This is a genomic window from Dyella sp. ASV21, from assembly GCF_016428975.1.
Classification (GTDB): Bacteria; Pseudomonadota; Gammaproteobacteria; order Xanthomonadales; family Rhodanobacteraceae; genus Dyella.
Window position 1 is genome coordinate 1 of record NZ_JAELTT010000009.1, and the last position, 55,844, is coordinate 55,844.

53 protein-coding genes and 1 pseudogene (1 of these 54 running past the window's edge) are annotated in these 55,844 nt (G+C 65.0%); 35 read left to right on the forward strand and 19 right to left on the reverse strand.

The genetic code is table 11. The annotated features are described in order from the left end of the window. The 6 genes and pseudogenes from JHD67_RS04845 to recO form a co-directional block, all read left to right on the forward strand. Positions 1 to 914: pseudogene (locus tag JHD67_RS04845) on the forward strand (elongation factor 4); the annotation flags it as partial. 50 nt (positions 915 to 964) lie between these two features. Continuing rightward, on the forward strand, positions 965 to 1,867 hold the full coding sequence (gene lepB, locus JHD67_RS04850; RefSeq protein ID WP_199097885.1) for a signal peptidase I: 903 nt from the start codon (positions 965 to 967) through the stop codon (positions 1,865 to 1,867). 140 nt (positions 1,868 to 2,007) lie between these two features. Further along, positions 2,008 to 2,388, forward strand: coding sequence for a DUF4845 domain-containing protein (locus JHD67_RS04855; RefSeq protein WP_199097887.1), 381 nt, complete (start codon positions 2,008 to 2,010; stop codon positions 2,386 to 2,388). Positions 2,389 to 2,406: 18 nt separating this feature from the next. After that, positions 2,407 to 3,060, forward strand: a complete 654-nt coding sequence (rnc, locus tag JHD67_RS04860; protein WP_199098067.1) for a ribonuclease III — start codon at positions 2,407 to 2,409, stop codon at positions 3,058 to 3,060. A 150-nt stretch (positions 3,061 to 3,210) separates the two neighbouring features. Next, complete coding sequence (gene era / locus JHD67_RS04865; protein ID WP_199097890.1) at positions 3,211 to 4,152, forward strand: GTPase Era; 942 nt, start codon at positions 3,211 to 3,213, stop codon at positions 4,150 to 4,152. A 17-nt stretch (positions 4,153 to 4,169) separates the two neighbouring features. Next, positions 4,170 to 4,880: a DNA repair protein RecO gene (gene recO / locus JHD67_RS04870; RefSeq protein WP_199097892.1), complete on the forward strand. Its 711-nt coding sequence runs from the start codon at positions 4,170 to 4,172 to the stop codon at positions 4,878 to 4,880. A 13-nt stretch (positions 4,881 to 4,893) separates the two neighbouring features. Here the strand turns inward: recO and JHD67_RS04875 are convergent, their stop codons facing one another. After that, a complete protein-coding gene (locus JHD67_RS04875; protein ID WP_199097894.1) occupies positions 4,894 to 5,649 on the reverse strand; it encodes a response regulator in 756 nt (251 codons plus the stop codon). A gap of 44 nt (positions 5,650 to 5,693) precedes the next feature. Here JHD67_RS04875 and JHD67_RS04880 point away from each other — a divergent pair, with 44 nt between their 5' ends. The 11 genes from JHD67_RS04880 (at position 5,694) to JHD67_RS04930 (ending at position 15,488) form a co-directional block, all read left to right on the forward strand. Then, positions 5,694 to 7,715 (forward strand): hypothetical protein, encoded by a 2,022-nt coding sequence (locus tag JHD67_RS04880; protein ID WP_199097896.1) that lies wholly within the window; start codon positions 5,694 to 5,696, stop codon positions 7,713 to 7,715. A 41-nt stretch (positions 7,716 to 7,756) separates the two neighbouring features. Then, positions 7,757 to 8,359: a YdbL family protein gene (locus tag JHD67_RS04885; protein ID WP_199097898.1), complete on the forward strand. Its 603-nt coding sequence runs from the start codon at positions 7,757 to 7,759 to the stop codon at positions 8,357 to 8,359. An 85-nt stretch (positions 8,360 to 8,444) separates the two neighbouring features. Next, the gene (gene rlmD, locus JHD67_RS04890; protein ID WP_199097900.1) at positions 8,445 to 9,758 is read left to right on the forward strand and encodes a 23S rRNA (uracil(1939)-C(5))-methyltransferase RlmD; all 1,314 of its coding nucleotides are present in this window, start codon (positions 8,445 to 8,447) and stop codon (positions 9,756 to 9,758) included. 35 nt (positions 9,759 to 9,793) lie between these two features. Then, positions 9,794 to 10,315, forward strand: a complete 522-nt coding sequence (locus JHD67_RS04895; protein ID WP_199097902.1) for a CYTH domain-containing protein — start codon at positions 9,794 to 9,796, stop codon at positions 10,313 to 10,315. Beyond that, positions 10,315 to 11,337 carry a beta-N-acetylhexosaminidase gene (gene nagZ / locus JHD67_RS04900; RefSeq protein WP_199097903.1) on the forward strand — a complete coding sequence of 341 codons (1,023 nt, stop codon included), beginning with the start codon at positions 10,315 to 10,317 and terminating at the stop codon, positions 11,335 to 11,337. The genes JHD67_RS04895 and nagZ overlap by 1 nt, the downstream gene beginning before the upstream one ends. Then, on the forward strand, positions 11,334 to 11,882 hold the full coding sequence (locus tag JHD67_RS04905; protein WP_199097905.1) for a hypoxanthine-guanine phosphoribosyltransferase: 549 nt from the start codon (positions 11,334 to 11,336) through the stop codon (positions 11,880 to 11,882). The genes nagZ and JHD67_RS04905 overlap by 4 nt, the downstream gene beginning before the upstream one ends. A gap of 50 nt (positions 11,883 to 11,932) precedes the next feature. Continuing rightward, complete coding sequence (locus tag JHD67_RS04910; protein ID WP_199097907.1) at positions 11,933 to 12,484, forward strand: NADPH-dependent FMN reductase; 552 nt, start codon at positions 11,933 to 11,935, stop codon at positions 12,482 to 12,484. 30 nt (positions 12,485 to 12,514) lie between these two features. After that, positions 12,515 to 13,258: an S-methyl-5'-thioinosine phosphorylase gene (locus tag JHD67_RS04915; RefSeq protein ID WP_199097909.1), complete on the forward strand. Its 744-nt coding sequence runs from the start codon at positions 12,515 to 12,517 to the stop codon at positions 13,256 to 13,258. Between the two features lie 162 nt (positions 13,259 to 13,420). Continuing rightward, a complete protein-coding gene (locus JHD67_RS04920; protein ID WP_019465945.1) occupies positions 13,421 to 13,627 on the forward strand; it encodes a cold-shock protein in 207 nt (68 codons plus the stop codon). Between the two features lie 114 nt (positions 13,628 to 13,741). Next, the gene (locus tag JHD67_RS04925) at positions 13,742 to 14,758 is read left to right on the forward strand and encodes a N(4)-(beta-N-acetylglucosaminyl)-L-asparaginase (RefSeq protein ID WP_199097911.1); all 1,017 of its coding nucleotides are present in this window, start codon (positions 13,742 to 13,744) and stop codon (positions 14,756 to 14,758) included. A gap of 7 nt (positions 14,759 to 14,765) precedes the next feature. Further along, positions 14,766 to 15,488 carry a copper homeostasis protein CutC gene (locus JHD67_RS04930; RefSeq protein ID WP_199098069.1) on the forward strand — a complete coding sequence of 241 codons (723 nt, stop codon included), beginning with the start codon at positions 14,766 to 14,768 and terminating at the stop codon, positions 15,486 to 15,488. Positions 15,489 to 15,573: 85 nt separating this feature from the next. On the opposite strand, the gene JHD67_RS04935 is transcribed toward JHD67_RS04930, so the two are convergent. The 6 genes from JHD67_RS04935 to JHD67_RS04960 form a co-directional block, all read right to left on the reverse strand. Next, positions 15,574 to 17,343, reverse strand: coding sequence for an ABC transporter transmembrane domain-containing protein (locus JHD67_RS04935; RefSeq protein WP_199097913.1), 1,770 nt, complete (start codon positions 17,341 to 17,343; stop codon positions 15,574 to 15,576). Positions 17,344 to 17,412: 69 nt separating this feature from the next. Next, positions 17,413 to 18,009 carry a YigZ family protein gene (locus JHD67_RS04940; RefSeq protein WP_199097915.1) on the reverse strand — a complete coding sequence of 199 codons (597 nt, stop codon included), beginning with the start codon at positions 18,007 to 18,009 and terminating at the stop codon, positions 17,413 to 17,415. Then, positions 18,002 to 18,850 carry a hypothetical protein gene (locus tag JHD67_RS04945; RefSeq protein ID WP_199097917.1) on the reverse strand — a complete coding sequence of 283 codons (849 nt, stop codon included), beginning with the start codon at positions 18,848 to 18,850 and terminating at the stop codon, positions 18,002 to 18,004. The genes JHD67_RS04940 and JHD67_RS04945 overlap by 8 nt, the downstream gene beginning before the upstream one ends. Then, positions 18,847 to 19,401, reverse strand: coding sequence for an RNA polymerase sigma factor (locus JHD67_RS04950; protein ID WP_199097919.1), 555 nt, complete (start codon positions 19,399 to 19,401; stop codon positions 18,847 to 18,849). Before JHD67_RS04950 ends, JHD67_RS04945 begins: the two co-directional genes overlap by 4 nt. A gap of 162 nt (positions 19,402 to 19,563) precedes the next feature. Next, the gene (locus tag JHD67_RS04955) at positions 19,564 to 20,064 is read right to left on the reverse strand and encodes a hypothetical protein (RefSeq protein ID WP_199097921.1); all 501 of its coding nucleotides are present in this window, start codon (positions 20,062 to 20,064) and stop codon (positions 19,564 to 19,566) included. A 125-nt stretch (positions 20,065 to 20,189) separates the two neighbouring features. Continuing rightward, a complete protein-coding gene (locus tag JHD67_RS04960) occupies positions 20,190 to 21,623 on the reverse strand; it encodes a phospholipase (RefSeq protein WP_199097923.1) in 1,434 nt (477 codons plus the stop codon). Positions 21,624 to 21,766: 143 nt separating this feature from the next. On the opposite strand from JHD67_RS04960, the gene JHD67_RS04965 reads away from it, so the two are divergent. After that, positions 21,767 to 22,522: a YdcF family protein gene (locus tag JHD67_RS04965; RefSeq protein ID WP_199097925.1), complete on the forward strand. Its 756-nt coding sequence runs from the start codon at positions 21,767 to 21,769 to the stop codon at positions 22,520 to 22,522. Positions 22,523 to 22,651: 129 nt separating this feature from the next. Here the strand turns inward: JHD67_RS04965 and JHD67_RS04970 are convergent, their stop codons facing one another. Then, a complete protein-coding gene (locus tag JHD67_RS04970) occupies positions 22,652 to 23,713 on the reverse strand; it encodes an NAD(P)-dependent alcohol dehydrogenase (RefSeq protein ID WP_199097927.1) in 1,062 nt (353 codons plus the stop codon). Positions 23,714 to 23,884: 171 nt separating this feature from the next. Between JHD67_RS04970 and JHD67_RS04975 the strand changes: the two genes are divergently transcribed. The 4 genes from JHD67_RS04975 (at position 23,885) to JHD67_RS04990 (ending at position 27,836) form a co-directional block, all read left to right on the forward strand. Further along, a complete protein-coding gene (locus JHD67_RS04975) occupies positions 23,885 to 24,823 on the forward strand; it encodes an AraC family transcriptional regulator (protein ID WP_199097929.1) in 939 nt (312 codons plus the stop codon). Positions 24,824 to 24,929: 106 nt separating this feature from the next. Continuing rightward, on the forward strand, positions 24,930 to 25,523 hold the full coding sequence (locus JHD67_RS04980) for an HAD family hydrolase (protein ID WP_199097930.1): 594 nt from the start codon (positions 24,930 to 24,932) through the stop codon (positions 25,521 to 25,523). A gap of 134 nt (positions 25,524 to 25,657) precedes the next feature. Next, positions 25,658 to 26,104 carry a hypothetical protein gene (locus tag JHD67_RS04985; RefSeq protein WP_199097932.1) on the forward strand — a complete coding sequence of 149 codons (447 nt, stop codon included), beginning with the start codon at positions 25,658 to 25,660 and terminating at the stop codon, positions 26,102 to 26,104. A 178-nt stretch (positions 26,105 to 26,282) separates the two neighbouring features. Further along, entirely contained in the window at positions 26,283 to 27,836 is a 1,554-nt protein-coding gene (locus JHD67_RS04990; RefSeq protein WP_199097935.1) for a peptidase S10, read from the forward strand. Between the two features lie 74 nt (positions 27,837 to 27,910). On the opposite strand, the gene JHD67_RS04995 is transcribed toward JHD67_RS04990, so the two are convergent. The 5 genes from JHD67_RS04995 to JHD67_RS05015 all read right to left on the reverse strand — a co-directional run bounded on the left by JHD67_RS04995 (position 27,911) and on the right by JHD67_RS05015 (position 35,197). Then, positions 27,911 to 28,936: a TraB/GumN family protein gene (locus JHD67_RS04995; protein ID WP_199097936.1), complete on the reverse strand. Its 1,026-nt coding sequence runs from the start codon at positions 28,934 to 28,936 to the stop codon at positions 27,911 to 27,913. Positions 28,937 to 29,041: 105 nt separating this feature from the next. Further along, on the reverse strand, positions 29,042 to 30,472 hold the full coding sequence (locus JHD67_RS05000; protein ID WP_199097938.1) for an aldehyde dehydrogenase family protein: 1,431 nt from the start codon (positions 30,470 to 30,472) through the stop codon (positions 29,042 to 29,044). 15 nt (positions 30,473 to 30,487) lie between these two features. Continuing rightward, a complete protein-coding gene (locus JHD67_RS05005) occupies positions 30,488 to 32,128 on the reverse strand; it encodes an acetolactate synthase large subunit (RefSeq protein WP_199097940.1) in 1,641 nt (546 codons plus the stop codon). Between the two features lie 86 nt (positions 32,129 to 32,214). After that, positions 32,215 to 33,606, reverse strand: a complete 1,392-nt coding sequence (xseA, locus tag JHD67_RS05010; RefSeq protein ID WP_199097942.1) for an exodeoxyribonuclease VII large subunit — start codon at positions 33,604 to 33,606, stop codon at positions 32,215 to 32,217. 121 nt (positions 33,607 to 33,727) lie between these two features. Further along, a complete protein-coding gene (locus JHD67_RS05015) occupies positions 33,728 to 35,197 on the reverse strand; it encodes a phospholipase D-like domain-containing protein (RefSeq protein ID WP_233171643.1) in 1,470 nt (489 codons plus the stop codon). A 102-nt stretch (positions 35,198 to 35,299) separates the two neighbouring features. On the opposite strand from JHD67_RS05015, the gene JHD67_RS05020 reads away from it, so the two are divergent. Both JHD67_RS05020 and JHD67_RS05025 read left to right on the forward strand, forming a co-directional pair. Continuing rightward, positions 35,300 to 37,255, forward strand: a complete 1,956-nt coding sequence (locus tag JHD67_RS05020; protein WP_199097944.1) for an acetyl-CoA hydrolase/transferase C-terminal domain-containing protein — start codon at positions 35,300 to 35,302, stop codon at positions 37,253 to 37,255. Between the two features lie 57 nt (positions 37,256 to 37,312). Further along, positions 37,313 to 37,666 (forward strand): GFA family protein, encoded by a 354-nt coding sequence (locus JHD67_RS05025; RefSeq protein WP_199097946.1) that lies wholly within the window; start codon positions 37,313 to 37,315, stop codon positions 37,664 to 37,666. A 16-nt stretch (positions 37,667 to 37,682) separates the two neighbouring features. Here JHD67_RS05025 and JHD67_RS05030 read toward each other — a convergent pair whose 3' ends face one another. Beyond that, the gene (locus JHD67_RS05030) at positions 37,683 to 38,423 is read right to left on the reverse strand and encodes a helix-turn-helix domain-containing protein (RefSeq protein ID WP_199097948.1); all 741 of its coding nucleotides are present in this window, start codon (positions 38,421 to 38,423) and stop codon (positions 37,683 to 37,685) included. 200 nt (positions 38,424 to 38,623) lie between these two features. Between JHD67_RS05030 and ispG the strand changes: the two genes are divergently transcribed. From ispG to JHD67_RS05070, 8 genes are all read left to right on the forward strand, one after another. Beyond that, positions 38,624 to 39,880 carry a flavodoxin-dependent (E)-4-hydroxy-3-methylbut-2-enyl-diphosphate synthase gene (gene ispG, locus JHD67_RS05035; protein WP_199097950.1) on the forward strand — a complete coding sequence of 419 codons (1,257 nt, stop codon included), beginning with the start codon at positions 38,624 to 38,626 and terminating at the stop codon, positions 39,878 to 39,880. 10 nt (positions 39,881 to 39,890) lie between these two features. Next, positions 39,891 to 40,568 (forward strand): class I SAM-dependent methyltransferase, encoded by a 678-nt coding sequence (locus JHD67_RS05040; RefSeq protein ID WP_199097952.1) that lies wholly within the window; start codon positions 39,891 to 39,893, stop codon positions 40,566 to 40,568. Between the two features lie 9 nt (positions 40,569 to 40,577). Next, positions 40,578 to 40,871: a DUF1905 domain-containing protein gene (locus tag JHD67_RS05045; protein ID WP_199097954.1), complete on the forward strand. Its 294-nt coding sequence runs from the start codon at positions 40,578 to 40,580 to the stop codon at positions 40,869 to 40,871. Positions 40,872 to 40,975: 104 nt separating this feature from the next. After that, positions 40,976 to 41,794, forward strand: coding sequence for an HD-GYP domain-containing protein (locus JHD67_RS05050; protein ID WP_199097956.1), 819 nt, complete (start codon positions 40,976 to 40,978; stop codon positions 41,792 to 41,794). A gap of 83 nt (positions 41,795 to 41,877) precedes the next feature. After that, a complete protein-coding gene (locus JHD67_RS05055; protein WP_199097958.1) occupies positions 41,878 to 42,279 on the forward strand; it encodes a DUF350 domain-containing protein in 402 nt (133 codons plus the stop codon). A 7-nt stretch (positions 42,280 to 42,286) separates the two neighbouring features. After that, complete coding sequence (locus JHD67_RS05060) at positions 42,287 to 42,763, forward strand: hypothetical protein (RefSeq protein WP_199097960.1); 477 nt, start codon at positions 42,287 to 42,289, stop codon at positions 42,761 to 42,763. Continuing rightward, positions 42,763 to 43,869 (forward strand): glutathionylspermidine synthase family protein, encoded by a 1,107-nt coding sequence (locus JHD67_RS05065; protein ID WP_199097962.1) that lies wholly within the window; start codon positions 42,763 to 42,765, stop codon positions 43,867 to 43,869. The genes JHD67_RS05060 and JHD67_RS05065 overlap by 1 nt, the downstream gene beginning before the upstream one ends. Positions 43,870 to 43,928: 59 nt before the next feature. Continuing rightward, a complete protein-coding gene (locus tag JHD67_RS05070; protein ID WP_199097964.1) occupies positions 43,929 to 44,600 on the forward strand; it encodes a MarC family NAAT transporter in 672 nt (223 codons plus the stop codon). Positions 44,601 to 44,683: 83 nt separating this feature from the next. On the opposite strand, the gene aat is transcribed toward JHD67_RS05070, so the two are convergent. The 4 genes from aat to trxB all read right to left on the reverse strand — a co-directional run bounded on the left by aat (position 44,684) and on the right by trxB (position 48,556). Continuing rightward, complete coding sequence (gene aat / locus JHD67_RS05075) at positions 44,684 to 45,415, reverse strand: leucyl/phenylalanyl-tRNA--protein transferase (RefSeq protein ID WP_199097966.1); 732 nt, start codon at positions 45,413 to 45,415, stop codon at positions 44,684 to 44,686. Between the two features lie 343 nt (positions 45,416 to 45,758). Then, complete coding sequence (locus tag JHD67_RS05080; RefSeq protein WP_199097967.1) at positions 45,759 to 46,895, reverse strand: GNAT family N-acetyltransferase; 1,137 nt, start codon at positions 46,893 to 46,895, stop codon at positions 45,759 to 45,761. 41 nt (positions 46,896 to 46,936) lie between these two features. Continuing rightward, positions 46,937 to 47,590 (reverse strand): hypothetical protein, encoded by a 654-nt coding sequence (locus tag JHD67_RS05085; protein ID WP_199097969.1) that lies wholly within the window; start codon positions 47,588 to 47,590, stop codon positions 46,937 to 46,939. Then, positions 47,591 to 48,556 carry a thioredoxin-disulfide reductase gene (gene trxB, locus JHD67_RS05090; protein ID WP_199097971.1) on the reverse strand — a complete coding sequence of 322 codons (966 nt, stop codon included), beginning with the start codon at positions 48,554 to 48,556 and terminating at the stop codon, positions 47,591 to 47,593. It abuts the gene before it with no gap. 620 nt (positions 48,557 to 49,176) lie between these two features. On the opposite strand from trxB, the gene JHD67_RS05095 reads away from it, so the two are divergent. From JHD67_RS05095 to JHD67_RS05105, 3 genes are all read left to right on the forward strand, one after another. Then, the gene (locus tag JHD67_RS05095; RefSeq protein ID WP_199097973.1) at positions 49,177 to 51,504 is read left to right on the forward strand and encodes a DNA translocase FtsK; all 2,328 of its coding nucleotides are present in this window, start codon (positions 49,177 to 49,179) and stop codon (positions 51,502 to 51,504) included. 123 nt (positions 51,505 to 51,627) lie between these two features. Continuing rightward, positions 51,628 to 52,287 (forward strand): outer membrane lipoprotein chaperone LolA, encoded by a 660-nt coding sequence (gene lolA / locus JHD67_RS05100; RefSeq protein ID WP_199097975.1) that lies wholly within the window; start codon positions 51,628 to 51,630, stop codon positions 52,285 to 52,287. Positions 52,288 to 52,295: 8 nt separating this feature from the next. Beyond that, entirely contained in the window at positions 52,296 to 52,958 is a 663-nt protein-coding gene (locus JHD67_RS05105; RefSeq protein WP_199097977.1) for a YoaK family protein, read from the forward strand. Between the two features lie 7 nt (positions 52,959 to 52,965). Here JHD67_RS05105 and JHD67_RS05110 read toward each other — a convergent pair whose 3' ends face one another. Further along, positions 52,966 to 55,844: the 3' portion of a ligand-binding sensor domain-containing diguanylate cyclase gene (locus JHD67_RS05110; RefSeq protein WP_199097979.1), read on the reverse strand. It continues 133 nt past the right edge of the window; only the last 2,879 of its 3,012 coding nucleotides appear in the window; the start codon falls outside the window, past its right edge; the stop codon is at positions 52,966 to 52,968.

Below are 55,844 nucleotides of genomic sequence, written 5' to 3' on the forward strand. Positions count from 1 at the left end.
CGCGTGTGTTTGCCGGCTTGTTCCCGGTTTCGGCCGATGACTATCCGGCTCTGCGCGAGGCGCTGGACAAGCTCCGCCTCAATGACGCGGCGCTGTTCTTCGAGCCGGAAAGTTCGGAGGCCATGGGTTTCGGTTTCCGCTGCGGCTTCCTGGGCATGCTCCACATGGAGATCGTGCAGGAGCGTCTGGAGCGCGAATACGATCTCGACCTGATTACCACCGCGCCCACCGTGGTGTATGAGGTGCTGAGGTCGGATGGCTCGATCCTGATGCTGGACAACCCGGCCAAGTTGCCGCCGGCGCACCTGATGGAGGAGATCCGCGAGCCGATCATCGTGGCCAACATCCTCACGCCGGCCGATTACATCGGCAACATCATTACGCTGTGCGAGGAAAAGCGTGGCGTGCAGCGTTCCATCCAGTACCTGGCCACCCAGGTGCAGATCACCTACGAGATGCCGCTGGCCGAAGTGGTGCTGGATTTCTTCGATCGACTCAAGTCGGTGTCGCGAGGCTATGCCTCGATGGACTACCACTTCGAGCGCTTCGAGGCTGGCCCGTTCGTTCGCGTGGACGTGTTGATCAATGGCGATCGCGTGGATGCACTGAGCTTGATCGTGCATCGTATCCACGCTGAGCGTCGCGGCCGCGATCTGGTTGAGCGCATGAAGGACCTGATCCCTCGTCAGCAGTTCGACGTGGCGATCCAGGCCGCCATCGGTGCGCAGATCGTCGCCCGCTCCACGGTGAAAGCGCTGCGAAAGAACGTGCTGGCGAAGTGTTATGGCGGTGACGTCAGCCGCAAGAAAAAACTGCTGGAAAAGCAGAAAGAAGGTAAGAAGCGCATGAAGCAGGTCGGCCGCGTGGAGATTCCCCAGGAGGCCTTCCTTGCCGTGTTGAAGGTGGACAAATAATAAACCTGCGGATTCGGCGTCCCCCTCGCCGAGCAACCTTGGAGTAGGGCATGGATTTCGACTTTTCGGCGATTCTGCTTGGCCTCACCGTGCTGTTTGGCGTGGTGTGGGGCCTGGATCGCCTGTTCTTCTACAAGCAGCGCAAGGAAAAAGCCGATGCCGCGGGCGCGCCGGTGCGCGAGCCGATCGTGGTGGATTGGTCGCGCTCGTTGTTCCCGGTGGTACTGGTAGTGCTGGTGCTTCGTTCGTTCGTGGCCGAGCCGTTCCGCATTCCCTCCGGCTCGATGATGCCGACGCTGGATGTAGGCGACTTCATCCTGGTGAACAAGTTTTCCTATGGCTTGCGCCTGCCGGCGTTCAACAACAAGTTCGTGAGCCTGGGTGAGCCCAAGCGTGGCGACGTGGTGGTCTTCCGTTTCCCTGGTTACCTGTGCGAGGACGGCGGCGCGCTGGTACGCAGCGGCGACCAAAGCTGTACCGACCCGCATGCGCCGGTGCCCAGCCAGAACTGGATCAAGCGCGTGGTGGGTGTGCCGGGCGATCGCGTGGAAATGCGCGGCGACCAGTTGATCATCAACGGCGAGCCGGTAGCGGCTGACCTGGTTGGCCCCTACGAGGGCGATCCCAAGCGCACCGAATCGCGCCTGATGCTGGAAATGGGCGCAACGGTGTGGAACGAGCACCTGCCTAACGGCCAGGGCGGCGTGGTGAATCACCTCACCGCACGCATGCCCAACTACGCCATTCCGCCGCCGCTACCCAATGCCCGCGTACCGCTGGTAGTGCCGCAGGGCTGCTACCTGGCCATGGGCGACAATCGCTACAACAGCACCGACAGCCGCTGGTGGGGCTGCCTGCCGGAGCAGAACCTCGCCGGCAAGGCCTTCCTGATCTGGTTGAGCTGGACAGGTTCGGGCGTAGCCTTCCATCGCATGGGCACGGTTATTCATTGAAAACCGTGACGGGCGTTGACTCCGCGGTCGTGGCGGCCGCGGTGACTTGCAGCGACAATGGGCTTATTGTCGGTTTCGCCGGCCTCTGGCCGGCGAGTCAGTGCAGGGTCGATGCCGCAACGCGGCGTAGCGAGGGGACTATGAAATCGAAACAGACAGGCATCACCCTGATCGGGTTCCTGGTGGTGTTGATCGTGGTGGGTTTCTTTGGCTACATGGCCATGAAGCTGGTGCCGGCCTATACGGAATACCTGGGCGTGAGCAAGGCCATGAGCCAGGTGGCTTCCAGTGGCGTCGAGGGCAAGTCGCTCGACGATCTGCGTCGAGACCTGATGTTCAAGATGGGCTTTCAGTATGTGGACGACGCCACCATCAAGCCCAAGGACATCACCATCAAGCGCATCAACAACGCAGCCGTGTTGTCGGTGAACTACGAAAAGCGCGTCCCGTTTATCTACAACATCGACTTCCTGCTTCACTTCGACAAGAGCGTGAACCTGCAGGGCAATGTCGGCAGTTAAAGACAGGCCCCTCATTTGATCAAGCTCGCTCACTGTTTTCGTGATCCGGCACTCGCCGAGCTGGCTCTGACCCACCGCAGCGTGGGTAAGCCCAACAACGAGAGGCTGGAGTTTCTCGGCGATGCTTTGCTCGGCGTCATCGTGGCCGAGCTGCTGTACGAGGCGCATCCCAATGCCAGCGAGGGCGAGCTTTCGCGCCTGCGCGCGCAGCTCGTCAACGGTCAGGCCCTGGCGGGCATCGCTCGCCAGCTGGAGTTGGGCGACAAATTGCGCTTGGGCTCCGGCGAGCTCAAGAGCGGTGGTTTTCGCCGTGAATCGATTCTGGCCGATGCGTTCGAGGCGCTGATCGCGGCGGTGTATCTGGACGCCGGCTTTGCCGAGTGCCGCAACGTGGTGCGTGGCCTGTTCGAACCCTTGGTGGCGGCGATTCCGCGCTCCTCAAAGGACGCCAAGACGCGGCTGCAAGAGTTGCTGCAAGGGCGTGGCTGGCCGTTACCGCAATACGAGTTGATCGATAGTTCGGGCGAAGATCACGCCAAGACCTTCGATGTTTCCTGTGACATCACGGAGCCGACGGCTATTCATGCCGAGGGCCGTGGCAGCAGCCGCCGCGCCGCCGAGCAAGAGGCGGCCGAGACGGTGCTGCGCCAGCTGCAGGATTGGCAGGGCTGATGTCCGCCGGCCCCGTTGGGGGCCTCACAACACCGTCAGCCGCCATGGGTTATCACCCTGTGGCGGCAACGACTTACACTTTCTCCCGTTCCCTGTTCGTCTGGACCGCCGCTGGCGGCAGCTCGGGGAAGACCGAAACAGGCTCAGACCATGAACGACAACGACGATCTCGACCTTGGCGCCCCCGCCGAGCTTCCCCATGACGACTACCGCTGCGGCACGGTCGCGCTGGCGGGGCGGCCCAATGTCGGCAAGTCGACCCTGCTCAACGCGCTGATCGGCTTTCGTTTATCCATTGTCAGCCCGCGCCCGCAGACCACGCGTCACCGCATTCTGGGCATCGCCACCAGCGAAGCCGGCCAGATCATGTACGTGGATACGCCCGGCCTGCATCGTGGCGCCAAGCGCGCCATGAATCGCAGCCTCAATCGCGCGGCGCGCTCGGCGATCAGCGAAGTCGATGTGGTGGTGCAGGTCATCGAGGCCGGTCGCTGGACCGACGAGGACCAGGCGCTGTACGACGCGTTGCTCGAGCAGACGGTGCCGCGTCTGCTGGTGATCAACAAGGTTGACCTGGCCAAGGATAAGTCGACCATGCTGCCGTTCGTGGCGGAGCTGATGAGCAGCCACAGCTTCGATGACGTGTACTACCTCAGCGCTTTGAAGCAGAAGGGCCTGAAGGAACTGGAACAGGGCATTCTCAAGCGCCTGCCGGTGCAGCCGCCCGTGTACGGCGAGGATGAGATCACCGATCGCAGCGAGCGCTTCCTGGCCGCCGAAATGGTGCGCGAGCAGTTGATGCTACGCCTGGATCAGGAGTTGCCCTATGCCACCACGGTGGAGATTGAACAGTTCCAGGATCGTCCCGATGGCGTGGCTGAAATCCATGCGGTGATCTGGGTGGAGCGCGATGGTCAGAAGGCCATCGTCATTGGTGCGGGCGGTGCTCAGCTCAAGCTGATCGGCAGCGCGGCTCGGCGTCACATGGAGCGCGCGTTCGAGCGCAAGGTCTTCCTGCGCCTATGGGTAAAGGTGCGTGAGGGCTGGGTGGACGACGAGACGATGCTCAAGAAGTTCGGCTACACCGACTAATCAGCGGGGCCCTCGCCATGCGCCTGGAGCAGCAGCCCGCCTATGTTCTGCATGCGCGGCCCTATCGCGAAACCTCGCTGCTGCTTGAATGCCTGACTCGCGACCATGGGCGCATGGGTGTGGTGGCGCGCGGTGTGCGGCGGGAGCGATCCCGTTTGCAGCGCGCGCAATTGGAGCCTTTCCAGCCGCTTGCGCTGGATCTCTTGCTGCGCGGGGAGCTGGCCACCCTCCAGGCTGCCGAAACCATCGGCGTGCCCTGGCGCTTGCTGGGGGATGCCGGATTGGCTGGCCTCTATCTCAATGAACTGGTGGTGCGCCTGACCGGGCGCCAGGACCCGCAGCCGCAATTATTCGATGCCTATGCGCAGGCCTTGCCGAGGCTGGCCCTGGGTGAGCCTTTGGCGTGGAGTCTGCGGCGGTTCGAGCGCGATCTGCTCGAAGCCGTGGGCTATGGCCTGCAATTGGAATTTGAGGCCGAATCCGGCGAGCCCGTCGATCCCGGGCAGCTGTATCGCTATGTGGTGGAGCAGGGGCCGGCCAGCTGCCGTCCGGGGACGGCACACGCCCTGCGTGGCAGTGATTTGCTGGCACTGGCCGAAGATCGCATGCCTGATTCGGCCGGTTTGTCGTCACTGCGCGTGATGATGCGCGAGGTGATTCGCTTCCATCTCGGCGGCGGTGAGCTGCGTGCCTGGCATGTGCTGGGTGCGGCCATGTCGCGCCGGTAACGCCGTGGCGGTATCAGGGGGCTTCTTCGTGGCCCAGCACGTCGATGGTGGCCAGCAGGGACTTGCGAAAACGCGACAACGGCGCCAGTGAGCCCAGGTGGCCGAGCTTGAGGTGGCGTTGCAGTATGTAGGCCTGCGAGCCCAGCGCGGCTGCACCGCAGAAACCACAAGACGAGCGCAGTCGATGCAGGCGTTCGGCGAATGCTTCGGCATCGCCTCTCAGAACATCCAGTTCCTGGTACAGCCCGACCAGTTCGGCGCGCAGCAAGGCGCGCATGGCCTTGACTACCTCGGCATCCCCCATCGTGGCGATGGCCTGCGTGTCATCCAGCAACGGCATGCTGGCGGCGCCTGCCTGTACAAGGGTGAGGATGCGCCGCAGGTCGGCCACGCTGCACGGCTTTTGTAGCACTTCGCTGAACTCGGCGCCGAGCAGGCGCTGGCGCTCGCTCACGTCCATTTCCGCACTGGTGGCGACGGCGGTGCAGTCGGTGGAGCGGGCGGTGGGATCCTGCCGCAAGGCGGCTAGCACCTGCTCGGCACCCGCGCCCGGCATGCGGCAGTCCAGCAGCAACAAGTCAAAGGGCTCATCCTGGGCCAGGGCTATCGCGGCCAGTCCGTCATGGCAGGAATGGGCGTCCAGGCCCAGGCTGCGCAATGCCTCCACCAGGAACAGGCGGCTGCTCGGGTCGTCATCGGCGACCAGGGCACGGGGAACGTCGGGCGCGCCAACCGGGCGCGGCGTGTCGCTGGAATGCGGGTTGAGCATGACTAGTCCGTGTCGTTCAGCTGAATTTGGCAGAATGGCGTCTCATGCGCCTCACATCAAGCTATCTACTACTCAGTTTGTGCCTCCTGGTCGGGATGGGCATGGCCGCGTCTGCGCGGGCGGATATCGCCCTGGGCGCCAACACCGTCAGTGTTCCCGGACTTAAGATGCAGGATATGCAGGCGCGCGTGGCGGAGGATGGCCAGGGAGGGCTCAACCTCAACCTACGCGCCGCCAAGGCCGACGTGCCGGCCATGGGCTGGAAGCGCGTGGGATTGGATCTGCGTGGCAACCTCCAGCGCGATGTACGCATGCGTTGGTTGTTCGATGGCAATGTCCAGTTGGCCGGAGCGCCCGGCGGCGCGTTGAGCAATGCCAAGGTCAGCATGGTGGTGGATGAGGCAGCCAACACGCTGGAGATCAATGTCAGTCAAGGTCAGGCCCAGGCGAGCACGGCCCTGCCGCTGGATCAGCCGACCCACGCGCAGATCAGCTTGAAAGGCTTGCCTGCAGCGTGGCTGCAAGGTTTGCTGGGCACGGTGTGGTCGGGGCGTACCACGGCGGGCAAGTTAGATGCCGACATGGCGCTGGATCTGGCGGACAAGGGTATCCAGGCATCCGGGCAGTTCGCCTTGAGCGGTGCGGGCTTCGATACGCCCGGTGGCACGTTGGCCGGCCAATCGGTCAATGGCAACGGTCGCCTGAACATCGATACCACGCTCAGTCCGGCGCGCATCGATCTCGATGCCAGCCTGCGCGGCGGCGAGTTGTTGCTCGGTCCCATCTATGCGCGACTGCCGGATCATCCGGTTCAGCTGAGCCTCTCCGCGGCGACCCATAACGGCACGGTGGATTTCAATCGCCTGCGTGTCGCCGACGCGGATGCGTTGCAGTTCGATGGCGCCATGGCCTTCAACGGCAAGGGCGAGTTGCAGAAGCTCAAGCTCGATCGTTTGCAGACGCGATTCCCGGCCGCCTATCAGCGATACGGGCAGGCGTGGCTGGCCACGCTGGGTATACGCGATGCGCGCATCGACGGGCAGCTCACCGGCAGCTTGGACATGGATGCCAGCGGTTTGCGCAGTTTTGCCTTTGAAACCGAAGGGCTCGATCTGGCCGATGGCGAGGGCCGCCTGGCGGTGAAGGGGTTGCGTGGAGGCCTGGATTGGCGCTCGGAGGGCGATCGGCCGGCTACGACGCTGGGCTGGCAGGGCTTGCAGGTCTATCGCATCGTCAACGGCGCGGCGCAGGGACATTGGCAGAGTCGCGGCGGTGCCTTGAGCCTGCAGCGCCCCCTGGAATTGCCGGTGTTGAATGGCCGAGCCCGCATTGGCGAACTGGAATGGCGGCCGGCGGCGGCCAGGGGGCGGCGACTGTCCACCTCGCTGGCGTTCACCGGCATCGACATGGCGGCCTTCTCGCGGGCCATGGGCTGGCCCGAGTTCCAGGGCACTCTGGGCGGCGCCATTCCGGCGCTGCGCTGGGTGGATGATCGCTTCGACCTTGAGGGCGGCCTGTCGGTGAATGTCTTCGATGGTTTCGTGGACATAACGCGCATGAGCTTGCAGGGGCCATTCAGTGCCAGCCCGGTGCTCACGGGTGACGTGCAGTTGCGCCAGCTCGACCTGGCCGCCATGACCGGCGTGTTCGATTTCGGCAGCATCACCGGTCGAATGGATGGCTCCATCGACGACCTGCGCCTGGTGAACTGGAATCCGGTGGCCTTCAAGGCCAACCTGCTTGCCGGCAGCGGTGGCCGCATCAGCCAGCGCGCCGTGAATAACCTCACCTCGGTGGGCGGCGGCGGTATGGCAGCTGGCCTGCAAGGTGCCGTGCTAAAGCTGTTCAAAACCTTCGGCTACAAGCGGATCGGCCTCAATTGCAGCCTGCAGGCATCGGTTTGCCATATGGGCGGCCTGGAGGCCACGGCCGATGGCTACACTATTGTGGAAGGCAGCGGCCTGCCGCGCCTGCAGGTTATCGGTCATCAAGCCCAGGTCGACTGGCCGACCCTGGTGCGCCGCCTCAAGGCAGCCATCGAGGGTAATGGGCCGGAAGTCCATTAATCGCATTACCTGCCAAGCCCCCATCCCCGAAGGAGTCGAATATGCGCAAGCTCGTCTATGGATTGCTAACCACCGTGCTGGTGGCCTTGGTGGGGTGCGTCACCATCAACGTGTACTTTCCGGAGGCCGCCGCGCAGAAGGCGGCCGACCAGTTCATCGGCACCGTGCTGGACGCCGCTCCGGCTACGGCACCCGAGACCCAGCTGCCGGCCGCGCCGCCCAAGAAAGGCAGCCAGCCCTCTGCCATGCTGCTCGATGTGCTGATTCCGGCCGCCTATGCGGCCGACGTGCCCAATCTCCGCGTCCAGACGCCGACCACGGAGGCGATCCATGGCCGTATGCAGGCCCGTTTTCGCGACACCTTGACGGCGTTGTTCAATAGCGGCGCCATCGGCTTCACCCAGGACGGCCTGGTGGCCGTGCGCGACGCGGGCAAGGTGCCGCTGGATCAGCGCGCGGGCGTCAATGCCGCCGTGGCCGATGAGAACCGCGACCGCAACGCCTTGTATCGCGAAGTGGCCAATGCCAACAGCCACCCCGAGTGGGAGGGTCAGATTCGCGCCACCTTCGCCAAGGGCTGGATCGAGCGGGCGCGCGCGGGCTGGTATTATCAGGACCCCTCGGGCGCCTGGAAGCAGAAGTAAGCTTTTCGCCCCTCCTTTTCACCCGATTGTCGCGCCCGGGTCCGTTGATCCGGGCGCGCGCGTTTCCGGGAGCCGTTACGTATCCATGAACGAATTCGAAGCCACCATCACCGACCTCGGCCACGACGGCAAGGGTGTCACCCGCATCGACGGTAAGGCCGTCTTTGTCAGCGGCGCCTTGCTGGGCGAGAACGTGAAACTGCGCATCCGCAAGCGCCATCGCCATTACGACGAAGCGGAGGTGGTGGAACTGATCACCCGTTCGCCGCATCGCGTGGAACCGCGTTGCCGCCATTTCGGCCAATGCGGCGGCTGCTCCTTGCAGCACCTGGACGCGACGGCGCAGATCGAGATGAAGCAGCGTGTGCTGAAGGACAACTTCGAGCGCATCGGCAAGGTCGAGCCGGCGCTGTGGTTGCCGCCACTCACCGACGAACCCTGGGCCTATCGCCGCAAGGGCCGCCTGTCGGTGCGTGCGGTGGCCAAGAAGGGGCGCGTGCTGGTGGGCTTTCGCGAAGAGAGCAATCCACGTTTCGTGGCTGATATCACCCAGTGCGAAGTCGTGCACCCGGCGCTGGGTCCCAAGATCGGCCTGCTGGCCGAGCTGGTCAGTGGCATGGAGGCGGCCAGCGATATTCCGCAGATCGAATTCGCCGCCGGCGATGACGCCGTGGCGCTGGTGTTCCGCCACATGTCGCCCTTGAGTGAGGGTGATCGTGACGCGCTGGTCGGGTTCGGCCAGCAGCATGGCTTTGACATCTACTTGCAGCCCGGCGGCGTCACCAGCGTGCATCCGCTGTGGCCTGAGCATCCGCGCCTGGCATTTCGCATTCCCAGTGGCGATGCAGCCATCGCCGATGTGGAGTTGGAGTTCCGTCCGCTGGATTTCGTGCAGGTCAACGCCGGCATGAATCGACGCATGATGGCGCGCACCATGGAACTGCTGGATCCGCAACCGGGTGACCGCGTGCTGGACCTGTTCTGCGGCCTGGGCAACTTCACCTTGCCTATCGGGCGTCGCGTGGCCGAGGTGGTCGGCGTGGAAGGTGAGCATGGCCTGGTGGAGCGTGCCGCGGAAAACGCCGCGCGCAACGGCATCACGCATGCCCGATTCGAAGTCGCCAACCTGTTCGAGGACCAGCGTCACGCACACTGGGCCAAGCAGTCGTGGGACAAGATCCTGCTCGACCCGCCGCGCGCCGGCGCGGACAAGGTGCTGGAGTATCTGCCGAACAAGGAAACCCAGCGCATCGTGTATGTATCGTGCCATCCTGGCTCGCTGGCACGCGATGCCGGCATCCTGGTGCAAAAGCATGGCTTTCGCTTGAGCGCGGCCGGCGTGATGGATATGTTCCCGCACACCGCCCACGTGGAATCGATCGCCTTGTTCGAACGTTGAGCCACGGTCACACCCTCTCTCGGAACGGTTGCAACATGGGCATTGAGATCGAGCGCAAATTTCTCCTGTGCAGCGATGCGTGGCGCGACGCCGTAACGCAGAGCGAACGCATTGCGCAGGGCTATCTGGTGGGTGCACAGGCGCTGCGCGATGGCGCGGCACGCGCTTCGGTGCGCGTGCGCCGTGCCGGCGAACGCGCGTGGCTGAATATCAAGTCCGCGCAATTGGGCATTGAACGCGCCGAGTTTGAGTACCCCATGCCGCTGGCGGATGCCGAGCAGATGCTGGCGACGCTGTGCGATGGGGTGCTCGAGAAGATTCGCCATCACGTCATCGTCGACGGCACGTTGTTCGAGATCGACGAATTCTTCGGTGAGAACGCTGGTCTGGTCGTGGCCGAGGTTGAGCTCAGCGCGCCCGATGCGCCGTTCCCGCGACCGGATTGGCTGGGGCGCGAGGTGAGCCATCTGCCGCGCTATTACAACGTCAACCTGATCGACCACCCGTATGCGGGCTGGTCGCAGGACGAGCGCGACGCCGCTGGGGAGGCTGTCTGATGCTGATGATCGGTCTGGCCGGCACCGCGCTGGCCGAATCCGAACATGCGTGGCTGACCGCGCCCGGCGTGTCCGGCGTGGTGCTGTTCGCGCGCAACTTCGCCTCGCGCGATCAGCTGATCGCCTTGGTGGAATCCATCCGGGCGGTGGGTGGCGAGCAGATGTTGATCGCGGTGGATCAGGAGGGCGGCCCGGTGCAGCGCTTCCGCGAAGGCTTCACTCGCTTGCCGCCGTTGTCCGCCATTGGCGCGGTATACGACCGTGATCCCGAGGAGGCAATTCGCCTCGCCGAAGAACACGCGTGGGTGATGTCCAGCGAACTGCGCGCCAGCGGCGTCGATTTCAGTTTCGCGCCGGTGGTCGATCTGGCTCGCGGCAACGCGGCCATCGGCCCTCGCGCTTTCCACGCGGACCCGGTTGTCACGGCTGAATTGTCGCAGGCCTATGTGCGCGGCATGCACCTGGGTGGCATGGCCGCCGTGCTCAAGCACTTTCCTGGTCACGGCTCGGTGGCCGTGGATACGCATAAGGCCGCCGCCATCGATCCACGAACGCTGGACGCCATTCGCCGCGACGACCTGGTGCCTTTCATGGAAAGCATCGCTGCGCATGCCGAAGCGGTGATGGTGGCGCACGTGATCTATCCCGCGGTGGATGCGCAGCCTGCGGGTTTCTCGGCGCGGTGGATCGGCGACATCCTGCGTGGCGAGCTGGGCTTCAACGGCGCGGTGATCAGCGACGACATCAGCATGGCGGCCGCAGGTGCGGCGGGCGGCGTGGCCGCTCGCGTCACCGCTCACCTGGATGCCGGCTGCGATCTGGTATTGGCCTGTTTCCCCGAGGTGGTGGCGGAAGCCATCGCGGCGGTGCAGGGGCGCGCCGCCAGCGCGCCTGAGCGTCTGGCGCCCTTACAGGGTGCTGTCGCCTCCACCTGGGACGGACTCAACGACAACCCGCAGCGCGAGCGTTTCATCGCGCGCATCACGGCCTTGCATGCCGTGGAAGGAAGCAAGCCCGCATGACTGCCAAACAACCCTCCCTGACCGCCGCGCTGGCGGATGCCGACCTGCTGTTCGATCGCTCCGCGCTCGAATCGGTAATCGCCGATATGGGGCGGCATATCGATGCCGCGCTCGATGGCGAGCGCGCGGTATTTCTCACCGTCATGAACGGCGCATTGATCTTTGCCGGTCATCTCGCGCTGTCCATTCGTACCGATGTCGAGTTCGACTACGTGCACGCCACCCGTTACCGCGGCGCCACCTCGGGCAGCGAGTTGCATTGGCTGCGCGAGCCTGCCGCGGATTTGGCAGGGCGCACGGTGTTGCTGGTCGACGATATTCTGGATGAAGGCCACACGCTGAAGGCGGTGCGCGACGACTGCCTGCGTCGCGGCGCCCGTCGCGTGCTGATCGCCAGCCTGTGCACCAAGCAGCACGATCGACTGGTGGAAGGCATCACGTCGGACTTCAACGGCGTCGAGCTGCCCGATCGCTACGTATTCGGTTTCGGCATGGACTTCCACGAGCAGGGTCGCAACCTGCCGGGCATCTACGCGCTCAAGTGATTTCGCTGCCAGACGGCGTTCGGTCGGCTCAACCTATTGAGAGTGCTCGCATGAATATCCTTGGCATTTCGGGCAGCCTGCGGCAGGCGTCGTTCAACACGACCTTGTTGCATGCGGCGCAAGAAGTTGCGCCGGCCGGCATGAACATCACCATACATCGCCTGCACGCGTTGCCGCTGTTCGACCAGGATGTGGAAGAGCAGGGCGATCCCGCTTCCGTAGTGGCGCTGAAGGATGCCATCGCGGGGGCTGATGGCCTGCTGCTCGCCTGCCCGGAGTACAACGGCGGTATCAGCGGCGTGCTCAAGAACGCCATCGACTGGGCTTCGCGTGCGGGCCGTTCGCGTCAGGTCGCGGCGCTGGTGGGCAAAACCGTATGCATCATGGGCGCCAGTCCCGGTATGACCGGTACCGTGCGTGCGCAGGATCAACTGCGCCAGGTGCTTCGCCGCGCTGGCGCGCGTACGGAGCCACAGGGCGAGGTGCTGGTGTTCCAGGCGCACACCAAAATCATCGAAGGGCGATTGGTCGACGAGCGCACGCGTGACGCGCTGGGTCGCCACTTGCAAGGCTTCGCCGAGCGGCTTGCCGCCACGGCATAACGTTTACTCATTGAACGACAGGAACCACCCGTGACTATCGATCTGGCCGTTATCGGCGGCAGCGGTTTGTACAACTTTCCCGGGCTGGAGAACACCAGCCGCCACAGCGTCGACACGCCGTTCGGCCCGGCGTCGGGTGACGTGGTGATGGGCGACTTCGCCGGGCGCCGCGTTGCGTTCCTGGCGCGTCACGGCGAGAGTCATACGGTACCTCCGCATCGCGTGAACTATCGCGCCAACCTGTGGGCGCTGCACTCGCTGGGTGCGCGTCGCGTCATTGGAGTGAACGCGGTGGGTGGCATCCGTTCGGACATGGGCCCGCGCGTGATTGTGGTGCCGGACCAGGTCATCGACTACACGTACGGGCGCTACACGAGTTTTTGCGACGTGGAAGGCGCGGAAGTGCGCCACATCGATTTCAGCGAACCCTATACCGAAGCCCTGCGTCGCCGGTTGGTTGCGGCGGCTACCGCGGCCGGCGTCGCGGTGATAGATGGCGGTTGCTACGGCGCCACGCAGGGGCCGCGCCTGGAAACCCGCGCGGAGATTGCCCGCATGAAACGCGATGGCTGTGACCTGGTCGGCATGACCGGTATGCCGGAAGCTGTATTGGCACGCGAGTTGGATTTGGAATATGCATGCCTCGCATTGGTGGCCAACTTCGCGGCAGGTTGCGGTGACGAGGCCGAGATCAGCATCGAGGAAATTTTCGCGCACCTTGCGGCGGCTACGGCGGAAGTACCCCGTATCCTCGGCGTACTGCTCAAATCCTGAGCAATCGTCCGGGAATTATTCGTACTAGGGCATTACCCGTATTGCGCTTTGGCATCAAACATGTTGATACTTCCGCTTGTGCCAGGGGCGGCGGACCAAGGGGTCAAGGTGGTTCAGCGCTATACCGTGGTGCATCCAGTCCATGATTCAGAGGTTCACGCAATGCGTTTCGGTACGGTCAAGTGGTTCAACGATGCCAAGGGTTTCGGCTTCATCGCGCCCGAGGACGGTGGGGAGGACGTGTTCGTCCACTTTTCGGCGATCAACGCCAAGGGCTTTCGCAGCCTGCAGGAAGGTCAGCGCGTGAAGTTCGAAGTCACCACGGGCCCCAAGGGCGCCCAGGCTTCGGGCGTCGAGATCGCTGGTTGATCTCGGCCAGCCGGCGCCTGCGCCGGTCATCGATATAACCAGGGAGCCCCGCGTCGCAGGACGCGGGGTTTCTTCGTTTATGCGTTAGCAATAACCGTATTGTCGGAGCGAGTGATGGCAGACCGTCGAGATTTCCTCAAGGCTTCCCTGCTGGGAGCGTCCGCACTGGCGGTGGCCAGCCAGACCTCTACCGTGCGCGCCGCCAGCAAGAGCGCGGCGGGTGCACGGGTCATTTCCACCTGGGACTTCGGTATCGCCGCCAACCAGGCGGCGTGGTCGGTGTTGGCCCAGGGCGGCCATGCACTGGATGCGGTGGAAACCGGTGTAATGGTGCCGGAGGCGGACCTGAAGAATCACAGCGTGGGCCGGGCCGGGTATCCCGACCGCGATGGTCATGTCTCGCTCGATGCCAGCATCATGGATGCGGATGGCAGTTGCGGTGCCGTGGCCGCGCTGGAGCACATCGCGCACCCTATCCAGGTGGCGCGCCGGGTCATGGAGCGCACGCCGCATGTGCTGCTGGTGGGTGAGGGCGCGCTGCAATTCGCGCTGGAGCAGGGTTTCAAAAAAGAAGAGTTGCTTACGCCCGAATCCGAAGCGGCCTGGAAGGAATGGTTGAAGACGGCGCAGTACCAGCCCTCGGTCAACAGCGAAGTGCACGACTACGGCAAGACCGGCATCCCTGGCGGCAAGGGTAACCACGACACCATTGGCATGCTGGCCATCGATGCGCAGGGGCGTCTCGCGGGCGCGTGCACGACCAGCGGCATGGCGTGGAAGCTGCGCGGGCGCGTGGGCGATAGCCCGATCATCGGGGCCGGTCTGTATGTGGATGGCGAGGTCGGTGCCGCCACCTCAACCGGGGTCGGCGAAGAAGTCATTCGCAATGCGGGCAGTTTCCTGGTGGTGGAACTCATGCGCCAGGGACGTACGCCGCAGGAGGCTTGTCGCGAGGCGGTGATGCGCATCGTCAAGAAGCGCCCGAATGCTTCCAAGGATCTACAGGTGGGCTTTCTCGCCATGAATCGTCACGGCGAGGTGGGCGCGTTTGCGATCCAGCCGGGCTTCTCCTACGCGGTCTGCGATGCGGGGCGCCAGGATGGTCTGGTACCCGCCAAGAGCGTGTACTGATATGGCGATGCTGCTGGAAGTGGCGGCCAACTCGCTGGCCTCCGCGCGCGCTGCCCAAGCGGGTGGCGCGGGGCGTATCGAGCTGTGTACGGCGCTGGAGCTGGGCGGGCTTACGCCCTCGTACGGCGAGATAGCGCTGGTGCGCGAGCAGGTGGCGTTGCCGCTCTATGTGTTGATCCGTCCGCGCGCGGGTGACTTTCTCTACGGCGATGACGAACTGGAGACCATGCGGCGCGACATTGCGGCGTGTTCGTCGCTGGGTTGCGATGGCGTGGTCATCGGCGTGCTTGATGCCGAGGGGCAGTTGGATATGGCCCGTTGCCGTGTTCTGGTCGATGCAGCCCAGGGCATGGGCGTGACGTTCCATCGTGCGTTCGATCTGGTCCCTGATCCGTCGCGTGCATTGGAGGACGTCATCGCCCTGGGTGCGGAGCGCTTGCTTACCTCCGGTGGCGCGCGCTCTGCATTCGCAGGTGCTGAGCGCATTCGTGCATTGATCGCCCAAGCGGGCGATCGCCTCACGGTGATGCCGGGTGCGGGTATTACGCCGGGCAATATCGCCACGGTGGCGAAATTGACGGGGGCGATGGAGCTGCACGCCTCCGCCAAGCGCAGCCATCCTTCCGGGATGCGCTATCGGCCCGATGACGCACTGGACATGGGTACGGGTGAAACGCGTACCGACGGTGACGAAGTGCGTGCCTTGCTGGCCGCCTGGGCCGCGGGTTGAGTCGTCGCGTCCCCCCAGGGATGCGCTGGTCGCCCAGTGCATCCCCACACCAAAAGAGATAGGCCTTACGCGAGTGCTGGCCTGATCAGGTCGTGAACTGCAGGCGCGCGAGTTCCGCGTACAGGCCACCCTCGGCCAGCAAGCTCTGATGCGTACCCTGCGCCACGATACGGCCGCCATCCATCACGACGATGCGATCGGCGCGCTGCACCGTGGCAAGGCGATGCGCGATGACCAGGGTGGTGCGGCCCTTCTCCAGCCGCTCCAGTGCCTGCTGGATGGCGGCTTCCGACTGGGCGTCCAGCGCCGAGGTCGCTTCGTCCAGCAAAAGCAGGGGCGCGTCGCGCAGGATGGCGCGTGCAATGGCGATGCGTTGGCGTTGGCCGCCGGATAGCCGCACGCCGCGTTCGCCCAGTTCTTCACCGTAGCCGTTGCCGAGTGCATTGATGAACTCGTGGGCTTCGGCCGCACGTGCGGCGTCACGCACTTCCTCGTCATCGGCGTCTTGCCGGCCGAAGCGGATGTTATCGGCTGCGTTGCCGCTGAAGATCACGGTTTCCTGCGGCACCAGCGCAATGGCGCCGCGCAGCTCTGGCAGGGCGAGTGCGCGCAGGTCCACGCCATCGAGCGTGATGCGCCCATGCTGGGGGTCGTAGAAGCGCAGCAGCAGCGCGAATACGGTGCTCTTGCCGGCCCCGGAAGGGCCGACCAAAGCGACCGTTTCGCCGGGGCGAATATCCAGATCGAAGTCGTACAGTGCAGGCGCATCGGGGCGGCTGGGGTAGTGGAAGCCCACCTGCTCGAAGCGCAGCGCGCCACGCAGTGGCTTAGCCAGCGGCGTGGGCTGCGCGGGGCTGGTGATTTCCGCGCGCTCTTCAAACAACTCGCCGATTCGTTCCATGGCGCCCGCCGCGCGCAGCACGTCGCCCCATACTTCGGAGAGCCCGGCCAGCGAGCCCGCGGCAAAGAAGGCATACAGCACGAACTGACTGAGCACGCCCACGTCCAGCGTGCCGGCCAGTACATCGCGCGCGCCAGCCCACAGCACCAGGGTGATGGCGCCAAAGAACAGCACGATCACGGCGGCGGTGAGCATCGAGCGCATGCCAATGCGTTTGCGAGCGGTGGCCAGTGCACGGGTAATGGCGCTGCCGTAGCGCGTGCTTTCGATATCCTCGCGCGCATAGGCCTTCACCGCGGGTGCGGCGTTGAGGGTTTCGTTGGCGATGGCGGCGGTGTCGGCAAGGCGATCCTGGCTTGCGCGCGAAAGCTTCTGTACGCGCCTTCCGAATACCAGGATGGGCAACATCACGGCGGGAATCACCAGTGCGGTGAGGCCGGCCAATCGTGGGCTGGTCCACACCATCATGGCCGTGGCACCCAGCAGCATCACCGCGCTGCGCAGTGCAACGGAAATCCCCGAGCCAATCAGTGCCTGGATGACTTCGGTATCGGTACCCAGGCGCGAAATCAGTTCGCCGACGCGGCTGCGTTCGAAGAAACCGACATCCAGCCGAATGACATGCGCATACAACTTGGCGCGCAGTGATGCCAGCGCTCGTTCGCCCAGGAGGGTGATGCAGTAGTAGCGGGCCGCGGTAGCGAAGGCGAGCACCAGTGCCACGCCGAACAGGCCCAGGAAGGTGGTGTTGATGGTGGCCGCGCTGGAGTGTCCAAAGCCCTGGTCGATCATGTGGCGTACCGCAATGGGCAACACCAGGGTGGCGCTGGAGGAGATGGCCAGGAACACCAGCCAGCCCATGGCGAGTTGGCGATGTGGTTTGACGAAGGGCCATAACTGCCACAAGGCGCCGAGGCGGCGGGTCGGGCGCTGGGAGTCGGCGGTTTCGCTCATGGTGTCCTGTGATCAGCATCCGCGCCGGTTCAGCGCACTGCTTTCAAGGTGGGGTGTGGTGACCGCGATTCAATCCAGCAGGCGGGCGCGGTGTCGCCCGCGACTGATATCGGTGACGCGCGCCTGCGCCTCCGTGACGCGGGTGGTGGGGAGCTCGATCTCCAGCATGACGCCATCGGCGCCGAACTCCTCCCGCACGCACTCCGCGTCCAGCTCGCGCAGACGCGCCTTGAGCAAGGCCAGCTCGGCGAAGTCGATATGCAGCGCCAGGCGAGCCATGGGCACGATGGGCAGGCGTTCGGCGCGACGCAGGCATTCGGCGGCGGTGCCGCCGTAGGCGCGAACCAGGCCGCCCGCCCCCAGTTTGATGCCGCCGTACCAGCGCGTGACTACCACCACCGCGCGATCGATGCCTTGCCCCTCGATGGCCTGCAGAATGGGGCGCCCTGCCGTACCGCCGGGTTCGCCATCATCGTTGAAGCGGTAGTCCTGTCCGATACGGTAAGCCCAGCAGTTGTGCGTGGCGGCAAGGTCGCTTACCTGGCGCACAAAGGCCAGGGCTTGCTCGGGCGTCTGCACCGGGGCGGCCTGGGCGAGAAAGCGACTCTTTTTGATGTCCTCGCCGTGCTGGCAAGCCGTGGCGAGGGAGTACAGCGTGTCACTCATGATCGGGTACTTGGGCGCGCAGGTCGTCCGGAATGGCGATGTCGGGATGGGCCTGGCGAAAATCAGCCAACCGATGCAGGCCTTCGTCCCGCCGCTGCTGCGCGAATAGCTGGCGAATCTTCTCCAGCTCCTGCGCTGGCGGGTCGGCCGGATTGAACGCGACGGGGTCGTTGACGGGTGGCGCGGCCCGCGCAAAGGCCATCGGCGCGGGTGCGCTCATGGCTTTCATCGCGGGGCTGGGGGCCGGTGGCGCGGCCGGCGCCGGCGCACTCATCGATACCGGCGCCGATGCTTCGTTGGAAACGGCAACGGCGGGTGCGGGGGCGGGTGGTGCGGGGGGCGGCGTCACGCGCATGGGCGCCTCGCGAACCTCGCTTGGGCGCGTGGCGACCTTGGCGCTGCGCACGGCTTGATGGGCCGAGGGTTGGCTGTGTGGCGCCCCGGCCGCAGCAGGCGTAGCGGATGTGATCGTTGGGGCGGCCCGCGTTTCGGCTGGCACGGCCGATGCCTCGGCGGCTGCAGGCGGTGCGGCGGTCGTCGGCGCGGCAGGGGCGTGTACGGTCACGGCGCTCGGCGTGGGCAGGGTCGGTACGGCGGACGGTTGTTGATAGAGGCGCCAGCCCAGTCCCGCGGCAACCACCAGCATGGCCGCGCTGGCCACGCTCACCGGCCAGCGTGGTATCCGGCGACGCGCGGGCGGGCGTACGGCTGCGGCGGCCAGGCGACGCACGGCCTGGTCCAGCGCAGGCGGCGGCTCCTTGCGCGGCAGGCTGGCGTAGAGCGCTTTCAGCGCGTCTTCGCCGGGTAGCGATTCGTCGTCGCGGGGATCGTGCGTGTTCATTCGGCCAACTGTTCGCGCAATCGGTTCATGGCATAGCGCAGGCGCGACTTGGCGGTTTCGCGCCCCACGCCGGTAACTTGGGCAATCTCCTCCACGCTGAGGTCGTTTTCCAGTCGCAACAACACGGCGGTTCGTTGTTCCTCGGGCAGGCTTTCGATGGCGAGCTGCAATCGGCGGCGGCGTTCGAAGTCGGAGAGCACGCGCTCGGGTTGTTCGTGTTCGGGTGAGGGTAGCTGCTCAAGCCACTGCGTGGCGTCTTCGGTATGGCTCGTGGGGCGGTTGCGCCGATAGCTGTCGATGAGCAGGTTATGTGCGATCTGCAGCAGCCATGTACTGAAGCGGGCTTGCGGGGTATAGCGGGCGCGTGCCGCCACCACACGGCTCCAGGTTTCCTGGAACAGTTCCTCGGCCACGCGAGGGTCGCGTGCGCTGCGCAGCAGGAAGCGATACAGCGTGCCACGATGGCGCGCATATAAGGTATCGAACGCGGCCAGCTCGCCTTTGGCATAGGCAAGCATCAGGGTTGTGTCGTCGTCCACCGGGGTATCCATCGCGAGCGAGGTTAAGCTAAACGACGGTCGACGATAAACAGCGGTGTGTCCACGGGCTGATGGGGTGCTGGGCGACTTCGGGGCGACGGTGGCATGGATGCCTTCATAGGGGACCATATCCGTGAAACGCCGCGCACGGCAAAACGGGGTTGACGTGGGCCGCTATTGAGGCGCGTAGGCCCAGGCCTTGGAGTCGCTGCCGATGACGAGGACGCGCCCGTTGCGGCGGATCCATTGATCGGTGGCGCGGTCGCGCGAGAGTGTCATGTCGCCCAGCCGTACCGTGGACACGGTCTGCACGGTGGCCTGCTTGCGGTTGGTAGTGAGTTCGATGCTCTTGATCTCGATGTCCACCTTCAGTTCCAGCATGCCACCGGTGGCTGCGCTCATGCGTTGCGCCATTTCGGTGGCATGGGTGATGAGGGTGCACAAGCCCTTTTTGTCGTAGTGCTTTTCGATCGACTGGCTGCCTTGCCGGACGACCTGGTTGCCCTGGAAGTCGTCGGCAATCTGCGCGCACTGACGCTGCGCATCGAATTGCTGGATCGCGTCGATCTGGAGGGTGTAGGCCTCGCGCACCTGGGCTTCGGTCATGCGTCGGCTGTAGTCGAAGTACCACCACGACAGTCCGGCGAGTATCAGCAGCAAGATCAGCTTTCGCACGTGTTTCCTCCCTGAATTAAGGCCTTGGCTGGCCCGTTGCGACGGCTATCCCTTCCGTGCCGCAATTTCTTTCGACTATGGCACGATAGGCAATCGCTGTCATCGTCTACCGCCGATGGGCGTGGTCAGGGCAGGATGCCGCCCGGGTTGGGATGGCTGAAATCCACCGGCTCACGCCGTTGAGTAAGCCGGAAAACGGCCTCGTGCACGTTTCTGGGCAGCACCACGTCGAGCACGGTGGTTTGGTGTGGGCCTAGCGCATCGAAAAGGTCGGCCTCCACGGTAGTGCTGGCGATGGCGTGGTGTATGAGCCCGGACAAATCGGCCGGCTGCACGGTGGCGCCGTAGGGTCGGTGGGAGGCGACGGCAGCGCGCAGCGTTTTACGGCGGTTGACCGGGTCGCCCACGCGCGATGTACCCGCGAGTAGCGCGTGGTTGAGAAAGAACGACACCACATTGGCCTGGCGGCTGTTGCCTTGGCGGTCCAGCATGAAGCCTTGCGGCATCCAATCGGGATTGGGCGGAGTGCCGGCATTAAGCAGCAGGCGAGCGCCCACGAGTGGTTCGCCGCCATCGTCGGTGATTCGCACGATCAGCATGCTGCGCGGGTCGTGAATATGGGTGCGCAAGGGAAACGGCCCTGCCGATTCGAACTCCACTTTTTCGCTATCGCGCTGCGCGTTCTCCGCATCGAAGCGATCGCACAGCAGGGCATAAGCTGCCGCATCGTTCACGCGCAGGCAGTGCAGCAGCGCTTCTACCGTGGCGTCGGGCGCGGCCGCCATGATGCCCTTGGCGTCGCCGGAGTGAGCCGCGCCAGGGATCAGTTTGAACGCGGTGCGCGGCGCACGGGTCACATGCAGGCTCAGCGTGTTGGCGGCATCGCCATCGTTGTGCGCAAGCACGGCATGGCGAGCATTGAGGTTGGCGGCGGCGATGCGTACCACGCCATCGGAGCCGTCTTCCCCGGTATAGCTATTGATATGGTCGTAAAGCGAGCGATCGGGTCGATCGCCGGTCAGCACGAAAAGGTATTGTTCGCGTTCGGCGAGGTCGTCGCCGTGGATGTGGTCCAGATTGAGTGACAGGGATGGGGCACTACCCAATTCCAGCCAGTCCAGGATGCGTTGGCCTGGCTCCACGCCATCGGTCCAGGCCCGCAGGCGGCCGAGCACGCCCTTGCCCAGTTGTGCCAGGGCCGAGCCGAAATTGGCCGGGGCCAGCATCATCAGGTGGGTAAGGCGGATGGTGCTGAAGGCGCCGGGTCGCTCGCGTTGAGCGCGTAGCCATTCCCGCACTACCGGGCCGCCGGTGGAGTGAGTGATGCAGGCAAAGCGGCTGTCGCGCAGAGGAAGGTCGCGCAATGCGCGATCGAAGGCTCGCACGATATCGGCCATGGTGACCGCGTCGTCGAAGCTCACGTATTCGGACAGCCAGATATCGGCGACGTCGAGCGTCATGCCCGCCGCGCGCGCCTGTTGCTGCAGTCGTTGGGGCAGGGCGCCGTAGGTACGGGTGTTGGTGACACTCCAGCCGTGCACAAAAACGAGCGTCGTCATGAGCGGATTCCCTGCGTTCCCCTGGCTGCTGCTTCCTTACGGATACTTTGTCCGTCGGCCGATTGCGCCCTGCGCGTGCGCTATCGCCTCGGCTTGCAGTAAGGCCCTAAGATGCCATGACTTTCCGCGAAGTGGGGAACCCCATGCTGGGCATTCTGTTTCTCTTGCTGCTGGCGGCGGCGCTGCTCTATCGCCTGCGCTGGCGGCGATGCGGCCATGCGATGGTGGCGCTGGCCGTGGTGCTGTTCTTTGCGGTGGGTTGCGGGGCACTGCCGCGCTGGCTGATACGCAGCCTGCAAAGCCCCTACGACGTGGAGCCGCGCATCGCCTGGGCGCCGCGCAATGTCATCGTGCTGCTGGGAGGCGGAACGGTGGTGGCGGGGGACGAGCCCTTGCAGCCGTCTTATTTTGCCGATGGCCGCGTGCTGCGCGCCGCGCAGCTATACAACGATTGCAAGGCGACGGGCCAGGAATGCCGTGTCCTGATCAGTGGCGGTGACTCGCAGGATCACGGCGAGGCGGAGTCCGTGGTGTATGGGCGCGCCTTGCGCAAGCTGGGTATCGCCCAGGCCGATCTGCTGTTGGAAACACGCAGCCTCACTACGTGGCAGAACGCGCAGTTCAGTCGGCCGATGCTGGCGGCCTACGCGCCGCAGCATACGGTGCTGGTCACCTCGGGCATTCATTTGCAACGCGCGCTGTTGTACTTCAGTCATTTCGGCATTGCCCCGCAGCCGGTGGCCGGCGACTGGGTCAATGCGCGTCGAGAGCTGGTGCCCGATTCCTGGAACTACCTGCTTGCCGATGCGGCGCTGCACGAGTACCTGGGCATTTGGCGCTATCGCGTCTACAACATGATGGGCTGGAACGCGCCGAAGGCACCGCCGCTGGGTGCATAAAAGGGTTTGTTCGGACGTCCCTTTTCCAGGCAGCTGCGCGGTCGGTGGCGTCTTAAAAAAACGGCGTCGCTGACTGCATGCCAGCGACGCCGGTTCCCTGCTCCGTCGGGGTGATTGACGGAGCCTGGATCAGCCAGCCTTCTTCAGTGAAGCGTTGTCGATCACGAAGCGGTAGCGCACGTCGCTCTTGAGCATGCGCTCATAGGCGTGATTGATATCCTGGATATCGATCATCTCGACATCGCTGACAATGCCGTGCTCGGCGCAGAAATCGAGCATTTCCTGCGTTTCGGCGATACCGCCAATGGCCGAGCCGGCGATCGAGCGACGACCCAGTACCACCATGGCCGCCTGCACGGCGGGTTCAATCGGTTCGAGCAGGCCAACCAGGCACAGCACGCCGTTGAGGGCGAGCGTGTTGAGGTACGGGTTGAGGTCGTGCGGCGAGGGCACGGTATCCAGGATGAAGTCGAACTGGCGCGTCACGGCCGCCATCTGCGCCTCATCGGTGGACAGCACCACGTGGTCGGCGCCCAGGCGACGTGCTTCGGCTTCCTTGTCCGCCGTACGGGTGAACAGCGTAACGTCCGCGCCCATCGCCTTGGCAAACTTCAGGCCCATGTGGCCCAGGCCACCCAGGCCGATCACGGCGACCTTGCTGCCCTTGCCGATCTTCCAGTGGCGCAGCGGCGACCAGGTGGTGATGCCGGCGCACAGCAGCGGTGCGGCAGCCTTCAGGTCCAGCTTGTCGGAAATGGACACCACGAACTTGTCGGACACCACGATGCGCTCGGAGTAACCGCCGAAGGTCGGCAGGCTGTCGCGGCGGTCGATACCGTTGTAGGTCCAGGTGGCGCCTTCTTCGCAGTACTGCTCGAGGCCGGCGTTGCAGGAGGCGCAATGCTGGCAGGAGTCGACCATGCAGCCCACGCCCACCGCATCGCCCACTTTGAAGCGCGTCACCTGGTTACCCACGGCACTCACGCGGCCCACGATCTCGTGACCGGGCACCATCGGGTAGATGCTGTTGTGCCATTCGTTGCGGGCCTGGTGGATATCCGAATGGCAGACGCCGCAGTAGAGGATGTCGATCACCACGTCGTCCGGGCGCGGCTCGCGACGCTCGAAGGTGTGGGCCGCCAGCGGGGCGGTGGCGGACTGGGCGGCAAAGCCGCGAATGCTGAGTGCCATGCATAACTCCTGGAGGACGGGCGAGCGAGGGGCGCAGTATGGGCGGGCGGGTCCCGCCGGGGGTAGCCGATTCCTGCGAAATACTTGCCCGATCCTGCAAAGCCCTGTTCTTCTACTCGCCTTGGTGTGGAGAAACAGGCAATCTTGCGTCGTCCTAGATATGACAAGTCCATGAATAACAAGACTTCCGGGAGTGCGCCGTCGATGCGCGTAGAGCAGGGGCGCCAGGAATTGACAGCCTTGATTGAACGATTGACGCCCAGCGAAGGTGTCCAGTCCACCGCCTGGCCGGCCCTGAATTTCTTCCGTGCCGACTCCACGGGCGCGCCCACCTGCGCGCTTTACGAGCCTGGATTGGGGCTGGCCTTGCAGGGGGCCAAGGAGATCCTGCTCGGGCAGCAGACCTTCGTGCACGAGCCCGCCTCGTACCTGGTCACCTCGGTGGATGTGCCGGTGTCCTCGCAGGTCAAGCATGCGTCGCCGGAAGAGCCCTGCCTGTGCCTCAACTATCGGCTCGACGTGCAACGCATTCGCGAGTTGCTGCCGGAGGTGTCGTCCATGCGGCCGATGCCCGCATCCTCGCCGGGCCTTTCGCTCAGTCCGCTCGACGGTGGCTTGCTCGATCCGCTATTGCGCCTGGTACGCCTGCTGGACACCCCAGATGATCTGGCGGTGCTGGGCCCATTGATCGAGCGCGAGTTGCTGTATCGCCTGCTCACGGGCGAGCAGGGTGGTCGACTGGCGCAGATCGCCACCTCGGGAAGTCAGAGTCATCAGGTGTCGCGCGCCATTGAGTGGCTGCGCCGTCATTACCAGGAGCCCCTGCGTATCGATGAGCTGGCAGGGCGCGTGAACATGAGCAGCTCTTCGCTGCATCACCATTTTCGCGCGATCACGGCGATGAGCCCGTTGCAGTACCAAAAGCAGCTGCGTCTGCACGAAGCGCGACGACTGCTGGTGGCGGGGCAGTGCGATGTCGCCACGGCGGCGCATCGCGTGGGCTATGAAAGTCCTTCGCAGTTCAGTCGCGAATACAGTCGGCATTTTGGCGCACCGCCGTTGCGCGACGTTACTCGTCTGCGCCAGGCCGATACGGAAAGCGCCGCCTAGGCCGACTTGACGCTGATGGGGCCGCGCGTTGAGGATGCGCACCGCGCCCGCCCATGCTCTGTGGCTGCGGTGGGCGATTTTGGGAGCTGCTGCCAGGGAGTGCGCCTTGAATCTCGCTTTGTTCGATTTCGATGGAACCATTACTCACACGGAGATGTTCCGCCCGTTTATCGAGTTTGCCGTGCCCAGGCGCCGACGCCTTGTGAGTACCGCCGTGCTGGGACCTATGGTGCTTGGTTACAAGTTTGGGTTGGTCTCCTCCAACCTCATGCGTTACTGCGCCGTGCGGGCGGGTTTCACGGGCGTTCCGGCTGCGCAAGCCGACGAGTTGGGGCGTCGATTCGCCCACGAAGTGCTGCCGGGCGTCCTGCGCGAAAACGCGCTGGAGCGCATTCGCTGGCATAAGGCCCAGGGTGATCGCGTGGTGGTGGTATCGGGTGGCCTGGATATCTATCTGCGCCATTGGTGTCGCCAGCATGGCCTGGAGCTCATCTGCTCGGAGCTGGAAATTCGCGATGGACGATTGACGGGTGGCTATCGGGGCGATCAATGCGTCAGTGCCGAGAAGCCCCGGCGGGTGAAGGCGACGTTGGATGTAGCCGCCTATCCGGTGGTTTACGCCTACGGCGACACCAAAGAAGACCTCGATCTGTTGCAGCTGGCTCATCATCGCTACTACCAGTGGCAGGAGCTGGCCTGACATTCCGTGGGCGCACGGCGGGCGCCACTGCCGATGCATCGACCGTGATGGTTCTGGCGAGGCGCGCGACATGCCGCGCCGTTGTACGCTGAAGGGCATGGCATGGGGCCGTGACCACGGCCGAGGGGCGATCGATGCAACTGGTCTTTACCAAGGGCTCGGGCAAGTACGACCGCATGGATATCGTGCGCCCGGGATTGCCCGCGCAGTCCGTCGATTGCCCCAAGCAAGGCATCATTCCTCACGACATGGTGCACTACGCGGTGGAGAGTACGCTGCAAAAGCGCGGCTTCATCGCTCGACTGTCCAGCGGTGAAGCGGCTGGCCAGCGCATGGCCGAAGAAGCGGAAAGCGATGCCGTGGAGCGCCTGGTGGAAGTATTCCAGGCCGATGGCTGGGCCGGCTGGGGCAGCGCGGCGCAGGACATGATCGATCTTTACCGCGTTACCTGTAGCGCGCGTGCATGCCCCATGCTTCCGATCGACGGCGCCGCCATCGAGGCGGTGCGTCAGTGCCTGCTCGAACTCACAGCCCAATGGCAGGCCGTTCCGGTGGGGCGGGCGTTGACGCTGGCCTTCTAGCCGCCCGGCCGGTGCCGCGAAAACTTGCCCCCTGTCTAACGGCACTGGTGACCCTGGGCGCCATAACGCATCTATGAGCCTCGCGCCGTCGCCTGGCTGGCTGTCCTTAGGGCAGCGGGAAAGTGCGGGCCGGCTGCGTCGGCGATGTTCCGTTAAATGCCCTTGCGTGAGATGCCTGATGAAGCCTGATCTGCCTGTTCGTGCCCGTTTTGCTCATGTGGGGCGGCGTGCCGCCTGCTGCGCCGCCTTGCTGCTGGCTGGCCTGACCCTGGCGCCGTGGAGCGCGATGGCTGCGGCGGACGCCAAGCCGGCCGCAGACGCGGGCGCCGACAAGAAACCGGAAGGCGAACTGCCGCCGCTGCCCGCGGACAAGACCATCAAGCAGAGTGTGCGCGTCGGTGGCCGCACGCTTTCCTATGAGGCGACCGTGGGCACGATTCCCGTGCGTAACGCCAAGGGCAAAAAGATCGCCGAGGTGGTGTACACCGCCTATGTCGTTCCCGGTGGTGCCCCCAATCGACCGGTGACTTTTGCTTTCAATGGCGGACCGGGCGCCTCGTCGGTGTATCTCAACATGGGCGCGATCGGTCCCAAGCGCATCCAGTTCGGCGTGGATGGCGATGCGCCTTCGGATGCGGCCGTGACCAAGGACAACCCCAATACCTGGCTGGATATGAGCGACCTGGTGTTTATCGACCCGGTGGGCACCGGCTATTCGCGCTCGCTGGAAGATGACGAGCAGACCAAGAAGGATTTCTATTCCACCGAGGCCGACATCAAGTACCTCTCGCGCGTGGTGTACGACTGGCTGGTCAAGCACGGTCGCCTGCGCTCGCCCAAGTATGTGATGGGCGAGAGCTACGGCGGCTATCGCGCGCCGCGCATAGGCTACACCCTGCAAACGCAGATGGGCGTGGGCGTGAATGGCCTGGTGATGGTGTCGCCGTATCTTGATCCGGCGGCGATCGGCGATGGCGATGCCTTGTCGCCGCTGCCGTGGATGATCAACCTGCCGTCGATGACCGCGGCGAATCTGGAGAAGCAGGGGCGCCTTACCCCGGCGGCGATGGCCGACGTGGAGAGTTACGTGCGCACGCAGTTTGTCACCGACTTCCTCGCGGGTCGTTCCGATCCGGGGGCGATCTCGCGGATGGTGCAAAAGGTATCGGGCTATACCGGCCTGGACCCGTCGGTGGTCGCCAAGCTGGATGGTCGCGTGGATATCGGCACCTACCTGCGCGAAGTGCATCGCAACGACAAGAAGATCGGCAGCGTCTACGACTCCAATGTCACCGCGTTCGATCCGTTCCCCGATTCGGCTGAACGTCGCTCGGGCGATCCGATTCTCGACGCGCTGCTGGCGCCGACCACCAGCGCCATGGCCGATTTCGTGACGCGCGAGGTGGGTTGGAAGACCGACGCGCATTACGAAGCGCTTTCCTACTCCGTCAACAAGGAGTGGGAGCGTGGCAATCCGGACGACAAGCCGGTGGCGGACCTGCGCAAGGCGATCGGCAACGACCCGAACATGAAGGTGTTGATCGTGCACGGCTACAACGATCTGTCGTGCCCGTTTTATACCTCGCGCCTGGTGATCGACCAGATGCCTGCCTTCGGTCAGGCGCAGCGCGTGAAGTTGGCCATCTATCCGGGCGGGCATATGTTCTATAGCCGCGCGGCCAGCGCCGAGGCGTTCAAGGCGGACGCCGCGTCGATGTATAGCGGCAAGTAAGCCGCTGCATTCAGCCGGGCCGCGTCCTCTTCAAGGGCGCGGCTTGTTGGCGGGCGAACGAGTCAGCCTGCCGCTCAGGGTTGCAGGCTTTCCGGCGGCCTTACCACGTAACCCATCGAGCGCAGCTTGGCCAGGTAGCCGTCGGGCGCCATCACCTGTTCCATGGAAAGAATCGCGACGCTGTGGCGGTTGCGTATCAGCGCATCCTTTGCCGCAGCGATCCATGCATCCTCGATGCGGGCGGGGAGATCCGGGATATTGAGCTGATGCTCGAAATCGCCATTGATCGCCGTCACCACGCAAGGATCGTAGTGCGTGCCTTGCATCAGGCTCTGTAGCGTCTTCATGTCGCCCGTGGACCAGGCGTTGGCGCGAGCGGCCAACTGCGGTAGCTGGCTCTCCACCAGGCGCATGGTTTCATCGAGGCAAGCGATGCCTTCTGCCTGCTCCTGTTCGGCGGAGTTCAACTGGCCCGGTGCGCGCGATATCACCAGTTCGTAGCGTGCATCGATAAGTCGGGTGCCGTGGCGATGCGCCAGCTTTTCGACCATCGCCGCGACATCAGTGTCATCGCTGAGGTCATTGGCGCTGAGCGCTTTGTCGTATAGCGCTTCGGCCGCCACGATGGGGCGCGTAAAGTCGAGCGCCTCATCGTTGTCCAGGTACTGGCGCTTGAGCGCCTGCCAGCGCGCGTACATGTCCGGTGGGAGCAGGCGTTGCAGAGAAGCGCCGCCGGGGTTCAGGCGTGCATTGGGCTGCAAGGCCAGGCGCGAGAACAGGCTGCCGGGCATGCGCAGTCGAGCGGAAGGCGCCTCCAGCAGCTCGGTCGATTGCCCCAGCGCATGCTCCAGCTCGTGCCATTGCCATTGCGCGTGTTTGGGCAGCGGGCTGATGGTGCCAATGACCCACATGACATGTCCGCCGGAGCGAACCTCCCACAGCGGGGGGCCGGGTTGCTCTCCGGTGACGGTGACCGCTTGCAGGTTGACCGCCTCTGCCGGGCGCGCTTGGGCAGAGGTGGCTGGCACCGGGCCGGTCTGCGCCCAGGCGTGGGTCGCCAGTGCAAGAGCGCCGACACAAACAGCAAGCTTGGCGAGCATCGTATGGCTCCGTAAGGAATCGCGACGACGTTGGCGGTCGCCGCGTCGAGTGCCTTAGATTGAACACCAGCCGGGTCGGGGGCGCCACCGGTCCGCGTGGGCCGCTCAGCGTTCGCGCATCACCATCAGTCGCAGTTCGGTCATGTCTTCGATGGCGCAGCGCACGCCTTCGCGCCCGATGCCGGAGAGCTTGACCCCGCCGTAGGGCATGTTGTCCACGCGGAAGCTGGGGATGTCGTTGACGATCACGCCGCCTTGCTCCAGCTCGTTCCAGGCGCGCATGGCGTGGCCGAGGCTATCGGTGAAGATGCCGGCTTGCAGCCCGTAATCGGAGTCGTTGACCATGCGAACCACGTCGTCGAACTCGCTGAAGGGCGCGAGCAAGGCGAACGGGCCAAACACTTCCTGGCGATGAACCTTGGCGCTGGTGGGTACGTTGTCCATCAGCGTGGCTTCAAGCATGGCGCCTTGGCGCTTGCCGCCGCACAGCACCTTGCCGCCTGCCTTGCGGGCTTCTTCGATCCAGTCGTGCAGGCGCGTGGCAGCGGCGTCGTCGATCATCGGGCCAAGGAAGGTGTCCTTCTTCTTGGGGTCGCCTGCCTTCAGCTTCTTCACCGCCGCCACCAGGCGCTTCTTTAGCTCCCCGTACAGCGATTGGTGCACATAGATGCGCTGCACGCTGATGCAGCTTTGGCCGGATTGATAGAACGCCCCGAATACCAGGCGGTCGATTACGCGATCCAGGTGCGGGCCCTGGTCGGCGTCGATGATGCACGCGGCATTGCCACCCAGTTCCAGAGTCACTTTCTTATGGCCGGCGCGCGCCTTCAAGTCCCAGCCGATCTGACTGCCGGTGAAGGAAAGCAGCTTGAAGCGAGGGTCTTCCACCAACGGGCCAGCGTGCTTGCCGTCCAGGTTGAGGATGGAGAACGCTCCCTTGGGCAGGTCGGTTTCGGCCAGCACTTCGCCGATGATCAGGGCGCCGATGGGCGTGCGCTCGGCGGGTTTGAGCACGAACGGGCAGCCGGCGGCGATGGCCGGCGCCACTTTGTGAGCCACCAGGTTGAGCGGGAAATTGAAGGGGGTAATAAACGAGACCGGACCCAGTGGTACCCGCTTGGTGTAGCCGTGGTAGCCATCCAGGCGCTGGGCGATTTCCAGCGTGAGCGTTTCGCCGTTGATGCGCACGGCCTCTTCGGCGGCGATGGTGAAGGTTTCGATCAGCCGCGTCACTTCGCCGTCGGCGTCCTTGATGGGTTTGCCCGCTTCCACGCAGAGCGCGTAGGCCAACTCTTCGCGACGTTCGGCGAAGCGGCGAGCGCAGTGCTGGAGTACCTGCTGACGCGCCCACGGTTTGAACTCGCGCATCGGCTGAGTGGCGTGGACCGCGGCTGCAATGGCCTTCTCCGTGGCTTTTGCATCGGGCACGGCCACACGCGTAGCGACCTTGCCGCTGTATTTGTCCAGCACATCCATCGTTTCCTTGGAGGTCTGCGGCTGGTTGGCGAGGTAGTAGGGGTAGCTCTTGGCAAGCATGCGTGGCTCCAGCGATCAGACGGCTGCGCTCAGCCGGCGGATCTCTTCGTTGAGGATGCGGTGATTGTCCGAGTAGTCGATGGTCAGGTCGATCAGGTGCACGCCGCCCGTGTCGAATGCGCGCTGCAACGTGGGCAGGAACGCATCGGCCGTGGCGGGGCGATGGCCATAGGCACCATGGGCCTGGGCGAACAGCACGAAATCGGGGTTGCCGAACACCATGCCATAGTCGGCATAGCCCATCTCGGCCTGTTTCCAGCGGATCATGCCGTAGGCGTCGTCGCGCAGCAGCAGAATGACCAGATCCAGTTTCAGGCGCACCGCGGTTTCCAGCTCCTGCGCGTTCATCATGAAACCGCCATCGCCGCAGATGGCCAGCACCTTGCGTTCGGGGTAAACCATCTTCGCCGCCATGGCGGAGGGCAGGCCGGCGCCCATGGTGGCCAGCGCGTTGTCCAGCAGAATGGTGTTGGGCTGGCGGGCGCGGTAGTAGCGCGCGTACCAGATCTTGTACATGCCGTTGTCCAGGCATAGCACGCCGTCATCGGGCATGAAGCGGCGTGTGTCGTCCACGACGCGCACCGGGTGCATCGGAAAGCGCTCGTCATCGGCATGCTCGCGCAGCTGCTGGTGAAAGGCATCGCGTACCCGATCGAAGAAGCTGAAGTTCCAATGCGCCTGGGGCTGCAAGGCGTCGGTGAGACGCTCGACGGTATGGGCGATATCGCCCACCACTTCGATCTGCGGAAAGTAGACGGCATCCACCTCGGCCGATGAGAAATTGATATGGATGACCGTACGCCGCCCCTTGCGCATGAGAAAGGGTGGCTTCTCGACCACATCGTGGCCGACATTGATGATGACGTCGGCGGCGTCGATGGCCCGGTGTACGAAATCGCCATCCGACAGCGCGGCATTGCCCAGCCATAGCGGATGGTCCTCATCGATCACGCCCTTGCCCATCTGAGTGGTGAAGAATGGGATACCCAGCTTGTCGATGAAGGCGCGCAGTGCCACGGTGGTGCGTTGGCGATTGGCGGCCGCGCCGATCATGAGAATGGGGTGCCGGGCCGAACTGATCGCTTCGGCGGCCTGTACCAGCGCGGCATCGTCGGGTGAGGGGCGCCGCGCATACTCGGTGGGAAGCAGGATGGCGTCCTCTACCGTATCCCGTGCGATGTCTTCCGGCAGTTCAAGGTGCACCGCGCCAGGGCGTTCTTCTTCGGCGCGACGAAAGGCCTCGCGAATGCGGGCGGGGATGGTCGGTGCCGACACCAGCTGCCGGGTGTACTTGGTCAGCGGCTGCATCATGTCGACGACATCGACCAGTTGGAAAAGGCCCTGTTTGTGTTCGCGTATGGGTTTCTGACCGGTGATCATCAACATGGGCATGGCGCCGAGCTGCGCATAGGCGGCGGTCACCAGGTTCGTCGCACCGGGTCCCAGCGTGGACAGGGCCACGCCGGCTTCGCCGGTAAGTCGCCCCCAGGTGGCGGCCATAAAGCCGGCGGCCTGTTCGTGGCGGGTGACAATCAGTTGGATGGAGGATTCACGCAGCGCTTCGACCAGGTCCAGGTTCTCTTCGCCCGGCACGCCAAAGATGCTGCGAACACCTTCGGCTTCCAATGCTTTGACGAACAACGCGGCAGCCTTCATGCGACGCTCCCTGATGTAAGGGGCGGAGCATGAAATAGGTGGTGTTGAGATCACGTGAGCTGCCGCCGCTACACGTCTTGCAGGCCTTAGGTGGCGCGAGACTTCTTGGGTGGCGCGGATGCCACGGTGAGTGGCAGCTCGCCATCGGCCAGGCGTGCGCGCAATGGCGTGCCTTCCGTCGCCTGCTGTGCCGAGCGCAGCACCTTGCCGTCGGCGTCGAACAGGATGGCGTAGCCGCGATCCAGCGTGGCGAGTGGGCTGATGGCGTGCAGGGCGCGGCCGGTCTGCTGCAGGGTAAGGCGATCGCGCTCCAGGCGCCGCTCCATGGATTGGCGCATGCGTTGCGATAGTTCCTGCAGGCGTCGGCGGGCCAGTTCCAGGCGTTGGCGCGGATGCTGGGCCAGCAATCGCGCCTGCAGGCGCTCCATGCGCATGCGCCGGTATTGCGCGGATTCACGCTGCACGCCAAGGAGGCGGCGGTGCAAGTGCGCGAGGCGTTCGTGGTCGCGCGCCAGTCGCGCCTGCGGACGTTGCGCCTGCAGGCGCGCCAGCAAGTGATCCAGACGCTGGCTGCGCGATTGCTGACGACGCTGCTCCAGTGTCACCAGTCGCTGTTGCAGTTGCAGCAGGTGACGTCGCAGTGCATGGGCGTCCGGCACCAGCAATTCGGCCGCCGCCGATGGCGTCGGTGCGCGCAGATCGGCGACGAAATCGGCGATGCTGAAGTCAATCTCGTGACCCACGGCCGACACCACCGGCACGGCGCTGGCGTGGATGGCGCGCGCGACCTGCTCGTCGTTGAAGGCCCAGAGATCTTCCAGTGAGCCGCCGCCGCGCGTGAGCAGCAGGGCGTCGTAGCGGCCGCTGGCCGAAGCCTTGCGCAGCATCTGTACGATGGCTGGCGGTGCTTCGCGCCCTTGTACGGGTACGGGCAGCACATCGACCTGCGCCAATGGCCAGCGGCGCGCCATCACGCTCAGCACGTCACGGATCGCCGCGCCGGTGGCCGACGTGATAACGCCGATGCGTCGCGCGTAGCGGGGCAGGGCTCGCTTGCGGGCGGGGTCGAACAGGCCCTCCGCGTCCAGTCGCGCCTTCAGTTGCTCGAACTCGCGTTGCAGCGCGCCTTCGCCGGCCGGTTCCATGTGCTCGGCGATCAGCTGGAACTCGCCGCGCGGTTCATACAGGCCGACCTTGGCCCGCACCAGCACATGCATGCCATCGGCGGGACGAAATTTCAGCCAGCCGCTCTTGGGGCGGAACATGGCGCAACGCACCTGGGCGCTGCTGTCCTTGAGCGTGAAGTACAGATGGCCGGAGGCCGGGCGCGCCACGTTCGACAGCTCGCCTTCGATCCAGATCAACGGAAGCGCGTCTTCCAGCAGGTCACGCACCAGCCGGTTGAGTGAGCTGGGAGTCAGAACCTCGCGGGGCGGGGTGCCGCCGTCACGGGAGCGGATGTCGTCGAAGTCGTGCATGGACGCGCGAGCCTAACACGACGACCGCCCATCGAATGCTTTGATTACATCCGCTTGGCCGAGCATGCATAGCCAGATAGTGAGGCAGTGGCGCTATCTCTTTGATATGAAAACATTCTGCTCAGCGTGGCGGGCCCGATTCGGCAACGCGCTGCCGAAAGCGCCGGCGCAATCGCCACGCCCGAGCACCAAAGTTCAGGGCGAACCAGGCCGCCAGCAGGCCCAGTGGCCACCCGATTACTGCCGGCCACAGGATCGCCACCACCGCCAGCACGGCCAATGCCAGGCTGCCGACCAGCAAGGGACCGGTGGCGGTGTCGCCCAGTACGCGGCGGTCGGTGAGCGCGGCGCCCACGGTGTTGGCGATGCGCAGCGCACTGGCGGCGGCGCGGCTGGAACTGCCGCCCATGGGGTGATGTGGCGCCTGACGGGCAGCGGCGGCTTGCACGTGTTCGGTACGAGGTCGCCGGCGGCGCGGCGCCAGCACGATCTCGGTGGCGTTGCCGAGATCGCGTTCGTACTGGGCGGCCAGCTGCCGGGCGAAGCCGGCGTCTTCCACGGCCACATCGATCTCGCGGTTGCTCAGCCAACTGGCGATATTGAGGTTGGAGGAACCCACGCGTGCCCACAGGTCATCGGCCACGGCGGTCTTGGCGTGGAGCATTGAGCCGTTCCATTCGAACACCCGAATGCCCGCCTTGAGCAACGGCCGATAACCCGAGCGGGACATGCCGGCAACCAGCGGTATGTCACTGCTCCCGGGCACCAACAGGCGCACATCCACGCCGTCTTTGGCGGCGGCGGCCAGCGCCTGGACATATGGCGCCACGCCTACGAAGTAGGCGTCGGTGAGCCATAGCGTGCGGCGGGCCATGGCGGCGATGAGCTGATCGAGGCGGTACATGCTTGCGGTGGCAGGCTGGGTGGCGATGACGCGCAGTGCGACGTCGCCCGCGGGTGCTGTCTCCGTGGCCGGCAGAAAAGCCGGCAACGGCGTGCCAATGCTGGACCAGCTTTCGGCAAAGGCCTGCTCCAACTCGTGCACGGCGGGGCCACGCAACGCCACGCCCGTATCGCGCCAGGGGGCCACCTGGCGGGCCGGGTCGCCTAACCACTTGTGGCTGATGCACACCCCGGAAAGAAAACCGTGCTCGCCGTCGACGACCAGCAGTTTGCGGTGGTCGCGGCTGATCCAGCCGAAGGGTTGCCCGAACTGCGGCGGGTTGAAGGCACGCACCTCACCGCCCGCCGCGCGCAAGGGTTGCCAGAAGCTGGCGCGCGACTGGCCGCGGCAACCCAGCCAGTCGTAGATCACGGCCACCATCACGCCGCGCTGGGCACACTCGACCAAGGCATCGCGGAAGGCGCGGCCCACCTCGTCGTCACGGATGATGTAGTTCTCCAGCAGCACGCGTTGGCGCGCGTGGCGGATCGCCCCAAGCCATGCATCGAAATGGGCGGCGGCGTCGATCAACAACTCGACGGCGTTGCCGCCCAGTAACGGAGCGCCGGCGGCGCGGCTGAGCGCCTGTTCGGCGAGGAGTCGGGCTTGCGCGAGCGGCTTGGCAGTCATGGGGGGAGTGTAGGCCATGACTTCGGGGGACCTTCAAGCCGTGTTCACTCGTTGCATGTCACCAATACGCGCCACCGAGCGGGGCTGCCGTTCCCACGAACCTTCTGTCACGATCGCCCTATGTCGCCAGAGCAGTGTCACAACGACGTCGAAGGTTGCGCGCAGCATATCGCCGAGCGGCTCGGCCCCGATTTGCGCGTGGCCGCGCCGTTGGGGCTGGGCAAGCCGCATGACCTGCTCAATGCGCTGTACCAGCTCACGACGGCGGATACCTCGCGCTCGCTTACGCTTTATACGGCGCTTTCGCTGACGCGACCGCATCCCGCGCCAGGTCTTGAGGCACGGTTTGTGGGGCCGTTTGTGCAGCGTCACTTTGGCGAAGACGCGGTCGATCCGGCCTATGCGGTGGATCAGGCGCGTAATGCCGTGCCGCCCAATGTGGCGGTGCATGAGTTCTATATGCAATCGGGCGCGCTGCTGCGCTCGGGCACCGCGCAACGCAACTACATCAGCCAGAACTACACGCATGTGGCGCGCGACCTCGTCGTGCAGGACATCAACCTGCTCGTGCAGTTGGTGGCGCGCCGTGAGACCGCCGAAGGCGTGCGCTACAGCTTGTCCAGCAATCCGGACCTCACGCTCGATTTCATCGAACAGGTGGTGCAGTCGGGCAGGCCACGGCCGCTGTGTGTGGCCGTAGTGCATCCGGACTTGCCGTATGTGAGCGGGCACGCCGAGGTGCAGCAGGACTATTTCGACCTGGAGTTGCGCACGGAGCGCGCGCCGCCGCTGTTCGCGCTACCGCGCCAGCCGGTGGATATCGCCGAGTACGCGCTGGGCATTCACGCCAGTGCGCTGGTGCGCGATGGGGGGTGCCTGCAGATCGGCATTGGTGCGTTGTCCGATGCGCTGGTCTATGGGTTGCGGTGGCGCCAGCAGGACAACACGCAGTGGCGACGCGCGCTGGTAGCGCTCGATCCGCGCGGTGGCACGCATGCGCTGGCCGCTCGCCTGGGTGGGCTGACACCGTTCAAGGCCGGCCTGTACGGCGCCAGCGAAATGGTCATGGATGGCTTCATGCATTTGCAGCGGGCGGGCATCCTCAAGCGTCGTGCCTGGGACAGCCTGGCGCTGGAGCGCGCCGCCGCCAGCGGCTTGTTGTCCTCGGCCACGCCGGGCGGTCATTACCTGCGCGGCGCGTTCTTCCTGGGTTCGCGCGAGCTCTATGCATGGCTGGCGGAGTTGGAGGCGACCGACCCGGATGCGCTGGACATGTGTCGCGTCTCCAATGTGAACCAGCTCTACGGCGACCATCAGGCGCTGGCGACGCTGCAGCGCCGCGGGGCGCGGTTCTTCAATACCTGCATGATGGCCACCTTGATGGGCTCGGCCGTTTCCGACGGCCTGGAAAACGGCGACGTCGTGAGTGGCGTGGGCGGCCAGTACAACTTCGTGGCGATGGCGCACGAGTTGCATGAGGGGCGCTCCGTGCTATTGCTGCGGTCGACGCGGCAAGGACGCGGCGGCATAGAAACCAATATTCGCTGGAACTACGGACACACCACCATCCCCCGTCATCTGCGAGATATGTTCGCAACCGAGTACGGCGTGGCGGATTTGCGTGGCAAAAGCGACAGCGAGTGCATCGAAGCGATGCTCTCCATTACCGACGCGCGCTTTATCGATGCCCTATGTGCGGAGGCGAAGTCGCACGGAAAGCTCGCATCGGATTTCGTGGTGCCCGAGCGCTGGCGCAACAACCGGCCGGAATGGCTGCGCGAGGCGCTTGCGCCGTGGCAGGCGAAGGGCTTGCTGCCGGCGTTCCCATTCGGCAGCGATTTCACCGAGGTGGAACAGCGTTTGTTGCCCGCGTTGAACTGGCTCAAGTCACGCAGTGCCACCTGGAAGGGGCGCGCTGGTGTGCTGGGCGCTTTGCTGCGGCCAGGGCCGGTGGCGCAAGGCGAGGACGAGGCGTTGGCGCGCATGGCGCTGAGCCAGCCGGCAGGGCTGGGCGAGCACGTGCAACGTCGACTGTTGCGGGCGGCGCTGCGTCGGGTTCGCGCCAAGGCGGACTGAGCCGCGCTAGCACGTCTTTTCCCGGGCGGCGACGTCCGCTTGGACTGGGAGCATGGGATGACATACCAAGGCAGCTGTCATTGTGGCGACATCGCCTTTACGGTCGCGCTTGAGCCGGGGCCGGCCGTGGAATGCAACTGTTCCATCTGCAGTCGCAAGGGGCTGCTGTTGTGGTTTGCGCCGCGGACGCAGTTTCAACTGAGTACACCCGAAGAGAACGTGGCGAGCTATCGGTTCAATCGTCACGCCATCGATCATCGCTTCTGTCCGCGTTGTGGCTGCGAGCCGTTCGCGTTCGCCACGTCGCCGCATTCGGGCGAGGCCATGGTGGCGGTGAATGTGCGGTGCCTGGAGAACGTGGAACTGGACGCGATCGAGCGCAAACCGTTCGACGGACGTCACTTGCTGTAGACGCCGTGTTCCGGCGTCAGCGGGTCAGCAGGGATTGACCCAGTTCGCGCAACGCCGGCAGGTTGAGGATATGCAGGCCCTGGCGATCGAGCGAAACGAGTTCGCGCTGACGGAAGCGGCCAAGCAGTCGGCTCACCGTTTCGGTGGTCAGGCGCAGATGGTTGCCGATATCCGCGCGTGACATCGGCAGCGGCAGGTACTCGGCGGACAGGCCGAGCATGGCGCGACGGTCGCGCAGGTCGACCAGGAACGCGGCGAAGCGCTCCTCCGCCAGACAGTTGCCACCGGTGAGCTGCAGGTGCGAGATGCGCTGGCTGGCAGCCTGCACCAGGTGCCACGGTACACCCGGTTGTGCGGCGCCGAGCTGGCGCAGGGCTTGGAATGGAAAGCGGCAGAACTGGGTCTTGCCCAAGGCCACCACCGCGTTGTCGTGCAGTTCGCGGTCGATCGCGTCCAGGCCGATCATCTCGCCCGGCAGGTGGAAGGCCAGCACCTGCTCGCGGCCGGCGATATCCACCGATACGGTCTTGGCCATGCCCGACTGCACCGAGTACAGCGCACGGAACGGCGTCAGCGGCCGATACAAGTATTCACCCGAGCGCAGCGGGCCGACGCGCTCGGCGATGTGTCGCAGGCCAGAGAGCTCCGCGCGGTCGTAACCGCTGGCCTGACACACCGGGGCGTGGCCGCAGCCGGCGCAGGAGGGGGATGGGGGCATGCGGCGTGCGCTGCCGGGTTCCTGGTATGTCTGCAGCATGGTGTGAGAGGCCTCCTGATACGGGCGTGTTTTCCGTGCGCTCATGATCCTCCCGCACGGTCGGCAACAGGGCTTGCTGCGTGGTTTTGCCGCATAAACGGGTGGGGTTGATCGGTTGCTAGGGTGGTCCGGGGGCGTTCGGGTATGCTTTTGCGGTTGCCGCGATCCGTTTGCGGCGCTCCGCCCTATCGATGCAGCCCATGAGCGACCTTTCCACTTCCCCGCGCCCCGCCCAGCCTGAACTCCGCCGCCCCAGCGTGGGCGTCAAGATCGGCAAGATCACCGTCGGTGGCGGTGCACCCATCGTGGTGCAGTCGATGACCAATACCGACACCGAAGATCCGGCCAGCACCGCCAGGCAGATTGCCGAGCTGGCGCGCGCGGGCTCGGAGCTGGTGCGTATTACGGTGAATACGCCGGCCGCCGCCGCCGCCGTGCCACGCATCCGCGACAAGCTGGCGATGATGGGCGTGGAGGTGCCGATCATTGGCGATTTCCACTACAACGGGCATCAGTTGCTGGAGGCCGAGCCCGCTTGTGCCGAGGCGCTGGCCAAGTACCGCATCAACCCCGGCAACGTGGGCTTCGGCAAAAAGAAAGACAGTCAGTTCGCCTCGATCATCGACATGGCGCTGCGCTACGAGAAACCCGTGCGCATCGGCGCCAACTGGGGCTCGCTGGACCAGAGCATGGTCGCCACGCTGATGGACGAAAACCACAAGCGCGCCGAGCCCTGGGATGCCGCACACGTGGCCCGCGAGGCGCTGATTCGCTCGGCGCTGGACTCGGCCTTGCGTGCCGAGGAAATCGGTCTGCCGCGCGATCGCATCATTCTGTCGTGCAAGGTGTCGGGTGTGCAGGAGCTCATTGCGGTGTACCGCGACATCGCGGGGCGCTGCGATTACGCCCTGCATTTGGGCCTGACCGAAGCCGGCATGGGTTCCAAGGGCATCACCGCCTCGTCGGCGGCGCTGGCCGTGCTGCTGCAGGAAGGTATTGGCGACACCATTCGCATTTCGTTGACGCCGGAGCCGGGTGCTTCGCGCGCCGGCGAGGTGATCGTGGCGCAGGAGTTGCTGCAGACCATGGGTCTGCGCGCCTTTACGCCGCTGGTCACGGCCTGTCCGGGGTGTGGTCGCACCACCAGCGAGTTCTTCCAGGAGCTGGCCCGCACGGTGCAGTTGCACGTGCGCGAGCAGATGCCGCTGTGGCGCGTGAAGTACGACGGCGTGGAGAACCTCACGCTCGCCGTCATGGGCTGCGTAGTGAACGGGCCAGGTGAATCCAAGCACGCCAATATCGGCATCTCGCTGCCGGGCAATGGCGAGGCGCCTTCCGCCCCGGTGTTCATCGATGGCGAGAAGGCGATGACACTGCGTGGCGACAACATTGCCAGCGAGTTCATCGGCATTCTCGACAACTACGTCGCTACCAAGTACGCCAGTCGCGGCGGTTGAGGAGCAAGTGATGGCGGCCGAATCGAGCGAAGTGGAGATCCTCGATGTCTGGCACGCCAACGCACCGGCCTGGGAGCGTGCAGTGCGTGACGGGCGCATCGAAAGCCGCGCGCTGGTGACCGACCGCGCCATCGTCCAGGCGGTGCTGGCACAGGCTCCGCGTCGCGTCATTGACCTGGGATGCGGCGAGGGTTGGCTGACCCGTCAGCTGGCTGCCGCCGGCGTCGAGGTGTTGGGCGTGGATGCGATTCCCGCCCTGGTGGACGCTGCCCGCGCGCAGGGCGGCGGCCGCTTCCAGGTCATGTCCTACGAGCAAGTGGCCCAGGGCGCGCTGCGCGAGCGGGCTGACGTGGTGGTGTGCAACTTCTCCTTGCTGGGCGGCGCCTCGGTGGAGGCTTTGCTGGCCGCGGTGCCTGGCTTGCTCGAGCCCGGTGGCAGTTTGCTGGTGCAGACCCTGCATCCGCTCGTGGCGATGGACGAGCAAGCCTATGTGGACGGCTGGCGCGAAGGCTCCTGGGCCGGTTGCGGCGAAGGTTTCGGTCAGCCTGCGCCATGGTATTTCCGTACGTTGGCAGGATGGCTGGCGAGTTTTGCGGCGGCGGGGCTGCGCCTGGATAGCGTGGTCGAGCCCATGCACCCTCGCACACAACGCCCCGCGTCGATTATCTTCAGGGCGGGAGCCAACTAGGGGGATCGCATGAGCAGGCATCGCGCTGTCGCTTTTCGTGCCACCGTGCACAACGGCCACAGCCAGTGGTCCGTGCCGCTGCCGTTCGATCCCGTCAACCAGTGGTCTACGCCGGCCCGCCCTGTGTGGAAAGGCGGTCATGGACATCGTGTCCGTGGCAGCGTGAATGGACGGGATTTCCATGGCGCCGTCGTCGAGCGTTCCGGTGCATTCTGGCTATTGCTGGAGGAGTCGCTGATACGCGGCGCCGGGTTCCACGAGGGGCAGTCGGTCGATGTGCTGATCGAGCCCGACGACGCGTAAAGGTCTTTACGCGCGCAGTGCACCGCACGACGGGAACTGAAGGTATGCTGCTGCGCGATACCGGTCGCAGGACGTAGCCGGGCCAGTCTTAGCCAGGGGTGCCGGTGACCGTCAAGCCACAAATCCGCATCGTTGCCATTTATGTGACGCTGGCCTGCGTGTGGATTCTGTTTTCCGATCGCCTGGTGTTTTCGCTGGGGTATGACCAGCACACCTTAAGCCTGCTGCACAGCCTCAAGGGCATCTTCTTCGTACTTTGCACGGCGGTGTTGTTGTATTGGCTGATCGGTCGCGATATGCGGCGACTGGATGATCTCAATCACATGTTGCTGACCGGCAACGAGCAGTCGCTGCGTGCGCTGGTGTCGGCCATGGACATTCGGCACAAGGAAACCCGCGATCACTCCGAGCGGGTGATGCGCATGGCGGTGGCGCTGGCGCGTCGCGCGGGCATCGAGGGCGATGCGCTGCGTAACGTGCGCTTCGGTGCCTTGCTCCACGACATCGGCAAGCTGGCCTTGCCGGATGCCATTCTGATCAAGCCCGGCCCGCTGACCGAGGAGGAGACCCGGGTGATGCGCACGCACCCGGTGCTGGGGCGCGACCTGCTGATGCGCACGGCCTTCCTGCGTGCGGCCATCGATATTCCCTATGCACATCATGAGCGCTGGGATGGCACCGGCTATCCACAAGGATTGAAGGGCGACCTTATTCCTTTGGCGGCGCGCGTCTTCAGCGTCATCGATGTATGGGACGCTTTGAGTTTTCCGCGCGTCTACAAGCGGGCGTGGCCGGAGCAGGAAGTGCTTGATTACCTGCGCGACGCCGCGGGCGGTCAGCTCGATCCGCAGATCGTGGCCTTGTTCCTGGAGCACTACGAGGAGATGAAGGCGATCGGGCTCGATCACCCGTTGCCTGAGTAAGTGCGGGCGGCTTGCAGCGACGCTTGGGGCCTGCGCTACACTGCCGCCGTGCCCGGGAGCGGCACTCATCAGGGGGAACTGCCGTGCTGTCGGATTTCTCGACGTTGCCCGCCTTTGCAGCGTACTTTGGGCTGGGAGCCCTGTTTCTCGCCGTGTTCTGCACGGTGCATATCTGGTCGACGCCGCAACGCGAGATGGCGCTGATCCACGCCGGCAACCAGGCGGCGGCCATCAGTCTGGCGGGTGCGTTGCTGGGTTTTGTGGCGCCGCTGGCCAGTGCCATGGCGCACAGCGTAAGCCTGGCCGACCTGGCGGTGTGGGGCGCGGTCGCCATGCTGGTGCAATGGCTGGCGCACCTGGCCATGCGTCTGTTGATTCACGACCTCGCCGCGCAGATTGAGGCCGACAATCGCGCCGTCGCCGTGTTCGCGGCGGCGGTAGCGGTAAGCGTGGGGTTGATCAACGCCGCCGCGATGACGTGGTAAGGCCATCATGAGTTATCCGTCCAGGCCCAAGGGGCCGCGCGATGCGCCTCGGCGGCCCGATGCGCAATTCACTTCGGCGTCCTCACGCCCACAGAAGCGTTCGCTTGCCGTGCCCTTGATCGCGCTGGGCGGCGCGGCCATCGTCGGCTTTAGCTTGTTCGGGCGCACGCACCCGGTGCAGCGCAACCGCTACGACTCGCTCGAAGACTGCGTGCACGATTACTCCACCGGCCAGTGCGAGTTGGACAATCCGGTGGGCAGCGGCAGCAGTGGCGGCGCCGGCCACATGGGGCTGCACTATTACGGACCCTGGTATCGCAGCGACGGCGCCGGCGGCACCACCGATCCTGGCCCGGGGCGCACCATGGGGTCGGTGTCGCGCAACGTGCCGGCCAGTGGATTTGCCGGCGGTCCGCGCAGCGTGGAACTGGGCGAACGGGGTGGATTCGGTTCATCCGGGCGCGTGTTCGCGCGGGGCAGCTGATGCGGCGTGTGTCCAGTGTGCCCCGTGTCGATTGGCGTGATCGAGTGGAAGCGCTGGGCTTCAACTTTCACACCATCGATGGTCAGCCCTATTGGCGCGACGATGTGTGCTACGTCTTTGAGGCCCATGAAGTTGACGCCATCGAGGCGGCCACCAACGAGCTGCATGCGCTGTGCCTGGAAGCGGTCGATCGCATCGTGCGCGATGGGCGCTATGCCGAGCTGGGCCTGGACGATCGCGCGGCGGCGCTGATCGAGCGCAGTTGGTGGGATCGTGACCCGGCACTCTATGGCCGCATGGACCTGGTGTACGACGGCAGCGCGCCGCCGCGCCTGCTGGAATACAACGCCGATACGCCCACCGCCTTGTTCGAAGCGTCGGTGGTGCAGTGGTATTGGCTGCAAGACGTGGCCCCGCAAGCCGATCAGTTCAATGCCATCCACGAGGCACTCGTTGCGCGCTGGAGCGCTTGGCCTAAAGCCTCGCACATTCATTTTGCCGCCTGTTACGACAGTGCCGAGGACGCCACCAACACGGACTATCTACTCGATACCTGCCTGCAGGCGGGGCATCGGGCCACGGCGCTGGATATCGAGCAGATCGGATGGTCCGGGCGCGAATTCATCGACATGGACAACCGGCCGATCGATCGGCTTTTCAAGCTATATCCCTGGGAGTGGCTGCTCGCCGAGTCGTTCGCGCCGCATGTGCCCAACGCACGCACCCGCTGGATCGAGCCGCCGTGGAAAATGCTGTTGTCGAACAAGTCCATTCTGCCGTTGCTGTGGGAGATGTTTCCCACGCATCCCAATCTGTTGCCGGCCAGTCGTCGACGGGGTGGCATCGAAGGCGTGGCCGTGCGCAAGCCGTGCTGGGGCAGGGAGGGCGCCGGTGTCATCGTGCTGAACCCGGGGGATGCCGGGCCGCCCACTGACGAGCCTTGCATCTACCAGGCGTTTGCACCGCTGCCCGTATTCGATGGACGGCACGCGCTGGTGGGTTCGTGGGTGGTGGGGCACGATGCGGTGGGCGTGGGCATGCGCGAGGACGCGGACCGTATCACGCGCAACACCAGTTGCTTCGTGCCGCACCGATTCGAACCGTAGCCTTTCGCCGGGTCAAACGGTTAGGCTGTGCCCGCAGCCCCATGCAGGAAGCGCCGCTCATGCTCGCCATGCTCGACTATGTTGCATTCGGATTGCTTGGCCTGTTGCCCATCGCCAATCCTGTGACCAGCGCTACGGTGCTGCTTGCGCTCACCGGGCGTTATCCGGAGGCCGAGCGCAATCGCCAGATCAACCGGGCGACCTTGTACGTGACCATTGTGTTGCTGATCTGCTTTTACGCCGGCAACGCGATCATCAGCGGCTTTGGCATTTCCATTCCCGGGCTGCGCCTGGCGGGTGGATTGATCGTGGCGTATATCGGTTTCGGCATGTTGTTTCCGCCGGCTCGCGTGGCCGAGGACGAAGCGCAGGCCGAAATGGCCTCGCACGATGCGGAGGCCAAGCTGCAGGATATTGCCTTTATCCCGCTCACCATGCCGTGCACTACGGGGCCGGGGACGATCGCTTTCATCATCAGCGCGTCTTCAGCTATTCCGGGTGCACGTCTGACACCGATGGTGCATCTGGGCGCGTGTTTGACGGCGGTGTTGTTCGCGCTGATCTTCTGGTTGTGCCTGCGCGGCGCCACCAAGATCATGCGTTTCCTTGGCGAAACCGGTATCGATGCGTTATCGCGCGTGATGGGCTTTCTGCTGGTGTGCATCGGCGTGCAGTTCGTCATCAACGGCGTGCACGATCTGCTGCAGAGCTGGGGCCTTATCGTGGTGTGACGATGGCCGCGACACGGCCGGCATCAGGCCAGGCGCCGACGCGCGGAAACAGGCTCGATTCCCGCCATGCCGCGCCGCAGCGGTCAGTCGTGGCGTGATCCCTCGAGTTGGGCCAAATGGTTGAACCTGGCCCAGCTCCCCGGCTGGCCCGGCAGGCGGGTCAGCTCGGCGATCATGCGCAGGAACTGGGCGCGCGGGTATTCCACGGCGCCCAGCTGCAGCAGGTGCGGGTTGGTGACCTGCGCGTCGATCAGCGGGAAGCTCCAGCCGCGCAGCAGTTGGGCCAGCGCCGCCAGCGCCGCGCGCGAGCCGCCGCTCTGGCGACTGAACATGGATTCGCCGCAGAACAGTCGGCCGACCGCGATGCCGTAAATGCCCCCGATCAGGTCCTGGCCATCCCACACCTCCACGCTATGGGCGTGTCCCAGGGCATGCAGCCGGGTATAGGCGTCGATCATGGGGGGCACGATCCAGGTGCCGGCCTGCCCGGGGCGCGGCGCGGCGCAGGCTTCCACCACGTCCTGGAAGGCATGATCCACGGTGATGCGCCAAGAGACTTCGGTCAGGCGGCGGCGCAGCGTGCGATTGATCTTGAGCGAGCTAGTGTGGAATACGCAGCGCGGGTCGGGCGACCACCACAGCAGGGGTTCGTCCTCGTTAAACCAGGGAAAGATGCCCTGGGCGTAGGCCGCCAGCAGTCGACGCGGCGACAGATCGCCGCCGAACGCGAGCAAGCCGTTCGGCTCTTGCAGCGCCTTGCGCGGATCGGGGAAATGGTCCGGCTTGGCCGAATCGAGCAAGGGCAATCGGATCATCGTGGCATCTGCGCGCTCGGGTTTCAGGGGCGCCGGCGAGGCCGCGTTGGCGCGGCGGACAGGAAAAGTAGGCCTTATTGCTGCCGGTTGGGCAAGTATTTAGAGCCCCATGGGGCAGGCGACGGGTCGATGAGAGCGCGTGCAGGTAGTCGTGGAGTACTCGCCGCAAGCGCTCAGGCTGATCGAGCATGACAAAGTGGCGCGCGCGTGAGGTTGATGCCCGGTTGAGGTGGCAAGCATCGACCACATGATCCCTTTCCGGGGCGGCCATGGTGCGCACCCACGCCCACCCTTCTGACTGGGGATAAGGGTAGGCGGCCGGTTGTGGTCGGCATGGCGCTCGTCACGGCGCGTGAGCGTAAGGGCTGTGATCGAGCAGATCCCGCGCGTAGTCATCCACGGCCTCCGCTTCGCGCTGAAGCGCGGCGCGCACGGCGGCGCGGAAGCCTTCGTTCACCAGCAGGTGGCGCGAGTGCGTGCGCACGGGGAGGAAGCCGCGCGCGAGTTTGTGCTCGCCCTGCGCGCCCGGCTCGAAGCGTTGCAGCCCGCACGCGATGGCATGCTCGATGCCCTGGTAGTAGCACAGCTCAAAGTGCAGGCCGGGGACGTCTTCTATCGCTCCCCAGTAGCGGCCGTACAGGCAATGGCGGCTTTGCATGAACAGTGCCATGGCGATGATGTCGTCGTGGCGGCGGGCCAGCGCAACATGGGTGACATTACCCAGGCTTAGGCCGAACTCCAGGAACATCGCGCGGGTCAGCGCGGCATGGTTGCCTTTGGCGTCGAAGGTGGCCTGGTACAGCGCGTGGATACGCTGCCACTCGTACGTGCCAAGACTGTGCCCCGCGCGCATCTCGATGCGTAGCCCGGCTTCCGCCACATGGGCGCGTTCCTGCCGAATGTTTTTTCGCTTCTTGTGGTTGAGGGCGGCGAGGAAATCCGCGAATTGCGCGTAGCCGTGGTTGTGCCAATGGAACTGCACATCCGAGCGGGCCAGCCAATGGTCGTCAAAGGCGGCCAGTTCCCCGGGCAGCAGGAAATTGGCATGCACCGATGAAAGCTTCATCTCCTCGGCAAAGCGCGCCATGGCCTCGACCAACATGCGTTGCCGCGAAGGCGCGGCGGCATCCGTGCCGGCCAGCAGGCGAGAGCCGGGCACCGGAGAGTAAGGCGCGGCGTTGAGCAGCTTGGGGTAGTAGTCGCCACCGGCGCGCTCCCAGGCGCTGGCCCAGCTCCAATCAAAGACGAACTCGCCGTGGGAATTGCCCTTGAGATAGAGCGGTGCGGCGGCGATCAGGCGATCGTCTTCATAGAGACCCAGATGGTGCGCCTGCCAGCCCCAGTCAGGCCGGATGCAGCCGGTGCGCTCCAGAGCGGCGAGAAAGGCGTGCGAAACGAACGGGTTGTCGTCCGCGCGCAGCGCATCCCAGGCGGCTGCGGGAATCTCGTCGATGCGGGAATGAAAACGGGCTTCGATCACGGGCGAAAGCGCGGCGATCGTTGGCGAGCGCCGCGCATCCTTCAGTGCACCGCAGGCAGCAGCGCGGCGATGCGGTTGACGAACGCCTGGGGGCGTCCGTAGTCGTGGTGATGCGGCAACAGCTGCAAGCGGCCGCCCACCTCAAGCGCCAGCGTGGGAAAGCCCTGGCCACCCAGCGAGCCCAGCAGGCGGCGACTGGCTTCGATGTGCTCCAGCGTCTCGGTGCCGTGCAGCCTGGCAAAGGACGCCTCGAAGGCACCGCCGTCCAGGCCGATCTGCTCGGCCAGCTCAGTCAGCACCGAGGGCTCCACCACGCGCAGGCCACGCTGGTAATGCGCATTCTGGATGGCGACCAGCATCGGATACCCCTGGGCGGCATCCAGCGCCTGCGCCGCCAGGATGGCGGCTATGGGCGGCAGCGAGAACAGCACCGTGTCCTGTTCGGCCAGCAGGCCTTCCAGATACGGCTTGCCGAACGGTTGGCCGCTCAGCGAGGCGATGCGTTCGTCCGAATGGGCGATGTGTTCGGCCAGTTGTGGATCGAGCGTGCGCGGCTCGTCGAACAGGCCGCCGCCGTGCAAGGCCAGCGCAACGCGGTTGCCGAGCGTTTCGGCGACCGCGCTGACCAGCGGCTGCGCGGCGTAGCACCAGCCGCACAGTGGGTCATGGATGTAATGCAGCGTGGCTATGCTCATTCAGGAGGCCGGGCCCTGCTGATCGAGCCAGCGTTCGGCATCCAGCGCGGCCATGCAGCCGAAGCCGGCCGAGGTCACCGCCTGGCGGTACACATGATCGGCCACGTCGCCTGCGGCGAATACGCCCGGTACCGAGGTCATGGTGGCCATGCCGTTGAGGCCGCTGCGGATCTTGATGTAGCCATCGTGCATTTCGAGCTGGCCATCGAAGATGCCGGTGTTGGGCGTATGGCCGATGGCCACGAAGAAACCGGTCACCGGGATATCGCGGGTGACGCCGGAGTTCACGTCCTTCACGCGCACACCCGTAACGCCGGACTGGTCGCCCAGCACTTCGTCCACGGCGTGATTCCACACCAGCTCGATCTTGCCGGCAGCGGCCTTTTCGAACAGCTTGTCCTGCATGATCTTCTCGGCGCGCAGCTTGTCGCGGCGATGCACCAGGTAGACCTTGCTGCAGATGTTGGACAGGTACAGGGCCTCTTCCACGGCGGTGTTGCCGCCGCCGATCACGGCGACTTCCTGCTCGCGGAAAAAGAAGCCGTCGCAGGTGGCGCAGGCGGACACGCCGCGCCCCTTGAAGTGTTCTTCGCTGGCGATGCCCAGGTACTTGGCGGTGGCGCCGGTCGTCACGATCAGCGCGTCGCAGGTGTACTCGCCCGAATCGCCCTTGAGACGGAACGGACGCTGTTTGAGGTCCACGCTATGAATGTGGTCGAACACCATCTGCGTCTCGAAACGCTCGGCATGCTGCGCCATGCGGTGCATCAGCTCCGGACCCTGCACACCCTTGTCGTCGCCCGGCCAGTTGTCCACCTCGGTGGTGGTCATCAGCTGGCCGCCCTGCTGCAGGCCGGTGATCATGGTCGGCTTGAGGTTGGCGCGGGCAGCGTAGACGGCTGCGGTATAACCGGCGGGGCCGCTGCCCAGGATCAGCAGGCGGCTGTGCTTGGTGGCTGTATTCATGCGTTCCTTCTATCCGCCGTGGTGGCGGTGGTGTACGTGAGTTCGGGTGGATGGAATGGGGTGGCTGCCCCTGAAGGACAACCCGGTTCCCGCAAATGTTACGCAGACGGCATGCCAGATGGGGGCGTCGAGCCCGATTTTCATCCCCGGGCATGGCTATCTCGTTGAGTTTTATCGCATTGGCTTTTCTCCAGGCGTCGTCTCGGCGGGTTGGGGCGTGGCACGAGTAGCGGCGGGTCGGCAGGTGGCGGCGCCTCCATGGCTATTCGCTGCAGCCGGTGCAGGGGTTTCCTTGGGCGGTTGCCGGCCATTCGGCGACGGTTTTCCATAGCGCCCGGACGGGATGCGTCGGCGTTCGCGAAATCTGCGCGCAGCGGTGCGACAGACCTCGTCGGTAACGCACTCTGCCGCTATGCTTGACCTGTGCGGCAGGGGCGATGGGCGACAGGATGGCGTTGCGTCAGCTGCTTGCGCGGGGATATCCGAAGTCGAGGGCGGCGCGCCGGTTCATCCAGCGCTCAACGGCATGATCTAAGGTCTGCCTGCCGCCATGGCGGATGTATCGAGGAGCGGGTGTCAGGTGTCGCCCGCTCGCCAGCACAGAAACAGAAAGGATCACGGTGGCGCGTAGCGCGAACGTCAAAAAGGAAAAGCAGCGCGAGGGCCTCAGCGAGGAGCTCAAGCGCCGTCTGCGCGAGGCTGGTGCGTTGCTGGTGGTGCCGCTGGCGTTGTATCTGCTGGTCTGCCTGTTCAGTTACAACGACCAAGACCCCAGTTGGGGCCATGTCGGCACGGTCGAGCACGCGCGCAACTTTGGCGGCTCGGTGGGCGCCAATATCGCCAATGTGCTGCGCTACATCTTCGGGCTGGTGTCTTACTGCTTCCCGGCATTGCTGCTGTTGCTCGGTGTGCAGGTGCTGCGCCATCGCGGCGAGCGCAGCGTGCAGCCGTGGGAGCCCTCCCTGCGCCTGATCGGCTCGGTGTTCTTTTTCATCACCGCGCCGGCCTTGCTGTATCTGAATTTCCATGACGAACCGGTGCTGCCCCAGGGTGTGGGCGGCATCATCGGCATGTGGGTGGGCCGCGGTTTGCTGCATGCGCTGGGCGACAAGGGCGCGCCGTTGTTGTTGCTGGCGCTGTTCCTGGTGGCGGTGACGCTGGCCACCGGGTTGTCCTGGTTCCGGGTCATGGACATGATCGGGCAGGGCGTGCTGCGCCTTGCCGGCTGGTTCGGCGGCAAGCTCCGCGAAGCGCCGGAAGTGCTGGCAGCGCGCCAGGCGCGCGCCGAGCGCGAGGTGGTAAAGAAGACCGAGGCGGTCAAGCAAGCCAAGCGCGAGCCGGTGCGCATCGAAACGCCGCCGGCGCCGGTGGTGAAGAGCGAGCGCGCCAAGCTGGAAACGCAGATTCCGCTGTTCAGCGGTGCCTCCATGCCAGGCGAGCTGCCGCCGCTATCCCTGCTGGACGAAGCGCCGCCGCAGGGGCCGGGGTATTCGGAGGAAACGCTCGAGGTGCTGTCGCGCCAGGTCGAGCTCAAGCTCAAGGATTTCCGTATCGAGGCCAAGGTGGTCGGGGTCTATCCGGGCCCGGTCATTACCCGCTTCGAACTGGAGCCGGCGGCTGGTGTGCGCGGCTCGCAGGTGTCGAGCCTGGACAAGGACATCGCGCGCGGCCTGTCGGTAGTGAGCGTGCGCGTGGTGGATGTGATTCCGGGCAAGAACGTGATCGGCCTGGAAATTCCCAACGCCAAGAAACAGATCGTGTATCTGTCCGAGATCCTGCGTTCGGACAAGTACGACCAGCTCAAGTCGCCGCTGGCGCTGGCGCTGGGCAAGGACATCGCCGGTCGCCCGTCGGTGGCCGACCTGGCCAAGATGCCGCATTTGCTGGTGGCCGGCACCACCGGCTCGGGCAAATCCGTCGCGGTGAACGCGATGGTGCTGAGCCTGCTCTACAAGAGCAGCCCCAAAGATGTGCGCATGATCATGATCGACCCGAAGATGCTGGAGCTCTCGGTGTACGAGGGTATCCCGCATCTGCTGGCGCCGGTGGTGACGGATATGAAGGAAGCCGCCAACGCGCTGCGTTGGTGCGTGGCCGAAATGGAGCGCCGCTACAAGCTGATGGCGGCCGTGGGCGTGCGCAACCTGGCCGGCTTCAACAAGAAGGTGAGGGAGGCCGAGAATTCCGGCCAGCCGCTGCTGGACCCGCTGTTCCGTCCCAACCCGGAAATGCCGAACCTTTCGGCCGAGCCGTTGGAGCCGCTGTACCACATCGTGATCATCATCGACGAGTTCGCCGACATGATGATGATCGTCGGCAAGAAGGTCGAAGAACTCATCGCGCGTCTGGCGCAGAAGGCGCGTGCCGCTGGCGTGCATCTGATTCTCGCCACCCAGCGCCCGTCGGTGGACGTGATCACCGGCCTTATCAAGGCCAACATTCCGACCCGCATCGCGTTCCAGGTATCGAGCAAGATCGATTCGCGCACCATCCTCGACCAGAGTGGCGCCGAAACGCTGCTCGGTCACGGTGACATGCTCTACCTGCCGCCGGGTACGGCCACGCCTGATCGCGTGCACGGCGCCTTCGTGGACGACCACGAGGTGCACAACGTGGTGAGCTGGCTCAGGGCCCAGGGCGCGCCGCAGTACATCGAAGGCGTGCTGGAAGAGGTGCAAGCCACCGCCGATGGCAAGTTCATCAACGACTCCGGCCTGCCGCAGGAAGGCGAGGAGGCCGGTGACGCCGACGCCCAGCTGTACGACAAGGCCGTGCGCATCGTCACCGAGACGCGCCGCGCCTCGATTTCCGGTGTGCAGCGCCACTTGCGCATTGGCTACAACCGCGCCGCTCGTCTGATCGAACAGATGGAGCAGGACGGCGTGGTCAGTGCGCCCCAGCACAACGGCAACCGCGAAGTACTGGCACCGCCGCCGCCCAAGCACTGACAAGGGCCGTCGCCTCGGCCACCCGCCGGGGCGACGCGCTATTGCGCCCATCCCGCAGGCGCCAGTAGCCGTTAAGCTAGGGCGCCTCACACTTCGCCAGATCGCTTCAACGCCAGGGCCTCCATGAAACGCTTCGTCCTTCTCGCTACCGCTGCCGTCGCGCTTTGCGTGGGCTCCATGGCTCAAGCCGCTGGCCCTGCCCGCAGCAAGCTCGATGCCTTTGCCAGCGGCATGCATTCGTTGACCGGCAAGTTCAGCCAGACGATGACCGACGCCAACGGTCGCCCCGGCAAGACCAGCACGGGTACGCTCGCGCTGGAGGCGCCGCGGCAATTTCGCTGGGAGACGCTGGCGCCATCCAGGCAGACCATCGTGGCGGACGGTAGCCGCGTGTGGTTGTACGACCCGGACCTGGAACAGGTAACCGTGCGCGTGCAGAGTGCGGAGGAGTCGCATAGCCCGCTCACGGTGCTCACCGACGTCAAGCAGATGGACAAAGATTTCAATGCCGTGGAGCAGGGCGACCACGATGGCCTGAGCTGGCTGCGCCTTACCTCCAAGGCCAAGGACCCCCAGTTCGACTACGCCGACCTTGGCTTTGATGCCAACGGCCTGGCGCGCATGGTGTTCCGCGATCAGCTTGGCGCGGTGACCGACATTCGCTTCGCCGGATGGCAGCGCAACGTGGCGATTCCGCCGCAGACCTTCAACTTCGTGCCGCCGCAGGGTACCGATGTGATCGGCGATCTGCCGGTCATTACTACCCAGCCGATCAAGAACTAAGCATCGCCGTGTTGCGCCAGCTGCCGCGTTGGGCCTGGTTCGGCGGCGGCTTGCTGGCGCTGATCGCCGGCTGTATCAACGCGGTCGGTTATCTGTGTTTCCGGCATCAGCCGATCACCCATCTCACCGGCACCAGCACGGAGTTTGGCTTGGCGCTGGCCCGGCTCGATGGTGGGGAAATCGTGCATTGGGGGCTGGCCATAGCCTCCTTCCTGGCCGGCGCGGTGCTCAGTGGCTACATCGTGCAGCAGAGCACGCTCAAGCTGGGGCGGCGCTACGGCGTGGTGTTGATGTTGGAGTCCGCACTGCTGTTCGCCGCGACGCCGCTGATTCGCGACGCGCACGATCTCGGCCTGTATCTCGCGTCGGCGGCCTGTGGCTTGCAGAACGCCATGGTGAGCACCTATAGCGGCGCGACCTTTCGCACCACGCACCTCTCCGGCATTTTCACCGACCTGGGCATCTACCTGGGCCAACGCCTGCGTGGATTGGAAGTGGACATGCTGCGCGTGCATGTATGCCTGCTGGTGGCCAGCCACTTCATCGTGGGGGCCACCTTGGGCACGTTGGGCTTCCTGCATTGGCAGGAGCGGGTGCTGTTGCTGCCGGCCGCGATAACCGGCGTGGTCGGCCTGAGCTACGCCATCTATCGGCACCGTCACCTGCGCTGAAGCCGACTCACTTTGCCGCGACGGATCGATTGCGGCCCGCGTGCTTTGCCTCGTAAAGCGCGGCATCGGCACGTGATAGCCACTGCGACAGGGTCTCGCCGGTGCGCCACGCGGCCACGCCGATGCTGGCCGTAATGGCAATGCGTTGCCCCTCGTAGACAATAGGGCTGGCAGCCAGGGCGAGACGTATGCGCTCGGCCATGGCCAAACCCTGCTCCAGGTTGCCATCGGTGAGGCATACCACCATCTCTTCGCCGCCGTAGCGGCCGACCAGATCGCCTTCGCGGGATTGGGCCTGCATCACCTGGCCGCAAACCCGGATGACTTCATCGCCAGCGAGGTGACCGTAGGCATCGTTGATCTGCTTGAAGCCATCGAGATCCAGCAGGGCAATGCACGCACCGCCATCGTCCGCCAGCTGGCGCACGCCTTCGGCGAGCTCAAGGAAGCGTCGACGGTTGTAGAGGCCGGTGAGCCCGTCGGTACTGGCCAACTCGTCCAGGCGCCGGTTGGCGCTGACCAGGTCACGGGTATGTACGTCGATCTGTTGCTGCAGTTCACGCGCTTTTCGATGCAGGTACAGCGTGCGCAGCTGGATCACGCCGATCAACAGGGCCAGCAGCAATACGCCGCCGCCGATCATGGCCGAGACGGTCTCGTACCAGCGTGGCTCGGCGGTAACGCCTACCACCGTTTCGAACACGCGTGGCTGCATGCCCATGGTCTGGGCGCGCAGATGCAATTGGTAGTTGCCATGCGGAAGGTTGGTGTAGAGCGCTGAAGGCAGGCTGCCGCGTGGCACCTCGATCCAGTTTTCGTCGAAATCATCCATGCGGTAGCTGTAATAGGTCTCCGTCGGCGCCTGAAAGTCGAGCAGTGAAAAATCCACACGAAGGCTGCGGTTATGCGGCCCCAGGCGCAGCGTTTCGCCCGGGCGCGGCAACTTGCCGAAGGCAAGCGGCAAGCCATTGAGGGTGGCGTAGGTAATGGCAAGCGGCGGATCGGGCGTATCGGTCGGGCGCCAACTGGGGCGGATCACGGTGAGGCCGCCCAGTCCGCCGAACAGCAATTCGCCGCCCGGCGCGCGCGCCGATGCCGCATACACGTAGCTGCTGATGCGCAGGCCATCGCGGCCGCTGAGGTTGCGCACGACGTGCGTGTTGCCGTCGATCATGGAAATGCCGTTAGGCAGGCTCACCCACGGATTACCCTGGTCGTCGGATTGCACGGCGTTGACGTTCTGGCTGCTTAGTCCCTGCGCGACGCCAATGGTGCGAAAGCGATAGGGCTCGCCCGCGTTGCGGGGCTCCAGCATGGCCACGCCGCCATACGTGCCCACCCACAGGCCGCCCTGCGGATCGTCGGTAACAGAGCTGACCAAGTTGTTGGGCAGGCTCTGCGGATCGCCCGATTGGTTGATGAGGTTGGTGAAACCACGCGTCTGCAGGATGTCGTTGGCTATGCTGATGCCGTGACTGGTCACGTACCAGGTCGCGTTGCCGATCTGCGCTATGCGGCGCACGGTGTTGCTGCCCAGGCTGCGGGCGTCGTTGGCGTCGTGCTCGAAGTGCACCAATGCGTGCGTGCGCAAGTCGTAGCGATAGACGCCGTCATAGGTGCCGATCAGCAGTTGCTGGCCTTCGGTTAGCAGGTGCAGTACAGGCTTGTCATCCAGCGCGGGCAGTACCGAGTTCTCCAGGGTGAGCGTGTCGGGCGAGATGCGGGCCAACCCCTGCGTACCTACCCAGATGGTGCCGTCGGGGGCTTCCGCGAAGGCCTGCACATCGCGGCGCGTCTGGTTGCCTCCCAGTTGCAGGTGGCGGATCACGGCCCGGTCCAGATCGATCATGTCGATGCTGCCTGCGCTCATGCCCAGCCAGATGCGCCCGCGCGTGTCGACAAAGATGCCGCGCACATTGGTATTGGCCAGCGTGCGGTTTTCCTGGGTGGAAGGCAGCAGGGCGAACGCGGTGCGCGCATTGAGCGTGTGGCGCGCGACGCCCAGGTCGGTAGCCACCCATACATTGCCGGACTGATCCTGCAGCAACGCCCGCACCGAATCGCCAGGCAGTGACGAGGGCATGGCCGCGTCATGCGCTAGTGGGCGCACACCATGGCCGCCGGGCGTATAGCTCATCACGCCATCGCCATCCGTGCCCAGCCAGACCGTATCGGACGATACCTCCAGGATGTCGCGCACGGTGGGGCGGCGCTCCTGCCCCGGCAGGTAGCCGCTGAAGCCATCCACGGTTTGCCAGTGGCCGTCGGCATCGCGATAGACCGCACCCGATCGCGTGCTACCCACCCATAAGCGTCCCTCGCGGTCCTCGTGCAGCGTCCAGATGCCGTCGTTCAATACCGCGTCGACGTCGCCGTGCGGGCGGCGCGGACGCACGAAGTTTTTGGTGCCGGCAAAGCGTACGAACAGACCATTGTTGTTACCTAGCCACAGATTGCCGGCGCGGTCCTGAAGGACGCTGAAGTTGCGCGATGATGTGCCTGCGTCGGTCGGCACCGGGGTAATGCGGTCGGTGTGAAGGTCCAGGCGGTCTAGCCCCAGTTCGCTGGCAATCCACACGCCCGCGTCGCCGTCGTGCGCCAACGCATAGATTTTGCGGTCGCTGGTGCCGCCCTTGCCGACCGGATAATGGCGAAAGCTGTTGGTGGCCGGGTAAAAGCGCGCCAGGCCGCCCGCGTTGGTGCCCACCAGTAAGCTGCCGTCGGGCAAGGTGAGCAGGTTGCGCACGTAGGCATCGGGCAAGCCGCTGGCCGAATCGCTCGCGGTGAACACCTGCATGCGGTAGCCGTCGTAGCGCACCAGGCCGCTCATGGTGCCGATCCACACCAGATTGCGCTGGTCTTGCGCGAGCGCGGTGGTGATCGAGT

What these genes read in the sequence shown, in the direction of transcription:
- JHD67_RS05015 (WP_233171643.1), bottom strand. Translation starts at nt 35,197, where the DNA reads ATGGCCTACACTCCCCCCATGACTGCCAAGCCGCTCGCGCAAGCCCGA.
- JHD67_RS05030 (WP_199097948.1), bottom strand. Translation starts at nt 38,423, where the DNA reads ATGCTGCAGACATACCAGGAACCCGGCAGCGCACGCCGCATGCCCCCA.
- JHD67_RS05025 (WP_199097946.1), top strand. Translation starts at nt 37,313, where the DNA reads ATGACATACCAAGGCAGCTGTCATTGTGGCGACATCGCCTTTACGGTC.
- JHD67_RS04925 (WP_199097911.1), top strand. Translation starts at nt 13,742, where the DNA reads ATGGCAGACCGTCGAGATTTCCTCAAGGCTTCCCTGCTGGGAGCGTCC.
- JHD67_RS04905 (WP_199097905.1), top strand. Translation starts at nt 11,334, where the DNA reads ATGACTGCCAAACAACCCTCCCTGACCGCCGCGCTGGCGGATGCCGAC.
- JHD67_RS05045 (WP_199097954.1), top strand. Translation starts at nt 40,578, where the DNA reads ATGAGCAGGCATCGCGCTGTCGCTTTTCGTGCCACCGTGCACAACGGC.
- JHD67_RS04945 (WP_199097917.1), bottom strand. Translation starts at nt 18,850, where the DNA reads ATGAACACGCACGATCCCCGCGACGACGAATCGCTACCCGGCGAAGAC.
- JHD67_RS05000 (WP_199097938.1), bottom strand. Translation starts at nt 30,472, where the DNA reads ATGCTTGCCAAGAGCTACCCCTACTACCTCGCCAACCAGCCGCAGACC.
- JHD67_RS04985 (WP_199097932.1), top strand. Translation starts at nt 25,658, where the DNA reads ATGCAACTGGTCTTTACCAAGGGCTCGGGCAAGTACGACCGCATGGAT.
- JHD67_RS04970 (WP_199097927.1), bottom strand. Translation starts at nt 23,713, where the DNA reads ATGGCACTCAGCATTCGCGGCTTTGCCGCCCAGTCCGCCACCGCCCCG.
- JHD67_RS04875 (WP_199097894.1), bottom strand. Translation starts at nt 5,649, where the DNA reads ATGCTCAACCCGCATTCCAGCGACACGCCGCGCCCGGTTGGCGCGCCC.
- JHD67_RS04855 (WP_199097887.1), top strand. Translation starts at nt 2,008, where the DNA reads ATGAAATCGAAACAGACAGGCATCACCCTGATCGGGTTCCTGGTGGTG.
- JHD67_RS04950 (WP_199097919.1), bottom strand. Translation starts at nt 19,401, where the DNA reads ATGGATACCCCGGTGGACGACGACACAACCCTGATGCTTGCCTATGCC.
- aat (WP_199097966.1), bottom strand. Translation starts at nt 45,415, where the DNA reads ATGATCCGATTGCCCTTGCTCGATTCGGCCAAGCCGGACCATTTCCCC.
- lepB (WP_199097885.1), top strand. Translation starts at nt 965, where the DNA reads ATGGATTTCGACTTTTCGGCGATTCTGCTTGGCCTCACCGTGCTGTTT.
- JHD67_RS04920 (WP_019465945.1), top strand. Translation starts at nt 13,421, where the DNA reads ATGCGTTTCGGTACGGTCAAGTGGTTCAACGATGCCAAGGGTTTCGGC.
- xseA (WP_199097942.1), bottom strand. Translation starts at nt 33,606, where the DNA reads ATGCACGACTTCGACGACATCCGCTCCCGTGACGGCGGCACCCCGCCC.
- ispG (WP_199097950.1), top strand. Translation starts at nt 38,624, where the DNA reads ATGAGCGACCTTTCCACTTCCCCGCGCCCCGCCCAGCCTGAACTCCGC.
- JHD67_RS04935 (WP_199097913.1), bottom strand. Translation starts at nt 17,343, where the DNA reads ATGAGCGAAACCGCCGACTCCCAGCGCCCGACCCGCCGCCTCGGCGCC.
- JHD67_RS04930 (WP_199098069.1), top strand. Translation starts at nt 14,766, where the DNA reads ATGCTGCTGGAAGTGGCGGCCAACTCGCTGGCCTCCGCGCGCGCTGCC.
- JHD67_RS04910 (WP_199097907.1), top strand. Translation starts at nt 11,933, where the DNA reads ATGAATATCCTTGGCATTTCGGGCAGCCTGCGGCAGGCGTCGTTCAAC.
- nagZ (WP_199097903.1), top strand. Translation starts at nt 10,315, where the DNA reads ATGCTGATGATCGGTCTGGCCGGCACCGCGCTGGCCGAATCCGAACAT.
- JHD67_RS04965 (WP_199097925.1), top strand. Translation starts at nt 21,767, where the DNA reads ATGCTGGGCATTCTGTTTCTCTTGCTGCTGGCGGCGGCGCTGCTCTAT.
- rlmD (WP_199097900.1), top strand. Translation starts at nt 8,445, where the DNA reads ATGAACGAATTCGAAGCCACCATCACCGACCTCGGCCACGACGGCAAG.
- JHD67_RS04880 (WP_199097896.1), top strand. Translation starts at nt 5,694, where the DNA reads ATGCGCCTCACATCAAGCTATCTACTACTCAGTTTGTGCCTCCTGGTC.
- JHD67_RS04975 (WP_199097929.1), top strand. Translation starts at nt 23,885, where the DNA reads ATGAATAACAAGACTTCCGGGAGTGCGCCGTCGATGCGCGTAGAGCAG.
- JHD67_RS04885 (WP_199097898.1), top strand. Translation starts at nt 7,757, where the DNA reads ATGCGCAAGCTCGTCTATGGATTGCTAACCACCGTGCTGGTGGCCTTG.
- JHD67_RS04940 (WP_199097915.1), bottom strand. Translation starts at nt 18,009, where the DNA reads ATGAGTGACACGCTGTACTCCCTCGCCACGGCTTGCCAGCACGGCGAG.
- JHD67_RS05065 (WP_199097962.1), top strand. Translation starts at nt 42,763, where the DNA reads ATGCGGCGTGTGTCCAGTGTGCCCCGTGTCGATTGGCGTGATCGAGTG.
- lolA (WP_199097975.1), top strand. Translation starts at nt 51,628, where the DNA reads ATGAAACGCTTCGTCCTTCTCGCTACCGCTGCCGTCGCGCTTTGCGTG.
- JHD67_RS04960 (WP_199097923.1), bottom strand. Translation starts at nt 21,623, where the DNA reads ATGACGACGCTCGTTTTTGTGCACGGCTGGAGTGTCACCAACACCCGT.
- JHD67_RS04995 (WP_199097936.1), bottom strand. Translation starts at nt 28,936, where the DNA reads ATGCTCGCCAAGCTTGCTGTTTGTGTCGGCGCTCTTGCACTGGCGACC.
- JHD67_RS05085 (WP_199097969.1), bottom strand. Translation starts at nt 47,590, where the DNA reads ATGAGCATAGCCACGCTGCATTACATCCATGACCCACTGTGCGGCTGG.
- JHD67_RS05060 (WP_199097960.1), top strand. Translation starts at nt 42,287, where the DNA reads ATGAGTTATCCGTCCAGGCCCAAGGGGCCGCGCGATGCGCCTCGGCGG.
- era (WP_199097890.1), top strand. Translation starts at nt 3,211, where the DNA reads ATGAACGACAACGACGATCTCGACCTTGGCGCCCCCGCCGAGCTTCCC.
- JHD67_RS04895 (WP_199097902.1), top strand. Translation starts at nt 9,794, where the DNA reads ATGGGCATTGAGATCGAGCGCAAATTTCTCCTGTGCAGCGATGCGTGG.
- JHD67_RS05070 (WP_199097964.1), top strand. Translation starts at nt 43,929, where the DNA reads ATGCTCGCCATGCTCGACTATGTTGCATTCGGATTGCTTGGCCTGTTG.
- JHD67_RS05040 (WP_199097952.1), top strand. Translation starts at nt 39,891, where the DNA reads ATGGCGGCCGAATCGAGCGAAGTGGAGATCCTCGATGTCTGGCACGCC.
- recO (WP_199097892.1), top strand. Translation starts at nt 4,170, where the DNA reads ATGCGCCTGGAGCAGCAGCCCGCCTATGTTCTGCATGCGCGGCCCTAT.
- JHD67_RS05005 (WP_199097940.1), bottom strand. Translation starts at nt 32,128, where the DNA reads ATGAAGGCTGCCGCGTTGTTCGTCAAAGCATTGGAAGCCGAAGGTGTT.
- trxB (WP_199097971.1), bottom strand. Translation starts at nt 48,556, where the DNA reads ATGAATACAGCCACCAAGCACAGCCGCCTGCTGATCCTGGGCAGCGGC.
- JHD67_RS05020 (WP_199097944.1), top strand. Translation starts at nt 35,300, where the DNA reads ATGTCGCCAGAGCAGTGTCACAACGACGTCGAAGGTTGCGCGCAGCAT.
- JHD67_RS04990 (WP_199097935.1), top strand. Translation starts at nt 26,283, where the DNA reads ATGAAGCCTGATCTGCCTGTTCGTGCCCGTTTTGCTCATGTGGGGCGG.